Source organism: Streptomyces sp. NPDC002144 (assembly GCF_053593695.1).
Genome location: NZ_JBSFDB010000058.1, coordinates 1 through 48,686, shown reverse-complemented (window position 1 = coordinate 48,686; position 48,686 = coordinate 1). Strand labels below are relative to the sequence as shown.

38 protein-coding genes and 2 tRNA genes are annotated in these 48,686 nt (G+C 71.7%); 28 read left to right on the top strand and 12 right to left on the bottom strand.

Going from position 1 to position 48,686, the window contains the following annotated elements:
• Nucleotides 1-107: 107 nt before the first annotated feature.
• From ACWCQ1_RS44605 to moeZ, 5 genes are all read left to right on the top strand, one after another.
• Nucleotides 108-1,784, top strand: a complete 1,677-nt coding sequence (locus tag ACWCQ1_RS44605) for a DUF3492 domain-containing protein (protein ID WP_451029170.1) — start codon at nt 108-110, stop codon at nt 1,782-1,784.
• Nucleotides 1,781-2,947: a hypothetical protein gene (locus tag ACWCQ1_RS44600; protein ID WP_358594144.1), complete on the top strand. Its 1,167-nt coding sequence runs from the start codon at nt 1,781-1,783 to the stop codon at nt 2,945-2,947. Before ACWCQ1_RS44605 ends, ACWCQ1_RS44600 begins: the two co-directional genes overlap by 4 nt.
• 500 nt (nt 2,948-3,447) lie before the next feature.
• Entirely contained in the window at nt 3,448-4,407 is a 960-nt protein-coding gene (locus tag ACWCQ1_RS44595) for an NAD-dependent epimerase/dehydratase family protein (protein WP_358594141.1), read from the top strand.
• On the top strand, nt 4,395-5,144 hold the full coding sequence (locus ACWCQ1_RS44590; RefSeq protein ID WP_133044508.1) for a spherulation-specific family 4 protein: 750 nt from the start codon (nt 4,395-4,397) through the stop codon (nt 5,142-5,144). Before ACWCQ1_RS44595 ends, ACWCQ1_RS44590 begins: the two co-directional genes overlap by 13 nt.
• A 63-nt stretch (nt 5,145-5,207) precedes the next feature.
• Nucleotides 5,208-6,386, top strand: a complete 1,179-nt coding sequence (gene moeZ, locus ACWCQ1_RS44585; RefSeq protein ID WP_133044509.1) for an adenylyltransferase/sulfurtransferase MoeZ — start codon at nt 5,208-5,210, stop codon at nt 6,384-6,386.
• A 92-nt stretch (nt 6,387-6,478) separates the two neighbouring features.
• Here the strand turns inward: moeZ and ACWCQ1_RS44580 are convergent, their stop codons facing one another.
• The 3 genes from ACWCQ1_RS44580 to ACWCQ1_RS44570 form a co-directional block, all read right to left on the bottom strand.
• Nucleotides 6,479-8,041 carry an alpha/beta hydrolase gene (locus tag ACWCQ1_RS44580; protein WP_451029169.1) on the bottom strand — a complete coding sequence of 521 codons (1,563 nt, stop codon included), beginning with the start codon at nt 8,039-8,041 and terminating at the stop codon, nt 6,479-6,481.
• 136 nt (nt 8,042-8,177) lie between these two features.
• Nucleotides 8,178-9,725, bottom strand: coding sequence for an alpha/beta hydrolase (locus ACWCQ1_RS44575; RefSeq protein WP_451029168.1), 1,548 nt, complete (start codon nt 9,723-9,725; stop codon nt 8,178-8,180).
• A gap of 93 nt (nt 9,726-9,818) precedes the next feature.
• Complete coding sequence (locus tag ACWCQ1_RS44570) at nt 9,819-12,563, bottom strand: lysylphosphatidylglycerol synthase domain-containing protein (RefSeq protein ID WP_358594130.1); 2,745 nt, start codon at nt 12,561-12,563, stop codon at nt 9,819-9,821.
• A gap of 186 nt (nt 12,564-12,749) precedes the next feature.
• On the opposite strand from ACWCQ1_RS44570, the gene ACWCQ1_RS44565 reads away from it, so the two are divergent.
• The 5 genes from ACWCQ1_RS44565 to nudC all read left to right on the top strand — a co-directional run bounded on the left by ACWCQ1_RS44565 (nt 12,750) and on the right by nudC (nt 22,816).
• The gene (locus ACWCQ1_RS44565) at nt 12,750-13,127 is read left to right on the top strand and encodes an MGMT family protein (RefSeq protein WP_451029167.1); all 378 of its coding nucleotides are present in this window, start codon (nt 12,750-12,752) and stop codon (nt 13,125-13,127) included.
• A 257-nt stretch (nt 13,128-13,384) separates the two neighbouring features.
• On the top strand, nt 13,385-16,711 hold the full coding sequence (locus tag ACWCQ1_RS44560) for an ATP-dependent helicase (protein WP_451029166.1): 3,327 nt from the start codon (nt 13,385-13,387) through the stop codon (nt 16,709-16,711).
• Between the two features lie 101 nt (nt 16,712-16,812).
• On the top strand, nt 16,813-20,304 hold the full coding sequence (locus ACWCQ1_RS44555; protein ID WP_451029165.1) for a UvrD-helicase domain-containing protein: 3,492 nt from the start codon (nt 16,813-16,815) through the stop codon (nt 20,302-20,304).
• Between the two features lie 10 nt (nt 20,305-20,314).
• Entirely contained in the window at nt 20,315-21,727 is a 1,413-nt protein-coding gene (locus ACWCQ1_RS44550) for a dipeptidase (protein WP_451029164.1), read from the top strand.
• Between the two features lie 147 nt (nt 21,728-21,874).
• On the top strand, nt 21,875-22,816 hold the full coding sequence (nudC, locus tag ACWCQ1_RS44545; protein ID WP_165954870.1) for an NAD(+) diphosphatase: 942 nt from the start codon (nt 21,875-21,877) through the stop codon (nt 22,814-22,816).
• A gap of 71 nt (nt 22,817-22,887) precedes the next feature.
• Here nudC and ACWCQ1_RS44540 read toward each other — a convergent pair whose 3' ends face one another.
• Nucleotides 22,888-23,130, bottom strand: a complete 243-nt coding sequence (locus ACWCQ1_RS44540) for a mycoredoxin (protein ID WP_133044516.1) — start codon at nt 23,128-23,130, stop codon at nt 22,888-22,890.
• Nucleotides 23,131-23,314: 184 nt separating this feature from the next.
• On the opposite strand from ACWCQ1_RS44540, the gene ACWCQ1_RS44535 reads away from it, so the two are divergent.
• From ACWCQ1_RS44535 to ACWCQ1_RS44515, 5 genes are all read left to right on the top strand, one after another.
• Nucleotides 23,315-25,510: an ATP-dependent DNA helicase UvrD2 gene (locus ACWCQ1_RS44535; RefSeq protein ID WP_207929809.1), complete on the top strand. Its 2,196-nt coding sequence runs from the start codon at nt 23,315-23,317 to the stop codon at nt 25,508-25,510.
• A gap of 165 nt (nt 25,511-25,675) precedes the next feature.
• Nucleotides 25,676-25,999 carry a hypothetical protein gene (locus ACWCQ1_RS44530; protein WP_165954871.1) on the top strand — a complete coding sequence of 108 codons (324 nt, stop codon included), beginning with the start codon at nt 25,676-25,678 and terminating at the stop codon, nt 25,997-25,999.
• A gap of 178 nt (nt 26,000-26,177) precedes the next feature.
• Nucleotides 26,178-26,546 (top strand): WhiB family transcriptional regulator, encoded by a 369-nt coding sequence (locus ACWCQ1_RS44525; RefSeq protein WP_133044518.1) that lies wholly within the window; start codon nt 26,178-26,180, stop codon nt 26,544-26,546.
• On the top strand, nt 26,543-26,866 hold the full coding sequence (locus ACWCQ1_RS44520; RefSeq protein ID WP_133044519.1) for a hypothetical protein: 324 nt from the start codon (nt 26,543-26,545) through the stop codon (nt 26,864-26,866). Before ACWCQ1_RS44525 ends, ACWCQ1_RS44520 begins: the two co-directional genes overlap by 4 nt.
• 131 nt (nt 26,867-26,997) lie before the next feature.
• Nucleotides 26,998-27,207: a hypothetical protein gene (locus tag ACWCQ1_RS44515; RefSeq protein ID WP_133044520.1), complete on the top strand. Its 210-nt coding sequence runs from the start codon at nt 26,998-27,000 to the stop codon at nt 27,205-27,207.
• Here ACWCQ1_RS44515 and ACWCQ1_RS44510 read toward each other — a convergent pair whose 3' ends face one another.
• Complete coding sequence (locus tag ACWCQ1_RS44510) at nt 27,208-28,575, bottom strand: ABC1 kinase family protein (RefSeq protein ID WP_358594115.1); 1,368 nt, start codon at nt 28,573-28,575, stop codon at nt 27,208-27,210. It abuts the gene before it with no gap.
• Nucleotides 28,568-29,815, bottom strand: a complete 1,248-nt coding sequence (locus ACWCQ1_RS44505; protein WP_451029163.1) for a TOMM precursor leader peptide-binding protein — start codon at nt 29,813-29,815, stop codon at nt 28,568-28,570. Before ACWCQ1_RS44505 ends, ACWCQ1_RS44510 begins: the two co-directional genes overlap by 8 nt.
• 278 nt (nt 29,816-30,093) lie before the next feature.
• Between ACWCQ1_RS44505 and ACWCQ1_RS44500 the strand changes: the two genes are divergently transcribed.
• From ACWCQ1_RS44500 to ACWCQ1_RS44485, 4 genes are all read left to right on the top strand, one after another.
• Nucleotides 30,094-30,690 (top strand): M48 metallopeptidase family protein, encoded by a 597-nt coding sequence (locus tag ACWCQ1_RS44500; RefSeq protein ID WP_133044523.1) that lies wholly within the window; start codon nt 30,094-30,096, stop codon nt 30,688-30,690.
• Between the two features lie 111 nt (nt 30,691-30,801).
• Complete coding sequence (locus tag ACWCQ1_RS44495) at nt 30,802-32,421, top strand: TerD family protein (RefSeq protein ID WP_451029162.1); 1,620 nt, start codon at nt 30,802-30,804, stop codon at nt 32,419-32,421.
• A gap of 11 nt (nt 32,422-32,432) precedes the next feature.
• A complete protein-coding gene (locus tag ACWCQ1_RS44490; RefSeq protein WP_133044525.1) occupies nt 32,433-33,113 on the top strand; it encodes an AIM24 family protein in 681 nt (226 codons plus the stop codon).
• Between the two features lie 18 nt (nt 33,114-33,131).
• Complete coding sequence (locus tag ACWCQ1_RS44485; RefSeq protein ID WP_133044526.1) at nt 33,132-33,887, top strand: AIM24 family protein; 756 nt, start codon at nt 33,132-33,134, stop codon at nt 33,885-33,887.
• A 55-nt stretch (nt 33,888-33,942) separates the two neighbouring features.
• Here the strand turns inward: ACWCQ1_RS44485 and ACWCQ1_RS44480 are convergent, their stop codons facing one another.
• A complete protein-coding gene (locus ACWCQ1_RS44480) occupies nt 33,943-34,464 on the bottom strand; it encodes an NUDIX hydrolase (protein WP_133044527.1) in 522 nt (173 codons plus the stop codon).
• Nucleotides 34,461-35,885, bottom strand: coding sequence for a zinc-dependent metalloprotease (locus tag ACWCQ1_RS44475; RefSeq protein WP_208785499.1), 1,425 nt, complete (start codon nt 35,883-35,885; stop codon nt 34,461-34,463). The genes ACWCQ1_RS44480 and ACWCQ1_RS44475 overlap by 4 nt, the downstream gene beginning before the upstream one ends.
• A gap of 192 nt (nt 35,886-36,077) precedes the next feature.
• On the opposite strand from ACWCQ1_RS44475, the gene ACWCQ1_RS44470 reads away from it, so the two are divergent.
• From ACWCQ1_RS44470 to ACWCQ1_RS44455, 4 genes are all read left to right on the top strand, one after another.
• Nucleotides 36,078-37,190, top strand: coding sequence for an SDR family oxidoreductase (locus tag ACWCQ1_RS44470; protein WP_133044529.1), 1,113 nt, complete (start codon nt 36,078-36,080; stop codon nt 37,188-37,190).
• A 99-nt stretch (nt 37,191-37,289) separates the two neighbouring features.
• Nucleotides 37,290-37,748 (top strand): molybdenum cofactor biosynthesis protein MoaE, encoded by a 459-nt coding sequence (locus ACWCQ1_RS44465; protein ID WP_133044530.1) that lies wholly within the window; start codon nt 37,290-37,292, stop codon nt 37,746-37,748.
• Between the two features lie 270 nt (nt 37,749-38,018).
• Nucleotides 38,019-38,183 carry a hypothetical protein gene (locus ACWCQ1_RS44460; protein ID WP_165954872.1) on the top strand — a complete coding sequence of 55 codons (165 nt, stop codon included), beginning with the start codon at nt 38,019-38,021 and terminating at the stop codon, nt 38,181-38,183.
• A gap of 51 nt (nt 38,184-38,234) precedes the next feature.
• On the top strand, nt 38,235-39,332 hold the full coding sequence (locus ACWCQ1_RS44455; RefSeq protein ID WP_207929810.1) for a YlbL family protein: 1,098 nt from the start codon (nt 38,235-38,237) through the stop codon (nt 39,330-39,332).
• 72 nt (nt 39,333-39,404) lie between these two features.
• Here the strand turns inward: ACWCQ1_RS44455 and ACWCQ1_RS44450 are convergent, their stop codons facing one another.
• On the bottom strand, nt 39,405-39,947 hold the full coding sequence (locus ACWCQ1_RS44450; RefSeq protein WP_133044531.1) for a PPA1309 family protein: 543 nt from the start codon (nt 39,945-39,947) through the stop codon (nt 39,405-39,407).
• Nucleotides 39,948-40,113: 166 nt separating this feature from the next.
• On the opposite strand from ACWCQ1_RS44450, the gene ACWCQ1_RS44445 reads away from it, so the two are divergent.
• From ACWCQ1_RS44445 to ACWCQ1_RS44430, 4 genes are all read left to right on the top strand, one after another.
• Nucleotides 40,114-43,050: a UPF0182 family membrane protein gene (locus tag ACWCQ1_RS44445; RefSeq protein WP_358594555.1), complete on the top strand. Its 2,937-nt coding sequence runs from the start codon at nt 40,114-40,116 to the stop codon at nt 43,048-43,050.
• 43 nt (nt 43,051-43,093) lie between these two features.
• Nucleotides 43,094-43,167, top strand: a tRNA-Met gene (locus tag ACWCQ1_RS44440).
• A 205-nt stretch (nt 43,168-43,372) separates the two neighbouring features.
• Nucleotides 43,373-45,181 (top strand): sel1 repeat family protein, encoded by a 1,809-nt coding sequence (locus ACWCQ1_RS44435; protein ID WP_358594106.1) that lies wholly within the window; start codon nt 43,373-43,375, stop codon nt 45,179-45,181.
• Nucleotides 45,182-45,269: 88 nt separating this feature from the next.
• Nucleotides 45,270-45,343, top strand: a tRNA-Met gene (locus ACWCQ1_RS44430).
• Between the two features lie 224 nt (nt 45,344-45,567).
• On the opposite strand, the gene ACWCQ1_RS44425 is transcribed toward ACWCQ1_RS44430, so the two are convergent.
• The 3 genes from ACWCQ1_RS44425 to hisN all read right to left on the bottom strand — a co-directional run bounded on the left by ACWCQ1_RS44425 (nt 45,568) and on the right by hisN (nt 47,450).
• Nucleotides 45,568-45,984, bottom strand: a complete 417-nt coding sequence (locus ACWCQ1_RS44425) for a Fur family transcriptional regulator (protein ID WP_133044534.1) — start codon at nt 45,982-45,984, stop codon at nt 45,568-45,570.
• Nucleotides 45,985-46,070: 86 nt separating this feature from the next.
• Nucleotides 46,071-46,469 (bottom strand): CBS domain-containing protein, encoded by a 399-nt coding sequence (locus ACWCQ1_RS44420; protein ID WP_133044535.1) that lies wholly within the window; start codon nt 46,467-46,469, stop codon nt 46,071-46,073.
• 180 nt (nt 46,470-46,649) lie between these two features.
• Complete coding sequence (hisN, locus tag ACWCQ1_RS44415; protein WP_133044536.1) at nt 46,650-47,450, bottom strand: histidinol-phosphatase; 801 nt, start codon at nt 47,448-47,450, stop codon at nt 46,650-46,652.
• A 245-nt stretch (nt 47,451-47,695) separates the two neighbouring features.
• On the opposite strand from hisN, the gene ACWCQ1_RS44410 reads away from it, so the two are divergent.
• Nucleotides 47,696-48,304 (top strand): TetR/AcrR family transcriptional regulator, encoded by a 609-nt coding sequence (locus ACWCQ1_RS44410; RefSeq protein ID WP_207929811.1) that lies wholly within the window; start codon nt 47,696-47,698, stop codon nt 48,302-48,304.
• Nucleotides 48,305-48,686 lie beyond the last annotated feature (382 nt).

The window sequence follows — 48,686 nt, the reverse complement described above, 5'->3', positions numbered from 1 at the left end:
CGACGGACAACCGTCCGTCGCGCCACCGCCTTGTCCGCATACGTTCTTCCCGCTGCGAGCCGCCGGGTCAACGGCGGCTCCCCATGCGGGAGATCGGGGGTGCACTCGTGCGTATCGGACTGCTTACGGAGGGTGGCTATCCGTATGTGAGCGGTGACGCCAGGTTCTGGTGCGACCGGCTCGTGCGCGGGCTCGGGCAGCACGAGTTCGACCTCTACGCGCTCAGCCGCAGCGAGCGCCAGGAGGACGAGGGCTGGCTCCCGCTGCCGCCGCAGGTCAGCCGAGTGCGGACGGCCCCGCTGTGGACGGCGCGGGACGACGGTGTCGGGTACGGGCGGCGGGCGCGGCGCCGGTTCGCCGAGTGCTACGGCGAGCTGGCCGCCGTGATCTGCGGCTCCGGTGCCTCCACGGAGACGCCGACCGCCGAGGCGGACCGTTTCCGCAACGCGCTGTACGGGCTCGCCGAACTCGCCCGTGACGAGGGCGGGCTGGTGGGAGCGCTCCGCTCCGAGGGCGCCGTACGCGCCCTGGAGCGCGCCTGTCGTGCGCCGGGCGCGCTGCGGACGGCGCGCGAGGCGCGCGTACCTGATCTGCTCACCGTGGCCACCCACCTGGAACGCGCCCTGCGCCCCCTCTCGCTCGACTGGTACGAGGACGACGGACTCGGCGCCGTCGACCTCTGCCACGCGACCTCCGGCGGCCCCGCCGCCCTTCCCGCCCTGCTCGCCCGCCACTTCTCCGGCGTACCGCTGCTGCTGACCGAGTACGGCGTACGGCTGCGCACGCACTACCTCGCCGCGACGGACGCCCCGCCCGCCGTCCGGTCCCTGCTCGCCGCTTTCCAAGGCCGCCTCGCCACCGAGATCTACGACCGCGCCGCAGTCGTCACGCCCGGCAACGCGCACGCCCGCCGCTGGCAGGAGCGCTGTGGCGCCGACCGCGCCAAGATCCGTACGGTCTACCCGGGCATGGACGCATCCCCTTTCGCGGAGGTGGGCGAGTCCACGGAGGGCGCCGACCCCAACACCCTGGTGTGGGTCGGCCGGGTCGAGCCCGCCAAGGACCTGGTGTCGCTGCTGCACGCCTTCGCCGAGATCCGCAAGGACGAGTCGAAGGCCCGACTGCGGATCGTCGGAATCCCGGCCGGCCCCGAGGGTGAGGCCTACCTGGGGCACTGCCGGGCGCTCGCCGCCCAGCTCTTCCCCGACGAGGCCGAAGGCCCGCACTCCGTCGGCGACAACCCGGTCTCCTTCGAGGAGATCGGCGGCCCGGAACTGCCGACCCTGGCCGACGCGTACGCCGCCGGCGCCGTGACCCTGCTGTCCAGCGTCGTCGAGGGCTTCCCGGTCGGTCTGGTCGAGGCCATGTTCTGCGGGCGCGCCACGGTGTCCACCGACGTCGGCGCGGTCGTCGAGATCATCGGCGGCACGGGGCTCGTCGTACCGCCGCGCAACCCCCGGGCGTTCGCTGAGGCGTGCGTGGCGCTGCTGCGCGACCCCGAGCGCCGGGCGCGCCTGGGCGCGGCCGCACGCGCGCGTGCGCTCGAACTGTTCACCGTCGAGCAGAACGTCACGGCATTTCACGGCATTTACCTGGAGATCGTCTCGCGCACGCCGGTGCGCAGGGTCGTCCTCGACGGCGCCGGTGAGCCACGGCCCTTCGCCGCCCCGGCCGAGGCCCACGTCCCCGGCCGCTACACGCGCGTGGTGGCACGCGGCGGCCCCTCCTGGGCGGATGGCACCCCGGTACGGGCCACCACCCCGGCCGCGGAGGGGGCCCGATGAGCGGCCTGGGAGAACTGGACCACCCAGGCACGCCGGAGAGCCCCGGCGCCTGGGACGAGCGGTCAGAGCAGTGGATCACGCCCCCTGCCGAAACGGCCTCCGCTCCGCCCCGCCGCACCACCGCCGACCCGGTGCGAGCGCTGATGCACCGTCACCGGGACCTGTGCGAAGGAGCCGTGGACCCCCTGGAGATCGCCGCCGGTCTGGAGGCGCACGGCGTCACCGACCGCACCGCGGCCCGCTTCCGCCACCGGGACGTGTTCTCCCTGGCGGAGGAGATGTTCGCCCGCGCCGCCCACAACGAGGACCCACAGCACCGGCCCACCCCGACCCCCCGGGTACGCGCCGACTGGGTCCTGCTCACCCTCCTGCCGGGCACCGTCGCCACGGCGACCACGGCAGCCCTGCGCCTCACCCACGGCCAAACCCGCCTGGCCCTCGCCGCAGCAGGCATCCTCGCCCTGGCCCTCAGCGCCCGAGTCGCCCTCTCCCGCGGCCCCCTGGCCACCCCCCGCACTGCCACGAGCGCCTGGACGTACTGGCTCATCGCCTACACCGTCCTCGGCGACGGCCTCCTCCACGCGGCCATCACCGGCGGCCCCGACGCCCCACCCACCACCACCGCCTGGCCCATCACCACGGCCCCGGCCCTCGCCCTCGCCTGGTCATTGGCCCCCGCGGCCTGGACCACCCACCTCTTCACGACCCGAGCCCGCCACAGACTGCCCACAAGCCGCGGCCTACAGGACTTCGCCACCGCAGTACGCCCCGTCTTCCTGGGCACCTTCGCTCTCTACCTCGCCACCCTGACAGCCCTCTGCACCGCCACCCTCCCCGAACCCCCTGCCTACGCCCAGACCCTCCCCCTCGGCGCCCTGCTCCTCCTGGCCCGCCTCCTCACCATCCACGGCTTCCCCCGAGCCCCCAGGCTCGCCCTGGCCGCCGCAGCGACAGCCGAGGCAACGGCCCTGGCAACCCCCTTCGCTGCCCGCCTCCCCGGCTACGCCTTCCTGGCCACCCCCGTAGAGACCCTCGTCGACACCTGGGGCCCCGCCGCCGTCCCCGCCCTCACCTGCACGGCGGCAGCACTGCCCCTCCTGATCCACGCGACCCGCACCCTCACCAGGGCCTCGGCCCACGCGCCCGCGGAGCCCCAGTGCTGAGCCGCACCCGCGTACGGCGCGGAGGGGACGTGGCGGGGAGTGTCCGCCCGCTGCGGCGGGCGTCAACACCGCGCACCGCTACACCAACGGAACCGCCCGACCGAGGACGGACACCCCCCGCCACGGCCCCGCCCCACTCACCGCCCAGGCGCGCCGCGCACCCCCACGGCCCCGGCACATGCGCCGCAGGCACATCCGCCCCCGCAGCCGCAGGCACGCGTGGCCGTCGAGGCCCGCAAGCGTCCGCCCGCGCAGCGGCAGGCTCGTCCAGCCGCAGCCGCAGCCGCAGCCGCAGCCGCAGCCGCCGCAGCCCCGCCCGCAAAGCCGTCGACGCACCCGGCCGACAGGCCGCCCGCACACCCACCCCCCAGCCCGCCACCCCCCGGTGCCCCAAACCCGGCGCCCCGCCAAAGCGCCGCAGGCACCCGCACCGCCCCCTCCAAAGGAGAACCCCAGATGATCACCTCCCGACCCGACGCCTCGGCCCCGGGAGCCGCCCGATGAGAGTCCTGCTGATCGGAGCCAACGGCTACCTCGGCCGCTTCGTCGCCGACCGCCTGCTCGCCGACCCGGCCGTCCAGCTCACCGCCCTCGGCCGCGGCGACGACGCCGACGTCCGCTTCGACCTCGCCGCGGGCAGCCCCGGCGCCCTCACCCGCTTCCTCGACGCGGTCCACCCCGGCGTCGTCATCAACTGCGCCGGCACCACCCGCGGCGGCGCCCGGGAACTCACCCGCCACAACACCGTCGCCGTCGCCACCGTCTGCGAGGCCCTCCGCCGCAGCGGCTGCGGCGCCCGGCTCGTCCAGATCGGCTGCGGCGCGGAGTACGGCCCGAGCCAACCCGGCTCCTCCACCGCGGAGGACGCCGTGCCCCGCCCCGGCGGCCCGTACGGCGTCAGCAAGCTCGCCGCCACCGAACTGGTCCTCGGCTCCGGCCTGGACGCGGTCGTGCTCCGCGTCTTCTCCCCGGCCGGCCCCGGCACCCCCGCCGGATCACCGCTCGGCCGCCTCGCGGAGGCCATGCGCCGCGCCATGCAGTCCGGCGACGGCGAACTCAAGCTCGGCGGCCTCGGCGCACAGCGCGACTTCGTCGACGTACGTGACGTGGCCCGCGCGGTCCACGCCGCGAGCCTCTCCGCCGCACAGGGCGTCATCAACATCGGCTCGGGCCGCGCGGTGCGTCTGCGCGACGCCGCCACCACCCTCGCCCGCGTCGCCGGATACGGCGGCGCACTGCACGAGCTCGACGGCCCGCCCGGACCGCTGCGCGCCGCCATCGGCCACCCGCGCGCGGACTCCGACCACGCGGCCCCGGTGGCGTACCCGTACCCCGACGGCTGCGGCAGCTGGCAGCAGGCCGATGTGCGCACCGCGCGCGACCGGCTCGGCTGGCGGCCCCGGATCAACCTCGAAGAGTCCCTGGCCGACATCTGGATGGAGGCGGCATGCCGCATCTGACCAGCACCACAGCAGGCACCACGAGCACCGGCGTCCGCACCGGCTTCGGCGTCCCCGGATACGCCCACCCCCTTGTCGCTCCCACCGAGTGGGGCGAACTCGCCCGCCCCGGAACCCCGCTGCACTGGGTCGTCCTCAACGTCGCCGACGGCCCCGGCAGCCGGCCCGACCCGCACTGTCTGGAGGCGGCCGGACGCCTGCGCAACGCGGGCGTGAGCGTCCTCGGCCATCTCGACGCCGCCCGCGGAGCCCGCGGCTTCGTCGAACTGGTCCATGACGCGAACCGCTACCTCGACTGGTACCAGGTCGACGGCTTCCTCGTGGACCGCTGCCCGACCGAGCGCGCCTGTCTCCCGGCGATCCACCGCACCGTCACCACCCTGCGCACGGTCCGGGAGGACGCCCACATCGTCCTCGGCCACGGCACCCACCCGTATCCCGGCTACGCCGAGTGCGCCGACCAACTCGTCACCTTCTCCGGGTCCTGGAACGAGTACCGCTGGTCGCAGGTGGCGGAGTGGACCGCCGACCATCCGCCCGAGCGCTTCTGCCACCTGGTCCATGGAGTGCCCCGCCCGCACCTGGAGGAGGCCTTGCGCATCGCCCGCTGGCAGGGCGCGGCGACCGTCTGGTTCACCGACCGCACGGGCCACGGCGGACGCACCGACCCCTGGCAGACCATGCCCGGCTACTGGGACGAGATCGTCTCGCGGATCGGGACGGGTGTCTCGGAATGAAGAAGGCCGTGGCAGTGTTACAGGGAGAACAACTGTAGTGATTGACCGATCAACGGAGTCCCCGTGTCGCTGCCACCCCTGGTCGAGCCAGCCTCTGAGCTCACCGTAGACGAGGTCCGCAGGTACTCCCGCCACCTGATCATCCCGGACGTCGGGATGGACGGGCAGAAGCGGCTGAAGAACGCCAAGGTGCTCTGTGTCGGCGCCGGCGGCCTGGGCTCGCCGGCGCTGATGTACCTGGCCGCCGCGGGCGTCGGCACCCTCGGCATCGTGGAGTTCGACGAGGTCGACGAGTCGAACCTGCAGCGCCAGATCATTCACAGCCAGGCCGACATCGGCCGCTCCAAGGCCGAGTCCGCCCGTGACTCCGTCCTCGGCATCAACCCGTACGTGAACGTGATCCTTCACGAGGAGCGGCTCGAGGCCGACAACGTGATGGACATCTTCAGCCAGTACGACCTGATCGTCGACGGCACGGACAACTTCGCCACCCGTTACCTGGTCAACGACGCGTGCGTGCTGCTGAACAAGCCGTACGTGTGGGGCTCGATCTACCGCTTCGACGGTCAGGCCTCCGTCTTCTGGTCCGAGCACGGCCCCTGCTACCGCTGCCTCTACCCGGAGCCCCCGCCGCCGGGCATGGTCCCCTCCTGCGCCGAGGGCGGCGTGCTGGGCGTGCTGTGCGCGTCCATCGGCTCCATCCAGGTCACCGAGGCCATCAAGGTCCTCACCGGCACCGGCGAGCCGCTGGTCGGCCGACTGATGATCTACGACGCCCTGGAGATGCAGTACCGCCAGGTCAAGGTCCGCAAGGACCCGAACTGCGCCGTCTGCGGCGAGAACCCGACCGTCACCGAGCTCATCGACTACGAGGCCTTCTGCGGCGTCGTCTCCGAGGAGGCCCAGGAGGCTGCGGCCGGCTCGACGATCACCCCCAAGCAGCTCAAGGAGTGGATCGACGACGGCGAGAACATCGAGATCATCGACGTCCGCGAGATCAACGAGTACGAGATCGTCTCGATCCCCGGCGCCAAGCTGATCCCGAAGAACGAGTTCCTCATGGGCACCGCCCTGGAGACCCTCCCGCAGGACAAGAAGATCGTCCTGCACTGCAAGACGGGTGTCCGCAGTGCGGAAGTCCTCGCGGTCCTGAAGTCCGCGGGCTTCTCCGACGCCGTCCACGTGGGCGGCGGCGTGATCGGCTGGGTCAACCAGATCGAACCGCACAAGCCGGTCTACTAGACCCAGGCTCTCCCGGAAAGGGCTCGGCACGGTGCGTGCCGGGCCCTTTTCCGTCGCCCTGGCGAGAAGCGCCTCAGGTGCCGGAGCCCGGGCTACGAGGAGCAGACCTTCCCGTCCCGCGGCACCGTCCCGTCCAGCAGGTACGCGTTCACCGTCGAGTCGACGCAGTCGCTCCCGCTTCCGTACGCCCCGTGTCCCTCGCCCTTCCAGGTGAGCTCCACACCGACGCCCTTGCCCAGTTCGTCGGCCATCTTCCGGGCGCCCTCGTACGGCGTCGCCGGGTCGCCGGTGTTGCCGACCACCAGGATCGGCGCCGCACCGGCCGCGCTCACCTCCGGGGTGTCGTACTGCCCGGAGACCGGCCAGTCGTGGCACCAGCCGGCCGTGTCCCAGCCGAGGAAGTCCCCGAACACCGGCGAGATCTTCTCGAACGTCGGCAGCAGCTTCTTGGTCTGTTCGGCGGTCGGCCGCTGCCTGTCGTCCAGGCACGATATGACCCGTTGCGAGTGGGTCGTCGTGCCGTAGTGCCCGGAGGCGTCGCGTTCGTTGTAGCCGTCGGCGAGTTGCAGCAGCTCCGAGCCGTCGCCCTGGTGCGCCGCGTCCAGGGCGCTGGTCAGGGTCGGCCAGCCGGACTTGCTGTACAGCGGCAGGACGATGCCGGTGAGGGCGAGCGACTGGGTCAGCTTGCGACCGGACGACGTCGGCAGCGGGGCCGCGTCGAGCCGCTTCACCATGTCCGCGATCTTCCGGGTGCCCTGCTTCGGGTCCTGGCCGGTCGACTTCAGGTAGTCGTCCAGGGCCCGCTGGAACCCCCTTGCCTGGTTCTCCGCGTGTCCCACCGAGTCGGCGGTCGGGTCGACGACCGCGTCCAGGATCAGCCGCCCCACGTTCTTGGGGAACAGATGGGCGTAGACACCGCCCAGCTCGGTGCCGTACGAGATGCCGAAGTAGTGCATTTCGGTGTCGCCGAGTACCTGGCGCATCAGGTCCATGTCGCGGGCGGTGTCGGTCGTCGACACGTGCGCCAGCAGACTCCCGGCGGCCTTCTGGCAGCCCTTGCCGAAGGAGACCGCGTCCTGGAAGTACGCGTTCTCCTCGGCCGCGGTGTCGGGTGTGGCGTCGATGTCCTCCGCGGCCTGGATGGCCTTGTCATTGCGGCAGCGCACGCCCTCGCTGGCGGCCACCCCGCGCGGGTCCCAGCTCACCAGGTCGTAGCGCTCGCGCAGCTTGGACACCGTGGCCGCGTACTGCGGCATCATGGACACGCCCGAGCCGCCCGGGCCGCCGAAGTTGAACAGCAGCGAGCCGATGCGCTTGCCCCCGTTCGCCCGGGCGCGGATGAGGGCGAGGTCGATGGTGCGACCGTCCGGCTTCGACCAGTCCAGCGGGGCCTTGAGGGTCGCGCACTGCCAGTCGCTGCCCGGGGCGGGGGAGTCCGCGGTGGCCTTGCAGCGCCCCCAGGCGAGCTTCTGCCCGGTCAGTGAGGACGGCAGCGCGGCGGTCGTACCCGAGGAGCCGGCCGACGGCGAGGCGGCCGCGGTCGTCTTGCCGCCTCCCTTATCGCTCTTGTCGTCGGACGACGAGCCTCCGCCACATCCGGCCACCAGCAGTGCGGCGGCGGCCCCGAACGCCGTCCACCGTACGAATCGCGCCATGTGCGTTCCCCCCTGAAAGGCCGTCCGCACCGTGCGGCGAACGGCTGTCCGGCCATAGTAGGCGGAGCACGTCGGACCCGCGCAGTCCTGTGGATAACCTTCTGACCTGCGCATTCAACCGGAATCCGGTCGGCCGTCAGGAGCAGACGGTTCCGGCCGGCGGCACCTTCCCGTCCAGCAGATAGCCGTTCACCGCGCTCTGCACGCACTTGTTCTTGCTGTCGTACGCGCCATGCCCCTGGCCCTTGTACGTCAGCTCGACGCCGACGCCCTTGCCCAGCGCGTCCACCATCCTGCGCGCGCCCTCGTACGGCGTGGCCGGGTCACCGGTGTTGCCCACGACCAGGATCGGCGCGGCACCTGGCGCGCTCACGTCGGGGTGATCGGCAGCGCCCGCGACCGCCCAGTCGGTGCAGCTGAGCATGCCCCAGGCGAGGAAGTCCCCGAACAGCGGAGAGGCGGCCTGGAACTCGGGCAGCTTCCCCTCCACGTACCCGGGGCTGTAGCGGGGCTTCTCGTCGGCGCAGTTGATGGAGATGTTGGCCGCGGTGATGTTGCTGTACTCGCCGTTCTGGTTGCGCCCGTTCATCGAGTCGGACAGCAGCATCAGGACCTGGCCGTCGCCCTGGTACGCCTGCTCCAGGCCCTCGGTGAGGTATTGCCAGAAGTCCTTCGAGTACAGGGCCTGCGCGATGCCGTTGGTGGCGGCGCTCTGGGTCAGCTGACGGGGGAGGATGCCGGGGATCGGCTTGCTGTCGAGGTTCTTCAGCAGGGTGGCGATACGGTTCTTCACGTCCTGCGCGCTGTCGCCGACCGGGCACGGCTCGGCCTTCGACGTGCAGTCCTCGGCGAAGTTGTCGAGCGCCAGCTGGAAGCCCTTGGCCTGTCCGAGCGAGGCCTGCTCCGGGTTCTGCGTCGGGTCGACGACCGCGTCGAAGACGGCACGGCCCACGTGCCCCGGGAACAGGTGGGCGTAGACACCGCCGAGTTCGGTGCCGTAGGAGATGCCGAAGTAGTAGAGCTTCTTGTCACCCAGGATCTGGCGCATCAGGTCCATGTCACGGGCCGCGTCCGTGGTTCGCACATGGGGCAGCACCTTCTTGGAGTGCTTCTCGCAGGCCGCGTTGAACTTCTTGGTGTTGTCCAGGTACTCGGTGCGCTCGCCGGCGTCGTCGGGGGTCGCGTCCTGCTGGAAGTAGGCGTCGAGCTGCTGGTCGTTCTCGCACTCCACGGGTGCGCTGCGGCCGACTCCGCGCGGGTCGAAGCTGACCAAGTCGTAGCGGGTGCGCAGCTTCGCGTAGTCCGCTCCGAAGGCGGGCAGCGTGGTGACGCCGGAACCGCCGGGGCCGCCGAAGTTGAACACGAGCGAGCCGATGCGCCTGTTCGCGGCGCCGCTCGTTTTCGCCCGGATCAGCGCGATGCCGATGGTGTCGCCCTTGGGCTTGTTCCAGTCGAGAGGCGCCTTCATGGTGGCGCACTGCCAGGTGCCGCCGTTGGGCAGCGGCGAGGGGGTGTCGCCACCGCCCTCCGCCGCGTTCGGGGCCGGACAGTCCTTCCAGTCCAGTTTCTGCGCCGACAGGTCCCCGTCCTCGTCGTCGCCGCTGGTACAGCCGGCCAGCACGGAGGACAGCAGCACGGCGGTGGCGGTCAGCGCAGCGGCACGCGCGCGTGGATGCTTCGGCATGCTTCCATCCTGCGGTCGCCTCCGGTCCGGCGCTCGGGACACGGGCCGTATGAGGTACGCGCGCGTACGGCCTTCGTACCCCCGGCTGTCGTACTAGAGCGCGCCCTTGCGGGACAGCTGGTTGAAGGCCAGCCAGCCCGGCAGGACCGGCAGCCACAGCGTCAGCAGCCGGAACAGCAGCACGGCCGGGGCGGCGACCTCCTTGGGCAGGCCCACGGCGATCAGACCGACCGTCAGGGTGGCCTCCACCGCGCCGACGCCGCCGGGGGTCGGGGCGGCCGAGCCGAGCGCGTTGCCGGCGAGGAAGACGACGGCGACGCTGGCGATGCTGAGCGAGGTTCCCTGCTGGCCGAAGGCGCGGATCGAGGCGTCCAGGCACATCACGAAGCAGGCGGTCAGCAGCAGCATGCCGCCGATGCCGGTGACCAGCTTCTGCGGCCGCTGCAGCACGTCCAGCATGCGCGGCACGACACCCGCGAAGAGCGAGCGCACGCGCGTGACGACGAACTTCCGCAGGAACGGCACCGAGGTGACCACGAGGACGAGCACCGCCACGGTCAGCAGACCCGCGATGACCGTACGGGACGGCGACAGCGACGGCGTCTTCTCGGTGCCGGTCAGATAGCCGAACGACAGCAGCATGAGGATGTGGCAGCCGAGCCCGAACAGCTGCGAGGCGCCCACACTGGCGACCGCGAGCCCGGGCCGCACGCCTGCGCGTTGCAGGAAGCGCGTGTTGAGCGCCACACCGCCGACCGCGGCCGGCGCGACGATCTTGACGAACGACCCGGCGACCTGCGCCCCCACGGCCCGCAGGAACGGCACCCGCTCCGGCACGAACCCGAGCAGCGCCATCGCCGCCGCGAAGTAGCTGCCCGCCGAGAACACCACGGCCGCCAGCACCCAGCCCCACTGCGCGTTCTCGATCAGTGGCCCGAACTCGATGTGGGTGAGCTGCGTCAGCAGGAAGTAGGCGCCGATGGCGCCCGCGATGAGACTGATCAGGGTGCGCGGCCGCACCCGTTCGAGCCGGGCCGGCTCGACCGGCGCCTGCGGTCTGATGAGGAGCACCTGGTGCCGGATCTGCGTCAGCAGATCCTCCTCGCGCGCTTCCTCGATGGCCTCGTCGATGGCCCGCTTCTCGGCCCGCTGCTCCGCCCGTACGGCCTTCTTGTCGGGTTTCTCGAGTTCGGGGCGGGTGTGCTCCTCGGCCGCTTCCAGACGGGCCTGCTTGGCCTGCCGGGACGCCTCCAGGACCGCTTCCCGCTCGCGCTGGGCCCGCTCCCTGGCCAGCCTGCGCAGGGTCGCGCGGGAGGTGCGGCTGAGCGCGATGGGCTGCAGCATCGGCAGACAGTCGGCCACGGCGTCCGGGCCGAGCACGCCCACCGCCGAGGCCACCGCCCGCTCCGCGCCCACCCGCAGGCCGAGCGTCACCAGGAGCTGCGAGACGTCCATGCGCAGCAGCAGATCGCCGGCCGCGATCTCGCCGACCCGCAGGTCGGTCAGGATGACCGTGCCGGAACGATCCACCAGAATCGCGTCGCCCACCAGCCTGCGGTGCGCGATGCGCCGGGACTGCAGCGCCCGTACCTGGTGCCAGGTGTCGTGCAGCAGCGCGTCGGTGATCTCGTCGTCCGCCAGGGAGTCGAGCGTGCGTCCGCCGGTGTGCTCATAGACCAGCATCACCGCGTCCGGGCCGAGTTCGGAGGTCGCGATCAGCTTGGGGGCGTTGGCACCGGCCGCGATGGCCGCGTACGCCAGCAGCGCCTCCTGCTCCAGGGCCTGGCGCAGCGACTGGAGGCTGCTGCGGGTGGCGAAGCCGCGCAGGGTCAGGTTGCGCCACGCGCGGTAGAAGAAGCCCTGCGCCTGCTGCTCCCGGTCGACCACCGTGACGTCCAGCGGCGGGCCGTCCTCGAGGGTGACGAAGTAGCGCCGGCCCCGGTCTCCGGTCTCCGGGTTCTCCGGCATCTCCTCGCGGGCCGCCGTCACCGGGCGGAACCCCACGTGCCGCAGGCCCGCCATCAGCGTCCGCCCGGTGGGGCGGACATTGGGCGAGCCGACCGCGTAGAGCGTTCCGTAGGCGATGCTCCAGCCGATCAGCACCGTCAGGATGATCGAGAACGGTGTCGTGTAGCCGGTGACGAGCATGGAGAACGCGTCGAGGAGCAGCACGATCCACAGCACCGCGCGCCAGCGCGGCCGCCGGGACATGCCGACGGCGGTCATGTACGCGATGACCGGGGCGAGATAGCCGTGCACCGGGTCGGTCAGCGCGTGGATGTCGCCGGGGGAGGGCTGGGTGAGCGCCTCCTGGATGGAGCCCGGGGCGCCCTTGGCCACCCACAGGTCGGTCGCGAGCGTCACGCCGTGTGCCAGGACCGCCGCGAGCACACCGTCGGCGATGCGCAGCCCGTCCCGCTTGATCAGCCGCTCGATCGCGAAGGCGACCGGCACCAGCAGGATCGCGATGCTGGAGGCCAGCCCGGCGATCTTGATGAGCAGGTCGGGTGCCTGACCGGTGCCCTTGTTGATGTCCTGTTCGAGCCCCGAGGTGGTGCCGTGCGCGAACGCGGCGATCGCGAGGAGCAGGATGATCCCGAGCAGCCCGACCAGAAGGCGCATCAGGTCGGAGGGCCGGTGCACGCGCGCGGGCAGGAGCGGTTCGTCGCCCTCCACCTCGTCGATGTGGGCCTCTTCGACGAACTGCGCGTCGTCCCCGCCGGGTTCCTTCCCGGAGGCGTTCCCGGAGGCGTTCTCGGTGTCGGGGTCGGTGTCCGGGCGCGACGAAGCGTCGGACGCGTTCTGCGCGTCCTCCGGGTGCACACCCTGCTGCTTCATCGTCTCTTCTTGATCTCGTATCACCGGTCACCGCTCGCATGATGGTGGCATGTCCCACCGACACACGGGGGCATCAGGGTGCGGACGCGGGGGCGCACAGTCTGCCCGAAGGCGCGCGCGGGGGCGAGGGATACGCACAGTGGCCAGCGCGTCACACTGTCGGTGGGGTGCGGCAGGATGGGCCGGATGAGTGAGGAGAGCCTGCCGCCCGAGGACGGTCCGGACGCGCTGCCGGAGTACGCCGAGCGCGTCCTCGAGGTCGCCGAACTGATCCCGCCCGGGCGTGTCTTGACGTACGGCGACGTCGCCGAGTGGCTGGAGGAGGGCGGCCCGCGCCAGGTGGGCCGGGTGATGGCCCTCTACGGGGGAGCGGTGCCGTGGTGGCGCGTGGTCCGCGCGGACGGCGTCCTGCTCCCGGGGCACGAACTGCGCGCGCTCGATCACTACCGCGTCGAGGGCACACCGCTGAAGGAGGCGAGCAGGGCAGCCGAGGGCCATCTGCCGCGCCTCGACATGAAACGGGCGCGGTGGGACGGCGGCGGACGCGCGGAGGGTCACACCTGACAGCTTCCGCCATCGGGCGAACCCGTGTGTGACCCGTGATCCGTACGGGGGAAGCGGGGCACGTCCGTGCCATGACGTACGTTCGTGGGGCGAGGGGCGTACGTGTCGCGAGTGGCCGGAGGGAAGAAGCGGAAGCTCTGCTTCCGAGTCGTCCGTCGGCGTAGCGTCGGCTGCGCGTTCCCCCCTCACCCCCCGATCACCGCCCTGCACGCACGGTGGTCCGACAACCAGCACACCCACCAGGACCGGCGAACCACGTGAGCTCCTCTTCCTCCACCAGGCGCCTGTCGCACCCCCCGGTGCGACAGGGGAACCGTGGCGCTTACCGACTGGTGCGTACCCCGCCCGCCCGACCGGTCCCCCCTCGTCTGGACGCCGCACAGCGCTCCGTGGTTGACCACACCGCCGGTCCGCTGCTCGTGCTGGCAGGGCCGGGCACCGGAAAGACCACCACGCTGGTCGAGTCGGTGGCGGCGCGAATCGCCCGTGGCGGTGACCCCGAGCGCATCCTGGTGCTGACGTTCAGCCGCAAGGCGGCCGTCGAACTGCGCGACCGCATGGCCCTGCGCGTGGGGGCCGCCCGCGCGCCCCGGGCGACCACCTTCCATTCGTTCTGCTACGCCCTGGTCCGCGCCCACCAGGACACCGACCTCTTCGTGGAGCCGCTGCGGCTGCTGTCCGGTCCCGAGCAGGACGTCGCCGTCCGTGAACTGCTCGCCGGTCAGCCAGACCTGCAGCGGCTCGGTCTCACGCACGTGCGCTGGCCCGACGAACTGCGCGCCTGTCTGACCACCAGGGGCTTCGCCGACGAGGTCCGGGCCGTCCTCGCCCGCAGCCGTGAACTGGGGCTCGGCCCCGGTGCCCTGGACGCCTTCGCCCGACGCATCGGGCGCCCCGACTGGCGTGCCGCGGCCGCCTTCCTCGCCGAGTACCTGGACGTGCTCGACATGCAGGGCGTGCTCGACTACGCGGAACTGGTCCATCGCGCGGTCCTCCTCGCCCGCCGCCCCGAGGTCGCCGAACGGCTGGCGGCGCAGTACGACGCCGTACTGGTGGACGAGTACCAGGACACCGACGCGGCCCAGGTACGGCTGCTGCACGCCCTCGCGGGCGGCGGCCGCACCCTGGTCGCCTTCGGCGACCCCGACCAGTCGATCTACGCGTTCCGTGGCGCCGACGTCAACGGCATCCTGGAGTTCCCGGAGACCTTCCCGCGCGCGGACGGCCGTCCGGCGCCCGTGGAGGTCCTGCGCACCTCCCGTCGCTCCGGCGCCGCCCTGCTCGCCGCGACCCGACTGCTCACCCAGCGCATGCCCCTGACCCGCCTTCCGGCGGAGAAGGTACGCGCGCACCGCGAGCTCGCCCCGGTACGGGACGGCGGCCGCGTCGAGGTCTTCACGTATCCGACGCCCGGTACGGAACTCGACAACATCGCCGACATCCTCCGCCGGGCCCACCTGGAGGACGGCGTCCCCTGGGGCGAGATGGCCGTCCTGGTCCGCGCCGGCTCCCGCACCATCCCGACGGTTCGCCGAGCCCTCACCGCGGCCGGCGTGCCCCTGGACATCGACGGCGACGACCTCCCCCTGCGCCACGAACCGGCGGTGGCCCCCCTGCTGACGGCCCTACGGGCGGTGGCGAGGGCGGAGACGGCCTCAGCAGTGGCCGACGGGGGCGTACGGGGTGACGACGAGGACGGGAACGGGCCCTGCTGGCTCGACACCGAAACCGCCCTCAGCCTCCTCGCCTCACCCCTCGCCGGGATGGACGCCGCCGACCTGCGCCGTCTCGGCCGTGCTCTGCGCGACGAGGAGCGGGCCGGGGGCAACCCCCTGCCGCCGCCGTCCGACGAACTGCTCACGAGGGCGCTCGCCGAGCCGGAGCGCCTGGCGGTGCACGACCCCGCGTACGCGCGTGGCGCCCAGCGGCTCGGCGCGCTGCTGCGCAAGGCCCGGGAGCGCCTCGCGGGCGGCGGTACGGCCGAAGAGGCGCTGTGGGACCTGTGGGAGGGCACACCCTGGCCCGCGCGTCTGGAGCGGTCCGCCCGGCGCGGCGGCGCGGCCGGACGCAACGCCGACCGTGATCTGGACGCCGTCTGCGCGCTGTTCGCGACCGCCGCGCGCGCGGAGGAGCGCACCGGCGGCCGGGGCGCCTTCAACTTCCTGGAGGAGATCGACGCCGAGGACATCGCCGCCGACACCCTCACACGACGTGCCGTGCGCCCGGACGCCGTGCGCCTGATGACCGCGCACCGCTCCAAGGGGCTGGAGTGGCGTCTGGTCGTCGTCGCCGGCGTGCAGGAGGGCCTGTGGCCCGACCTGCGCCGCCGCGGCTCGCTGCTGGAGGCCGACCGCATCGGGCGCGACGGACTCGCCGAACCACTCACCCCGGGCGCGCTGCTCGCGGAGGAGCGCCGCCTGTTCTACGTCGCCGCCACACGCGCGCGTGAACGGCTCGTCGTCACCGCCGTGAAGGCGGCCGCCGACGACGGCGACCAGCCCTCCCGCTTCCTCACCGAACTCGGCGTCGACCCCAGGGACGTCACCGGCCGCCCCCGCCGCCCGCTCTCCGTCGCCGCGCTCGTCGCCGAACTGCGCGCCACGACGGTCGACCCGCGTGTCTCGGACACCCTCAGGGAGGCCGCCGCGCACCGGCTGGCCCGTCTCGCCGCGCTCGCCGACGAGGACGGCCGCCCGCTCGTCCCCTCGGCCCATCCCTACCGCTGGTGGGGCATGTACGAGCCGACCGAGAGCAAGGTGCCCCTGCGCAACCGCGACCAGCCCGTCGTGCTCTCCGGCAGCGCCCTCGACCAGCTCGCCAACACCTGCGCCCTGCAGTGGTTCCTGGGCCGCGAGGTGAAGGCCGACGCACCGGCGACGGCCGCTCAGGGCTTCGGCAACGTCGTGCACGTCCTCGCCGACGAGGTCGCCTCCGGGCACACCCCCGCCGATCTCGCCGTCCTCATGGAGCGCCTCGACTCCGTGTGGAACGCGCTCGCCTTCGACGCGCCGTGGAAGTCGGCGCAGGAGAAGGAGAACGCGCGCGTGGCGCTCGAACGCTTCCTGAAGTGGCACGTCATGGACCGCACCGGCCGCACCCCCGTGGCCAGCGAGCACGACTTCGACGTCACCCTCGAAGCGGGCGACTACGAGGTCCGTATCCGCGGCCAGATGGACCGCGTGGAGACGGACGGCGAAGGGCGGGCCTACGTCGTCGACTTCAAGACCGGCAAACAGCCCCTCAGCAAGGCCGAGGTGGCCCGCCACCCCCAGCTCGCCGTCTACCAGCTCGCCCTCCGTGAGGGCGCCGTGGACGAGGCGTTCGACGGAGCCCGCCCCGAGCCCGGCGGCGCCGAACTGGTCCAGCTGCGCCAGGGCGCCGCCCAGCGCGACGGCGGCGAGACCCTGCCCAGGGTGCAGGCTCAGGAACCGCTGGAAGGGGAGTGGGTCGGCGAGTTGCTGGCCACGGCCGCCGGGAAGGTGCTCGACGAACGGTTCACGCCGGCCACCGGGCAACACTGTGCCCACTGCGCTTTCCAGGCGTCCTGCAGTGCCCGGCCGGAGGGACGGCACGTCGTCGAGTGACCCGGGTGATCGACGACACCCCGCGCGCCGACCTGCGTTTTTCCCCGGCTCCGGGGGTGATCCGGTCTTCGCTGTCAGTGGCCGCCGCTAGCCTCTCTGACGTGCCGCCCCGTATCACCGATCCCGATCAGCTCAAGGAACTCCTCGGGATCCCGTTCACCCCGGAGCAGACGGACTGCATCATCGCGCCGCCCGCCCCGCAGGTGATCGTGGCCGGAGCCGGCTCGGGCAAGACGACGGTGATGGCGGCCCGCGTGGTCTGGCTGGTCGGCACCGGCCAGGTCGCCCCCGAGCAGGTGCTCGGCCTCACCTTCACCAACAAGGCGGCCGGCGAGCTCGCCGAACGCGTGCGCAAGGCGCTGATCAAGGCCGGCGTCACCGACCCGGACGTCATCGACCCCGACAACCCGCCGGGCGAGCCGGTGATCTCCACCTACCACGCCTTCGCGGGCCGCCTGTTGACCGACCACGGCCTGCGCATCGGCCTGGAGCCGGCCTCCCGGCTGCTCGCCGACGCCACCCGTTTCCAGCTCGCCGCGCGTGTGCTGAGGGAGGCCCCCGGCCCCTACCCCGCGCTCACCCGCTCCTTCGCCGACCTCGTCAGCGACCTGCTCGCCCTGGACTCCGAACTCGCCGAGCACCTCGTACGGCCCGAGGACGTGCGGACGTACGACGCCGGACTGCTCGCCACCCTGGAGGGTGTCCGGCTCAGCAACGACGCCCTGCGGCAGGTCCCCAAGGCCGCCGCCGCCCGCCGGGAACTCGCCGACCTGGTGGTCCGCTACCGCGCCGCCAAACGCGAACGCGACCTGCTCGACTTCGGCGACCAGATCGCCCTGTCCGCGCGGCTCGCGCGGATCCCCGAGGTGGGCCGGATCCTGCGCGACGAGTTCCGGGTGGTCCTCCTCGACGAGTACCAGGACACCTCGGTGGCCCAACGCGTCCTCCTGGCGGGCCTGTTCGGTGACGGCACCGGCCACCCGGTGACCGCCGTCGGCGACCCCTGCCAGGCGATCTACGGCTGGCGCGGCGCCTCCGTCGCCAACCTGGACGACTTCCCGGAGCACTTCGCGCACCCCGACGGGCGCCCCGCGACCCGTCAGGCGCTCAGCGAGAACCGGCGCAGCGGCGGCCGCCTCCTCGACCTCGCCAACGGCCTCGCCGAGCCCCTGCGGGCCATGCACGCGGGCGTGGAGGCCCTGCGGCCGGCCCCGGGCGCCGAGCGCGACGGCATGGTCCGCTGCGCGCTGCTGGCCACCCACGCCGAGGAGATCGAGTGGGTCGCCGACTCCATCGCCCACCTGGTGCGCACCGGCAAGGCGCCCGGCGAGATCGCCGTCCTGTGCCGTACGGCGACCGACTTCGCCGAGATCCAGGGCGCCCTGGTCGCCCGGGACGTCCCCGTCGAGGTCGTCGGCCTGTCCGGGCTGCTGCACCTGCCCGAGATCGCCGACCTGGTCGCCGTCTGCGAGGTCCTCCAGGACCCCGGAGCCAACGCCTCCCTGGTACGCCTGCTGACCGGCCCGCGCTGGCGCATCGGCCCGCGCGACCTCGCCCTCCTCGGGCGCCGCGCCCGCCTTCTCGTCGCCCACGCGCGCGTGGACACCGGCGACGACCGGGACCGCAGGCTCGCCGAGGCCGTGGAGGGGGTCGACCCGTCCGAGGTGATATCGCTCGCGGACGCCCTGGAGACCTTCCTGGAGCTGCCGCTGGACGCCGAGCAGGAGGACGACGGGCTGCCGTTCTCGCCGGACGCGCGCGTGCGCTTCGCCCGCCTCGCCGCCGAACTGCGCGATCTGCGCAGGTCGTTGGCGGACCCGCTGATGGACGTGCTGCACCGGGTCCTCGCCGTCACCGGCCTGGAGGTCGAGTTGTCGGCGTCCCCGCACGCCCTGGCCGCCCGGCGCCGCGAGACCCTGTCGAACTTCCTGGACATCGCCGCCTCCTTCGCGGCCGGCGACGGCGAGGCGACCCTGCTCGCCTTCCTGGGCTTCCTGCGGACGGCGGCCCAGTACGAGAAGGGCCTGGACAACGCCCTCCCGGGCGGCGAGAACACCGTGAAGGTGCTCACCGCCCACAAGTCCAAGGGCCTGGAGTGGGACGTCGTCGCCGTCCCCGGCCTGGTCAAGGACACCTTCCCCAGCACCAAGGGCCGGGAGAAGTGGACCGCGCAGGGCAAGGTGCTGCCGCACGAACTGCGGGGCGACGCCGACACCCTGCCCGACGTCACGTCGTGGGACGCGCGCGGCCTGAAGGCCTTCCAGGAGGCCATGAAGGACCACCAGCACACCGAGGAACTCCGCCTGGGCTACGTCACCTTCACCCGCCCCCGCACCCTCCTGCTCGGCTCCGGCCACTGGTGGGGCCCCACCCAGAAGAAACCGCGCGGCCCCTCCGACTTCCTGCGGGCCCTCCACGACCACTGCGAGGCCGGGTACGGCGAGATCGAGGCATGGGCCGACGAGCCGGCCGAGGACGCGGAGAACCCCGCCCTGCACGCCGCGGACGCCGACCAGGTCTGGCCCCTGCCCCTCGACGAGGCGTCCCTCACCCGTCGACGGGCCGCGGCCGAGACCGTCCTGGCCCACCTGGAGGACCTCGCCTCCCACGAGGACGGCCACCCCGCGGCCGTGCACGACCCCGACGACCACCAGGACCCGGACTGGCCGCCGCCCCCGGACGAGGACGAGCCGTACACGGAGGACGACTTCCCGGACGAGGAGCCCGCCGACTGGGACTCCTTGTCCACGGACCGCCCGACCGTCCCGCACCAGGCCGGAGCCCCGGAGCGCGGCATCGACGAGAGCGCACGCGCGCGTCGGACGGCGCCCGTGACGGCCCCCACCCGGCTCACCCCGGAGGAAGCCCGCGCCATCGCCTCCTGGGACCGCGACCTCGACGCCCTCACCGGTGAACTCCTGCGCGCGCGGGAGGCCGTCACCGACGTCCCCCTGCCCGCCTCGCTCACCGCCTCCCAGGTGCTGCGGCTGGCCGCCGACCCGGACGGTTTCGCACAGGAACTCGCCCGCCCCATACCACGCCCCCCGCAACCCGCCGCGCGCCGGGGCACCCGCTTCCACGCCTGGGTCGAGGCCCGCTTCGAGGAACTGACCCTGCCCGTGCTGGAGCCGGAGGAACTGCCCGGCAGCGAGGCAGAGATCGCCGACGAACGCGACCTGGAAGCCCTCAAGGACGCCTTCGAGCGCACCGAGTACGCCCACCGCACTCCCCACCGCGTCGAGGCACCCTTCCAGCTCGTCATCGCCGGCCGGGTGGTCCGGGGCCGGATCGACGCCGTCTACAAGGAGGGCGACGGCGAGGGGACGACGTACGAGATCGTCGACTGGAAGACCAGCCGCACCCGCACCGCCGACCCCCTCCAGCTCGCCCTGTACCGGCTCGCCTGGGCCGAGCAGCAGGGCGTTCCGCTGGAGTCCGTCAACGCGGCGTTCCTGTACGTCCGAACCGGTGAGGTAGTACGACCACAGGGTCTGCAGGACCGGGCCGCGCTGGAGCGGCTGCTGCTGGAGGGGCCGGCCGCGCAAGCAAACTGTGAGGAACCGCCCAACCAGGATGTCGGTGCGGGCCGATAGGCTCGTGACCATGAGCCAGTCCGTTGACAGTGCCGTCAGCGCCGTCCGCGCGTACATCGAGCAGCACCGTGCCGCCTTCCTCGAGGACCTCGCGGAATGGCTGCGCATTCCGTCCGTGTCGGCCCAGCCCGACCACGCGCCCGATGTACGCCGCAGCGCCGACTGGCTCGCCGCCAGGCTCCGGGAGACCGGCTTCCCGACCACGGAGGTCTGGGAGACCCCGGGTGCCCCCGCCGTCTTCGCCGAGTGGCCCGCCGCCGATCCGGGCGCACCGACGATCCTGGTGTACGGCCATCACGACGTCCAGCCCGCCGCCCTTGAAGACGGCTGGGACAGCGAGCCCTTCGAACCCGTCGTCCGCGACAACCGCCTCCACGCGCGCGGGGCGGCCGACGACAAGGGTCAGGTGTTCTTCCACACGCTCGGCGTCCGTGCCCACCTCGCCGCCACCGGCCGCACCGCCCCCGCGGTCACCCTGAAGCTCCTGGTCGAGGGGGAGGAGGAGTCCGGGTCGCCGCACTTCCGCGCCCTCGTCGAGCAGCACGCCGGCCGGCTGGCCGCCGACGCGGTGATCGTCTCCGACACCGGCATGTGGTCCGCGGACACCCCCACGGTGTGCACCGGCATGCGCGGCCTCGCCGAGTGCGAGATCCACTTCTTCGGCCCCGACCAGGACATCCACTCCGGCTCCTTCGGCGGTGCCGTGCCCAACCCGGCCACCGCGGCCGCCCGCCTGGTCGCCGCCCTGCACGACGAGCACGGGCGCGTGGCCGTCCCCGGCTTCTACGACGGCGTCGTCGAGCTCACCGACCGCGAATGCGAACTCTTCGCCGAGCTGCCCTTCGACGAGCAGGAGTGGCTGCGCACCGCCAGGTCCCACGCCACCCACGGCGAGGCCGGACACACCACCCTGGAGCGCATCTGGGCCCGCCCCACCGCCGAGGTCAACGGCATCGGCGGCGGCTACCAGGGCCCCGGCAGCAAGACGATCATCCCCTCCTCGGCCATGGTGAAGCTGTCCTTCCGGATGGTCGCGGGACAGGACCCCGGGCACATCGAGAAGGCCGTCCGCGCGTGGGCGGCCGAGCAGGTGCCCGCCGGGATCCGCCACGAGATCACCTTCGGCGCGGCCACGCGCCCGTGTCTGACACCGCTGGACCACCCGGCCCTGCAGTCCGTGGCGCGCGCCATGGGCCGCGCCTTCGGTCGGCCGATCCGCTTCACGCGCGAGGGCGGCTCGGGGCCGGCCGCCGACCTCCAGGAGGTCCTTGGGACGCCGGTGCTCTTCCTCGGCATCTCCGTCCCCTCCGACGGCTGGCACGCGCCGAACGAGAAGGTCGAGATCGACCTGCTCCTCAAGGGCGTCGAGACCACCGCGTACCTGTGGGGCGACCTCGCGGACACCTGGCGTCATGCGCCCTGAGCCGCCCGCGCCGTCCGGGACGACACCGCGCGCGGGGCACACTGGGGGCGACGCCCCGCACCGCCCGGTCCCGGTCGCCGCCCACCGTACGCCCCGCCGAACCGCCCGCCGAAACAATCCGTTGCACTGGGGGAGTTGGAAGCACCCGTGACCACCTGGACCGACCACACCGCCGACCGCCCCATCTCGCTCACCGCCCCGAGCGGTATCGACCGCGCCGCCCACCACCGGCTCGACGAGGCCTGGCTCGCGGCGGCCTGGAGCCACCCCACGACCCGCTGCTTCGTGGTCTCCGGCGGCCAGGTCCTCATCGACGAGACGCCCGACGGCCGTACCGAACTCGTCATGACCCCCTCCTTCGAAGCCCCCCTGACCGAGGCGCACCGCTACTTCCTCGGCACCGACGCGGACGGCGTCAGCTACTTCGCCCTGCAGAAGGACGCGTTGCCCGGACGCATCGACCAGTCCGCGCGGCCCGCGGGCCTGCGCGAGGCCGGTCTGCTGCTGTCCCCGCGTGACGTGGGTCTCATGGTGCACGCGGTCGGCCTGGAGAACTGGCAGCGCACCCACCGGTTCTGCTCCCGCTGTGGCGAGCGGACCGTGATCGCCGCCGCCGGTCACATCCGCCGCTGCCCGGCCTGCGGTGCCGAGCACTACCCGCGCACCGACCCGGCAGTGATCATGGCCGTCACCGATGCCGACGACCGCATCCTGCTCGGCCGGCAGGTCCACTGGCCCGAGGGCCGCTTCTCGACGCTCGCCGGCTTCGTCGAACCCGGTGAGTCCATCGAGCAGGCCGTACGGCGCGAGGTCTTCGAGGAGGCCGGCATCGACGTCGGCCAGGTCGAGTACGTCGCCAGCCAGCCCTGGCCCTTCCCGTCCAGCCTGATGCTCGGCTTCATGGCCCATGCCACCTCGACCGAGATCGAGGTCGACGGCGACGAGATCCACGAGGCCCGCTGGTTCTCCCGGGACGAACTGGGCGCCGCCTTCGACTCCGGCGAGGTCCTCCCGCCGTACGGCATCTCGATCGCGGCCCGCCTGATCGAACTCTGGTACGGCAAGCCCCTGCCCACGAGGAGCGTGTGACAAGGCTGGAAGCACAAAAGGCGGTTCCCGAGTCACCTCAGGAACCGCCTTTCCGGCGAACCGGGGAGCGCTTACGCGCCGATCTTCTGCTTCACCTGCGCCAGCGAGGGGTTCGTCAGCGTCGAACCGTCGGGGAACAGCACGGTCGGCACGGTCTGGTTGCCGCCGTTCGCCTTCTCGACGAACGCCGCCGACTCCGGGTCCTGCTCGATGTTGATCTCGTCGTACGTGATGCCCTCGCGGTCCAGCTGGCTCTTCAGCCGACGGCAGTAGCCGCACCACGTGGTGCTGTACATCGTCACAGTGCCCGGCATGTCTCTCGCGCTCCTCAACTGCTTGGGGGATCGGTGCTCGCAGTCGGGGAACGTACGTGAAACAGCAAGCATTCCCGCACCCGGGGCCCCGCCCGACGTGACGCCTGCCGCATTAGTACGACTGCGAGCCCCTGCCTGTGGACAACCGCCGCACCCGTCTCCGCCGACCTGGCAGCATGGCGGTGTGACAGCAGCAACGCACTCCACGCTCTTCCCGCGGGTCCCCGACTCGGCCGACGCGGTGCTCGAAGGGCTCGACCCCGAGCAGCGCGAAGTGGCCACCGCCCTGCGCGGCCCGGTGTGCGTGCTCGCGGGCGCCGGCACGGGCAAGACCCGGGCGATCACGCACCGGATCGCCTACGGGGTGCGCGCCGGGATCCTCCAGCCGTCCAGCGTGCTGGCCGTCACGTTCACCAACCGAGCCGCGGGCGAGATGCGCGGCCGGCTCCGTCAGCTCGGCGCAGCCGGCGTCCAGGCCCGCACCTTCCACTCCGCCGCCCTCCGCCAGCTGCAGTACTTCTGGCCGAAAGCGGTCGGCGGGTCCATGCCCCGGCTCGTCGACCGCAAGATCCAGCTCGTCGCCGACGCGGCCGCCGCCTGCCGCATCCGCCTCGACCGCGGCGAACTGCGCGACGTCACCGCCGAGATCGAGTGGTCCAAGGTCACCCAGACCGTCCCCGCCGACTACGCGGCGGCCGCCGCCAAGGCAGGCCGGGAGGCACCACGCGACCCGGCCGAGATCGCCCAGCTCTACTCCGTCTACGAGGACCTCAAGCGGGACCGCTCGGTCATCGACTTCGAGGACGTCCTGCTGCTGACCGTCGCCGTCCTCCAGGACCGCCACGACATCGCCGAGCAGGTCCGGGCCCAGTACCAGCACTTCGTGGTCGACGAGTACCAGGACGTCAGCCCCCTCCAGCAGCGCCTGCTGGAGCTGTGGCTCGGCGAGCGGGACAGCCTCTGCGTGGTCGGTGACGCCAGCCAGACGATCTACTCGTTCACCGGAGCAACTCCCGACCACCTCCTCGACTTCCGCATCCGCCACCCCGGAGCCACCGTCGTCAAGCTGGTCCGCGACTACCGCTCCACCCCCCAGGTCGTCCACCTCGCCAACGGCCTGCTCGCCCAGGCCCGCGGCCGCGCCGCCGACCACCGCCTGGAGCTGGTCTCCCAGCGCTCCGCGGGCCCCGAGCCCGTCTTCACCGAGTACGCCGACGAGCCCGCCGAGGCCGAGGGCGCCGCCCGCCGTATCGGCGAACTCATCGCGGCGGGCGTCCCGGCGAGCGAGATCGCCGTCCTGTTCCGCACCAACGCCCAGTCCGAGACCTACGAACAGGCCCTCGCCGACGCCGGAGTCCCCTACCAGCTGCGCGGCGCCGAGCGGTTCTTCGACCGGCCGGAGGTGCGCAGAGCCATCGTCAACCTGCGGGGAGCGGCCCGCTTCGGCGGCAACGACTCCCTCCTCGACGACGCCGTCGACCTGCCCTCCCAGGTGCGGGCGGTGCTGTCGGGCGAGGGCTGGACACCCCAGCCGCCCGCCGGTTCCGGTGCCGTCAGAGAGCGCTGGGAGTCACTGGCCGCCCTGGTCAACCTCGCCCAGGACTTCACCGCCGCCCAGCCCGGCGCCACCCTCGGCCACCTCGTGGCCGAACTGGACGAGCGGGCGGGCGCCCAGCACGCCCCGACCGTGCAGGGCGTCACCCTGGCCTCCCTGCACTCCGCGAAGGGCCTCGAGTGGGACGTCGTCTTCCTCGTCGGCATCGCCGAGGGCATGGTCCCGATCACCTATGCGAAGACCGACGAGCAGATCGAGGAGGAACGACGTCTCCTCTATGTCGGGGTCACCCGCGCCCGTGAGCGCCTGCACGTCTCCTGGGCCCTGTCCCGGTCACCCGGCGGTCGCCCGAGCCGTCGCCCGAGCCGCTTCCTGGACGGCCTGCGCCCCGGCTCCGCCTCATCGGCCGCACGGACGGCGGCGGGTGGCCCCGGCGGCGTCGAGCGCGGACGCATCCGAGGACCGGAGGCCGTCCCGCGGCGCGCCCAGCGCACCCCGGCCCGCTGCCGTGTGTGCGGGCGCACGCTCACCGACGCGGGCGAGATGAAGCTGATGCGCTGTGAGGAGTGCCCCTCCGACATGGACGAGGGCCTGTACGAGCGGTTGCGCGCATGGCGTGCGCAGCAGGCGCGGCGCAGCGGGCAGCCCGCCTTCTGCGTCTTCACCGACAAGACGCTGATGGCGATCGCCGAGGCAGTCCCCGACGACGCGGGCGAACTGGCCCGCATCCCCGGGGTCGGAGTACGCAAGTTCAACCGCTACGGCGCCGATGTCCTGGCCATCTGCGCAGGCCAGGACCTCGCGGAGGGCGACGACGAGGACTGACGGAAACTCGTCGGAAAAATAGTTTGCGCATGCCCCAGCAATCCCCATAGGTTCTTAGCCACGGGGACGGAGGCCTTCTCGGAGGCCCCGATTCCGTGTTCTACTTGCATATCCGTCGGACTGGTTCACCCCAGTCCCCCGAGACGCCGAGAGGAGGCGAGTCCAGTGATCAGCATCAAGAAGAGCTCCACCACCACCGTCAAAATGACCGATCGCTCGGTCGTCGCCTCCCTGTGCATGCTCGACGCCTCGACCCGGGGCACCGGTCTGTCCGGCATCCGTGCCGTCCGTCCGGCGTCCTCGGTGTCTCTCGCGGGTCTTCCCATCCGTGAGCGCAATGAGCGACCGACGAAGGCACTGGAAGCAGTAGTGGCACAGGCGCAGGCCTATGCCTTTACGGCGGCCGGTGCCGGTAGCCGGAAGCAGCCGAAGCAGCACCACCTGATGTGGGCCTTCCGTGGGCCAGAACCCTGGAGTGATCCAGCCTGATCGGCGATCAGGCAGGCGCCTTCAGGGCCGCGGAACCCCATCCGGGATCCGCGGCCCTTCTGTTTGTCCCCGACCGGGGACGACGGAGCGAAGGGGCCTCGGAACAAGAAAAGAACCGGGTACCAACACCGCCTCCCGGTCCAACAGGACCGGAACGAACAGACGAGGAAGACGAATCGTGCAACTCGAAGCGCACGCCCCGTCCGTACCGCCTTCCGAAACGATCCCCCCGCCCGGCCCCACGGAGGACTCCGCCTTGATCCCGCTCACCGCGCTCACCGCGCTCGACGACGCCATCGAGAACCTCGGCGTACCCGTCCCCTGCCGTTCCTACGACCCGGAGGTCTTCTTCGCCGAGTCGCCGGCCGACGTCGAGTACGCCAAGTCCCTCTGCCGCACCTGCCCGCTGATCGAGGCCTGCCTCGCCGGCGCCAAGGAGCGGCGTGAGCCCTGGGGCGTCTGGGGTGGCGAGCTGTTCGTCCAGGGTGTTGTCGTCGCCCGGAAGCGGCCGCGTGGCCGCCCGCGCAAGAACCCGGTCACGGCATGAACATCACCGGAACGATCGACCGCCCCCTCACGCACGACCCCAAGAAGCAGGCCCCGATGAAGCCGTCCACCAACGAGCCCGCCCGCTCCGCGATCGAAGACACCACGATGACCGGCGCGACCGGTTCGCGTCAGAACAGGACCCGAGAGATGCAACTCATCCCAGAAGCCCTGGCACGTGCGCATATGCACGAGCGCCTGCGTGAGGCCGAGCGGGAACGCCCGGCCGCGCGCCTGGTGGCCGCCCGCCGTATGCAGCGCCGGGCCGAGCGCGCCTCACGGCGCGCCCGCCGCGCGCTCGCCATGGCGGTCATGCAGTAGCCGACCACATCTGAAGCGATGGCCTCCCGACCCGGGAGGCGGTGGCTCCCCGCGGGGGCCGGTCCGAACGGACCGGCCCCCGCGGTGCGTTGTGCCCGGCGTTCCCGCGGTGGCGGCGTTATCGTCACCGAATGACGAGTCCTCCCGCGGACAGCGACGACTCGGGCGCCCCCGCGGAGCCCCAGCCCCTGGTGTGCGCCCGCTGCGGCCGCCGGGCCGAAGGCCCGCAGCCCACCTGGACGTTCTCCGTGGAGAACGGCAAACGCCAGTACTTCTGCGACGCCTGTTCCCGGGAGAACCTCAGGGCGATCGAGGGACGGCTGGACTCGGACTGGTGGTGATCAGGCCTCCACGACCGACTCCTCCTCGTCGCCCTCCTCCACGACGAAGCCCGGCAGCCACTCCTCGAGTTCCTCACGCAGCCGGACCGTCGCCCCGAGTTGGCACAGCACCCCGATCGTGCTCAGCGTCACCCGGTGTATCAGCAGGTACGCCGGAGGCAGATTGAGCTGCTTGCCCAGTTGGTAGGCGGGGGAGCGGGGATCGGCGATACGGGCCGCCTGACTGCGCATCCAGCCCCGGGTGAAGGTGAACGCCTCGACCCGGGCCGGTTCGATGATCGGCAGGAGGTAGTCGAGGACGGCGGCCGGGTCCAGCTCTATGGACTCCTTGACGAAGCCCTCCTCGCGGAGGAGTTCGTAGACGGCCTCCGCGTCGCCGTCGAGGGTCATGCGCAGCGAATCACCGATGGGCGTGGGCAGACCGCCCGGGAGCCGGTCGACCGTGCCGAAGTCCAGGACACCCAGGCGCCAGTCGTCCTCGCCGGCCGGACCGCCGGGCAGCAGACGGAAGTTTCCGGGGTGGGGGTCGGCGTGCAGCAGGCCGGTGCGGGCCGGGCCGGAGAAGAGGAAGCGGGCCAGGAGCTGTCCGGCGCGGTCGCGCTGCTCCGGGGTGCCGTCCGCGATGATCTCCGACAGCGGGACGCCGTCCATCCACTCGGTGATCAGCACCTGGTCGCACTGGTGGACCACCCGGGGCACCACCACGTCCGGGTCGTCCGTGAACTCCTCGGCGTGCGCCGCCTGGGCCTGGGCCTCCAGCCCGTAGTCGAGTTCCTCGGAGACACGGTCCCTGAGCTCCGCGATCAGGGGTTTGACGTCCATGCCGGGGATGAGCGGGCCCAGCAGGCGGGCGAAACGGCTCAGTTGGTTCAGATCGGACAGCAGGGCCTCGCCGGCTCCCGGGTACTGCACCTTGACCGCCACCTCGCGGCCGTCGTGCCAGATTCCCCGGTGCACCTGGCCGATCGAGGCCGCGGCGGCCGGCTTGTCCTCGAACTCCAGGAACAGCTCCTGCCAGTTCTCGCCCAGCCGCTCGCCGAGCACGGTGTGCACCGTGCGCGTCGGCATCGGGGGCGCCGCCTCCTGCAGCTTCGTCAGGGCGGCGCGGTAGGGGCCGGCGACCTCCTCGGGCAGCGCCGACTCGAAGACGGACAGGGCCTGGCCGAACTTCATCGCGCCGCCCTTGAGCTCGCCGAGCACCTTGAACAGCTGCTCCGCCGTGCGCTGCTGCAACTCGCGGCCGACGATCTCCGCCGACTCGCCGACGATCCGCTTGCCCAGTCCCCAGGTCGCCCGCCCGGCGAAGCCGAGCGGGAGCGCGGCGAGCTTGGCGGTCCGGGTGACCGCCTTGCGGGGAAGATCAGACATGCGCCCTCCAAGTCCCTGCCGGCCGCGCCGCGTCTGCCCTACGGCCCAACTCATTCGGCGTCTGCTCGTCCATTGTCTCGTGCCGGTTCCCGTGCTCGGTGGCCTGTTCCCCCTTCTTACCTTTCTCCGCCGCGCCGCAGGGGCATGCGGGGTGCGCCCAGACCGGTCGTGCATGCCAGGTCAGACCGGGCAGGGACACCTCCCAGCGGGCACCGGCGCTGGTCGGCACCATGCCGTCCAGAAACGCGAGCGCGTGCGCGGCCGCCAGTCCGGCGACCGTCGTCGCCAGCGTCAGATCGCATGCGCGCACCTGCCGCGACCTGCCCGAACCCGAGCGCCACTGGGCGACCAGACGGGGCCACGCCGGGTCCCGGTCGGTGCGCCCCTCGTGCAGACAGCCCGCGCAGCCCGTCTCGCCCGGCAGGACGAGGGGGCCGACGACACCGGTGGCCTCCACGACGCCGACGTACAGATGAGGCGTACCCGAAGTGATGAGGGGTTCGGCGGCGGAGGGTGCGGGCGCGTGCACGGCGACATCGTCCCGTGGGGCGAGGATCACCAGCGAGAACCCGGGGTCGCCGGCCGGCACGGGTGCCGCGGGACCGCGGCGGGGCGGGCGGCCGGGGGCGGAGCGGCGTACCGCCTGCCGGGCGGCCTCGTCCCTGCGGGCGCCGACGGACTCGGCGGGCAGTCCGCCCGGCGCCACGTCCCACGGCTCCACCGGGCCGATGTCGCGCACGTCGACCCCGCCGACGCCGGCGCCCGCGAGCAGCGAGGCCAGCGTCGCACCCACCCGGCCGGCGCCCACCACCTGCACGCGCAGTGAGCGCCGGGCGGCGAGACGGTCGATGGCGTCGCCGGGTTCGCCGGTGAGCAGGGACAGGGAGGCGAGGTCCGGGCGCAGTCTCTCGAGGGTGTCCTTGCTGCGGCGCAGGGCGTCGGCGGCCGGTCCGCCGCCCTTCGCGTCGTCCAGCAGCCCCGCCCGGGACAGTCTGCCGACCAGCGTGTCCACATGCCCCTCGGGCAGGCCCATGCGGCGGGCCTCCTCGCGCAGCAGCGGCAGTCCGCGGGTGCCGTTGAGCAGGTCGAGGAAACCGGCCGTCGCCGGGTCCATCGGGCCCAGCGTCAGCGCGTGCGCCGGTGCCATCCCGAACTGCACGGTGTTGAGATCAAGCCAGCCGCGCCTGAGCGCGGGTTTCATCATCGGAACGGCCGGAACCGTCACGTCCACAGCATCCATGTCAGGCCCCCGTAGCCCTTGTGGAGCACGCCCCTCGTGGGACATGCCCGTCGTAGAACATCCCCGTACGCCGGGCGAGGTCGGTCGTGGAGCGGTCGACGGTCGGTCGATCGCGGATCACCCGGCGAGGACCAGCATGCCCGGCCGTCACGGAGGGCACCGAAAGTTGTCCACAGGCGGTGGGTATTCGTCGTACAAATCAAACGCTCGGTGGGGGATCGGCACGGAACCGTCCCGGAGGCGGGACTTCCCCCGTGTGCAGCGGGTAACGTCGGGGCGTGTCCGCCGACCCACTGCACCGCGCCGGAGCACCACAGCGCAGCACGACGAGCCAGCCGCCGAGCGGCTCGGGGGCGAGCGCGATCGAGGTCCGCAGAAGCACCCGGCGCCGCCGGACGGTCTCCGCGTACCGCGAGGGCGATCGCACCGTCGTGCTCATCCCCGCACGGATGTCCGAGGCGGAGGAGAAGCGCTGGGTCACCGTCATGCTCGACAAGCTGGCCGCCCAGGAGAGCAAACGGGTCCTCGGCGACGACGAGCTGACCGAGCGGGCCACGCGGCTGTCCGCGCAGTACTTCGACGGCAGGGCCCGGCCCACCTCGGTGCGCTGGGTCACCAACCAGAACACCCGCTGGGGATCGTGCACCCCCGCCGAGGGCAGCATCCGTCTCTCCCACCGGCTGCAGGGCATGCCCGAGTACGTCATCGACTACGTCCTGCTGCATGAGCTGGCGCATCTGCTCGTGCCCGGACACGGCCCCCGGTTCTGGCGGCTCCTGGACGCCTATCCGCGCACCGAGAGGGCCCGGGGCTACCTCGAAGGGGTGGTCGCCGCCGACCGGTTGCCGCATTCTCCGCCCACCCGCGGCGAGTGAGCGCCCTGCCGGTCTTGTGTACCGGGTCTGTACCGACTTCTTCCGGTGTCGGAGTTAGCCGTTAGCCTGGCGCGACGCACTCACATTCGGGATGGGGGACGGTCGTTACGCATGGCCAGGGAATTCCAACGCGGCCACAAGGCCAGGATCAGTGACCTCACCGCGGGCACCGATCTGTACGTAGGCGTGCAGATCAGCGGCCCCGGGCTGACGTTCGACATCAGCTGCTTCGGCCTCGACGCCGACGAACGGCTCTCGGACGACCGCTACTTCGTGTTCTTCAACCAGCCGAAGTCCCCCGAGGAGTCCATCCAGCTCCTGGGCGCCCAGGCCGGTGACACGGAGTCCTTCCGGATCACGCTCGACAGGATCCCGCCGCAGATCCAGAAGCTGTCCTTCACGGCGACCCTCGACGGCGCCGGGCAGATGTCGCAGATCGCCCCCGGGTACATCCGCATCGTCGCGGGCGGCGAGGAGGTGGCCCGCTACTCCTTCAACGGCTCGGAGTTCTCCACCGAGCGGGCCGTGATGCTCGGCGACTTCTACCTGAAGGACGTGTGGCGGTTCGCGGCCGTCGGACAGGGCTTCGACGGCGGCCTGGAGGCGCTGCTGAAGAACTTCGGCGGCGAGGTCATGGAGGAGGAGGCGCCCGCGGCGCCCGCACCGCAGCAGCCGCAGACCGGCGCGGCCCCCGGCTTCGCCCCGCCCGCCTTCGCCGCCCCGGCCGCGCCCGCCCCGGCCCCGCAGCCCGCCCAGGGCTTCGCGCCGCCGCCGGGTTCGACCCCGCCGGCTCCCGCGCCGGCTCCCGCGCCGGACGTGCACGCCGCGCCCACCCTCGTCGCGCCCATGAGCCCGCCCGGCGTCGCCCCGGTCCCGCCCCCGGCCCCCGCGCCCGCGCCCTACGGTCAGCCGCCCCAGCAGCAGCCGTACGGACAGCCCCCCGGCCAGACCGCCCCGCCGCCCGGCTACGGCCAGCCGCCCTCGCCCCCCGGTTACGGTCAGCAGCCGCCCTTCGGGCAGGTCCCGGGACAGCAGACATACGGCGTCCCGCAGGGCGCTCCCCAGGGTGGTGCCGGTGTCGGGGCCGCTCTGCAGAAGTTCAAGGAGACGCCCACCGGGCAGCGCTGGACCCTGCAGAACAGCAAGCTGGTCCGCGTCGACCTCGGCGTCGGCGGCCAGCCCGTGCTCGCCCGTCAGGGCAGCATGGTGCTGTACCAGGGCAAGGTCGACTTCGCCTACAAGGGCGCCGGCATCATGGGCCGGGTGGTGGGCAACGCGACCGGCCAGGAGATGCAGCTGATGCGCTGCACCGGCCAGGGGCAGGTGTTCCTCGCCGAGCAGGCCACCCATCTGCACCCCGTCGAACTCCAGGGCGACGCGATCTGCGTGTCCGCCGAGAACGTCCTCGCCTTCGACGAGAGCCTCCAGTACGAGGTCCGCCGCATCGAGGGACACGGCATCCCCGGGGGCGCGCTGTTCACGATGCAGTTCCAGGGCACCGGCACGCTCGTCGTCAAGACGCACGGCACGCCCGTGGTGCTGCCGGTCACGCCGACCACGTTCGCCGACGCCAACGCCGTGGTCGCCTGGTCGGCCGCCGCCCAGGTGATCGTCTCCAGCCAGGTCCGGATGCGGCGCAACGCCTATCCGGGCGACACCGGGGAGAGCGTCAACCTGCAGTTCCGGGGCGCCCCCGGCAACTTCATCGTCGTCCAGCCGTACGAGGTCTGAGGGAGCCCGTCATGAACCAGCCGCTCGCGGGCTTCGCTCCCGCACCCGTCACCGCCCGTATGGACACCCACGGCGACCACATGCTCAAGGTCGCCATGCAGACCGGACAGGACCTCTTCGCGCGCGTGGGCTCGATGATCGCCTACGAGGGCTTCATCCAGTACGAGCCCAACCCGCCGGCCGTGCGCCAGATCGCCCGGGACTGGATCACCGGCGAGGGCGCGCCCCTGATGAAGTGCTCCGGCGACGGACTGCTCTACCTCGCCGACTACGGCGCCAACGTCGTCGTCATCAACCTCAATGGCGACGGCATCTCCGTCAACGCCACCAACCTGCTCGCTTTCGACGCCCACCTCACCTGGGGCGTGGAGCGGGTCAAGGGGCTCGCGAAGTTCGCCGGGCAGGGTCTGTGGAACACCAAGATCTCCGGGCAGGGCTGGGTCGCGCTGACCTCCCGGGGCAAGCCGATCGTCGTCGACTGCGGCGGCGGCGAGGACGAGACGTACGTCGACCCGGACGCGCTCGTCGCCTGGTCCCCGAACCTCAGGGTGAAGGGCAAGCGCAGCTTCAAGGCGCAGTCACTGATCGGCCGCGGCAGCGGCGAGGCCTACCAGATGGCCTTCTCCGGTCAGGGCATCGTCGTCGTCCAGCCCAGCGAGGACAGCACCGACCGCCTGCGGTTCCGGGGCTGAGGGGGAGCCAGAAACGCCATGCAGAGTCCGCTTTTCGCCTTCAACGACTCGCAGTCCCAGGAGCGCTACAGCCTGCAGAACAAGCAGCTGCTGCGCGTCGCCCTGCAGGGCCACGACGACATCCTCGCCCGCAAGGGCACCATGGTCGCCTACCAGGGGCTCGTCGAGTTCGACGCCGAGTACCAGAGCAACCAGCAGGCACGCGCGCGTGCCTACACCGGCGAGGGCCTGAGCCTGATGCGCTGCCACGGGCAGGGCACGGTGTACTTCGCCAACCTCGCCCAGCACATCCATGTGGTGGACGTCGAGCAGGACGGCCTCACCGTCGACAGCGGCTACGTCCTCGCGATGGACTCCTCGCTGCACCACGAGGTCATCGCCGTCGACAGCCTCTACGGCATCTCCGGCTCGGGGAAGTACCAGCTGAACATCACCGGCCGCGGCAAGGTCGCCCTGATGACCTCAGGGGCGCCCCTGATGATGCAGGTGACGCCCGACAAGTACGTCAACTGCGACGCCGACGCCATCGTCGCCTGGTCGACCGGGCTGCGGGTGCAGATGCAGGCCCAGACGCACTCCTCCGGGGTGTGGCGGCGCCGCGGCAACACGGGTGAGGGCTGGGAGCTCAGCTTCATGGGCAGCGGCTTCGCGCTGGTCCAGCCGAGCGAGCTGCTGCCGCCGCAGAACGCGCAGATCGGGCAGGGCCTCGCCGCGCAGTACGGCATGGGGCAGCACGGGGTGCGGGCGCAGAACCAGGGGAACGTCTGGAGCTGAGCGTCCAGGAAGCAGACGTAAGGGGCGCCCGCTACAGCGGGCGCCCCTTACACGTTCACAGCCGGGCGCGCGTCGCCTCGAGCAGACGTACGACGGACTCGTCGGCGACGTCCGCGACCTCGCCGTACGGGAACCAGCGGACGTCCAGGGACTCGTCGCTGATGGTGACGTCCGCCTCCGGCGGTGCCAGGACGGCGTACTGCACGTCGAAGTGCCAGTGACACGGCGCCGGGATGGGGTGCCGGTCCAGGCGGACGGGGCCGCCCGGCAGCAGCGTCAGCCCGGTGACACCGGACTCCTCCGTCGCCTCCCGCAGGGCCGCCGCCTCCAGCGACGCGTCCTGCGGCTCGCAGTGGCCGCCCATCTGCAGCCACATCCGCAGCTTGCGGTGCAGCGTCAGCAGGACACGCCCGCGCGAGGGGTCGATCACCAGGGCGCTCGCCGTGATGTGACCCGCGTGGCACGCCTTCCACAGGCCGTCCGGGTGAGCCGCCAGATGATCCAGATAGGCCTGGCGCAGCTCTTCCTGGTCCTCGTACCCCTTCAGGACGAGGACCGCGTCGTCGTACAGGCTCACTCGGAGTCGTCGTCCTTCTTCAGGTCCGGCTTCCCGGCGGAGCCGTCCGCCGCCTCGCCCAGCATCTTGTCCAGCTCGGAGAAGTCCAGCTGCTCGCGGTGGACGAAGCCGTCCGGGTCGTCCAGGTCGGAGGCCGTGGGCAGCATGTCCGGGTGGGACCACAGGGCGTCGCGGCCGTCCACCCCGCGCGCGTCCGTGAGCGAGGCCCACAGACGGGAGGCGTCCCGCAGCCGGCGCGGACGCAGCTCCAGGCCGATCAGCGTGGCGAACGTCTGCTCGGCCGGGCCGCCCGTCGCACGGCGGCGGCGCAGGGTCTCACGCAGGGCGTCGGCGGACGACAGGCGCGGTTTCGCGGCCGCGTGCACCACCGCGTCCACCCAGCCCTCGACGAGCGCCAGAGCCGTCTCCAGACGGGCCAGGGCCGCCTTCTGCTCGGGCGTGTCCTCCGGCTGGAACATGCCCTGCTGGAGGGCGTCCTGCAGCTGCTCCGGGTTCTGCGGGTCGAACTGGCCGACCACGTCCTCGAGCTTGGCCGTGTCGACCTTGATCCCGCGCGCGTACCCGTCGACGGCGCCGAACAGGTGGCCGCGCAGCCACGGCACGTGCGCGAAGAGGCGCTGGTGGGCGGCCTCGCGCAGGGCGAGATACAGCCGCACCTCCTCCTTGGGCACGCCCAGGTCCTTGCCGAACGACTCGATGTTCACCGGCAGCAGGGCCGCCTTGCCGGCCGGGCCGAGCGGCAGGCCGACATCGGTGGAGCCGACGACCTCGCCCGCGAGCACGCCGACGGCCTGCCCGATCTGCGTGCCGAACATGGCGCCGCCCATCGAGCGCATCATGCCGATCAGCGGGCCCGCCATGGCCTGCATCTCCTCCGGCAGGACGTCGCCCATGGCCGCGCCCACGCGCTCGGCGACCGGGTCGACGAGCTCCTTCCAGGCCGGCAGGGTCGCCTCGACCCACTCCGCGCGCGACCAGGCCACCGCGGTGCCGGCGCCGGACGGCAGGGACGTCGCGTCGTCGAGCCACAGGTCGGCGAGACGGACGGCCTCCTGGACGGCGTTGCGCTCGGCGGGGCCGACGCTCGTGTCCTTCACACCGTCCGCGGTGCCCTGGGAGACGGTCTGGCGGGCGATCTGCTTGGCCATGTCCCAGTTCACCGGGCCGCCCTCGTACGAGAGCATCTGGCCCAGCTGCTGGAAGGCGGCGCCCAGGTCGGTGGGGTTCAGCGAACCGAACATGGCAGCGAGCGGATTGTCCGCACCGGGGCCGCCAAAGCCCCCGGCGCCGGGCAGCCCGCCGAAACCGAACGGGTTGGCCGGGCCCTGACCACCGCCGCTCTCCTGGTCCTTCTTCTTGCCCTCGTCGCCGTCTTCCGGCTCCTCCGGCGGAAGGCCGAATCCGAATGGGGTGTCACTCACGGGATCCCTCGGCTGGTAAGGCCGCCGGTTGTCTCCGACGGCACGACTGCCCGATAACACCACCCAGCGTAGACACCATGGGCGGTTCGGGCCTCGGTGCTTCGCCGACTCTTGGCCTGCGGCAGGATGGATGCCACCTGGTACGGACGCCTCATGCGCGTTCGTACTGAAGACAACCGCTGGAGACGCCCGGTGAGTTCCCCAGATCCGCAGGTTCGCGCAGCGCGAAACGAGTCAACCCCGCCGACCGTACGCGGACCCGTCGTCGCGGTCACCGGTGCCGCGTCCGGTATCGGGGCGCTGCTCACCGAGCGGCTCGCCGCCTCGGAGGAGATCAAGCAGGTCGTCGCCATCGACGAGCGGCGCGGCGAGTGCGCCGCGGCGCAGTGGCACATCCTGGACGTGCGGGACCCGGCCATCGCGGACAAGCTGCGCGGCGCGGACGCCGTGGTGCATCTGGCGCTCGACCTGGACCTGGAGAGCGATCCCGCCGCCCGGACGGCGTACAACGTCCGGGGGACGCAGACCGTGCTCACGGCCGCCGCGGCGGCCGGTGTCCACCGGGTCGTGCTGTGCACCTCCGCGATGGTGTACGGCGCGCTGGAGGACAACGAACTGCCGCTGTCGGAGGACGCGGAGCTGCGGGCCACCGCCGAGGCCACCGGTGTGGGTGACCTCCTGGAGATCGAGCGGCTCGCGCGGCGCGCTCCACGCGCGCATCCCGGGCTCAATGTCACCGTGGTGCGGCCCGCGGTGCTGGTGGGCGGCACCGACACGGCGTTGACGCGGTACTTCGAGTCGCCGCGGCTGCTCGTGGTCGCCGGGTCGCGGCCCGCGTGGCAGTTCTGCCACGTCGAGGACCTGTGCGGCGCCCTGGAGTACGCCGTCCTGGAGAAGGTGGACGGGGAACTCGCCGTGGGGTGCGACGGGTGGCTGGAGCAGGAGGAGGTCGAGGAGCTCAGCGGGATCCGGCGGATGGAGCTGCCCTCCGCGGTGGCGCTGGGCGCCGCGGCCCGGCTGCACCGGATCGGGCTGACGCCGTCCCCGGCGGGGGACCTGGCCTACACGATGTACCCCTGGGTGGTGAGCGGGAGCCGGCTGCACGACGCCGGGTGGCGGCCGCAGTGGACCAACGAGGAGGTGCTCGCGGAGTTGCTGGAGGAGGTCTCCGGCCGGCACACGGTCGCCGGACGGCGGCTCGGGCGCAAGGACGCGACGGCGGCGGGCGCCGCGGGCGCGACGGTGGCGCTGCTGGGCGCGGCGGCGGTGGTGCGGCGGGCCCGCAAGGCGCGGCGGCGGATCTGAGCCGGGTCCCGGGGCTGTAGGAGGCTCCAAGAGCGCACGCGCGTGTGCCTGGTGAACGTCGTATTCCTCGCCGTCACACGCGTGAGGCACGATGGACGTATGGCACCCACTTACGACCATCCCGGTGAGCGGGCCGCGGGCGACCCCGTCAAGCTCATCGGCATCCGGGAGACCCCGCTCTCCGTCGACGAGGTCTTCCGGGCCGTCGGTGACGACGCCGCCGGCGGTACGGCGCTGTTCGTGGGGACCGTGCGGAACCACGACGGGGGCGCCGATGTCGACCGGCTCGGGTATTCGTGCCACCCGAGCGCCGAGGCCGAGATGCGGCGGATCGCCGAGAAGGTCGTCGCGGAGTATCCGGTGCGGGCGCTCGCCGCCGTTCACCGGGTCGGTGACCTCCGGGTGGGTGACCTCGCCGTCGTCGTCGCCGTTTCGTGCCCGCACCGGGGCGAGGCCTTCGACGCCTGCCGCAAGCTGATCGACGACCTCAAGCACGAGGTGCCGATCTGGAAGCACCAGACCTTCTCCGACGGCACAGACGAATGGGTCGGCGCGTAGCGCCGTCGTTGAGGAGTGGTGGTCGGGCGACGGGAGGGCGGGTCGGCGCGTAGCGCCGTCGTTGAGGAGTGGTGGTCGGGCGACGGGAGGGCGGGTCGGCGCCTGCTGACTCCCTTCGTGGCCTGCTGAGCCTCTTGGGCGTCCGCCGAACCCCCTTCGCCGGTCCTCCGGTTGCGTAACCGCACCCCTGCCGTGAGCGTTGTCAGTGCGGACGGTTAATCTGCTGATCAGTCAGTTCTTGCGGTCGCTCACCGGGGTTGGGAGGTCGGCATGGGAGCGCTCGTCTGGTTGTTGATTCCGCTGATGGCCGGGATCGTCGCCGGTCTGTGGGGCAGCTGGGCCAACCGGACCCGGAAGGTACGCAGCGACGGACCCGAGCTCGACGGGTACGCGCGCTTCCGCGAGGCCATGGAGAAGTCCCACTCCGGTACATGACAGAGGTGGGGCTGACGGTGCGCTGACAGCGTCGTCCCGTACTGTCTTGGCATGCCACGCCGCACCGCGACGATGCTCGCCTCCACCCTGATGCTGATCGCGCTCCTGTGCGCGGGAGTCTTCATCCCCGTGCCGTACTCGGAGATGTCCCCCGGGCCGACCGTGAACACGCTGGGGGACCACGACGGCGAGCCGGTGCTGCAGATCTCCGGTCACAAGACCTACGCGGCGAGCGGGCATCTGAACATGACCACGGTGCGGGTCACCAGCGCCGACTACAAGATGAACCTCGTCGAGGCCGTCTACGGATGGCTCGCGCACGACTACAAGGTCGTGCCGCACGACACGCTCTACCCGAACGGCAAGACCGAGGAGCAGTCGACCCAGGAGAACGCCGAGGAGTTCAGCCAGTCCCAGGAGAGCGCCAAGGTGGCCGCCCTGAAGGAGCTGAACATCCCGGTGAAGTCCTGGGTGATCGTCTCGACCGTGGTGAAGGACTCGCCGGCCGAGGGCCGACTGCACGCCGGTGACGTCATCAAGGCCGTGGACGGCACCGCCGTCAAGCAGCCCACGGACGTGGCCAAGCTGGTGACCAAGCACAAGCCCGGCCAGAACGTCGTCTTCACGGTGGTACCCGCGAAGGACCAGGCCGCCGCCGAGAAGGCGAACAAGACGGCGACCAGGACCGAGGACATCACGATCAAGACCGCCACCTCGGACGACGGTGACCCGAAGCGGGCCATCGTGGGGATCTCGGCGGGGACCGACCACACCTTCCCGTTCTCGATCGACATCAAGCTCGCCGATGTCGGCGGCCCCAGCGCCGGCCTGATGTTCTCCCTCGGCATCTACGACAAGCTCACCCCGGGCGACCTCACCGGTGGCAAGTTCGTGGCCGGCACCGGCACGATCGACGACACCGGCAAGGTCGGCCCGATCGGCGGCATCGAGATGAAGACCGTCGGCGCGCGCAGCAAGGGCGCCCAGTACTTCCTGACCCCGGCGGAGAACTGCGCCGCCGCGGCCAAGGACACCCCCGGCGGGCTCAGGCTGGTCAAGGTGAACACCATCGCGGACGCCCTCGGCGCCCTGAAGGACATCCGCAGCGGTGACACCGCCGCCCTGCCGAAGTGCACGACCAAGGGCTGACAAGCCGGTCCGGTACGACGACGGGGGCGCCCTCGCACAGCAGGGGCGCCCCCGTCGTCGTACCCGAAGAGCTCAGTCCTCGAAGGTCGCAGCCAGGGCCTCGGCGAGGCCGGGCACGAGGTCGGAGCCTGTGAGGACCTCCGTCGGCGCGTCCTTCTCGCGCAGCCTGAGGGCCGACTCGCGGGCGCCGTCGCGCAGGACCGCGACCGTCATCCGGACCTCCTGCCGGTCCGGGTGCTCGGCGACCCAGCGGGCGAGCTTCTTGCCGTCCAGGCCCTCCGGGACGGACGCCTCGGCGGACGGGGGCAGCATCAGCCGCTCCACGGTGAGCGCGCAGCCGGCCACCGCGTCGGGCCAGGCGATGGTGGCGAGGAACTCGTCCAGCGGGCTGTTCGCCGGGATCTCGTCCTGCTCGATGGGGGTGAGACCCGAGGACTCCTGCTCTTCCTCCAGGCCGAGCTGGGCGGCGAGAGCCGGTTCCTCGGCCCGCAGCCGAGCGGTGTCTACGAGGGCGAAGAGGCGGGCGGGCTGGTCCCAGCCGAGGCCGGAGGCGTACTCGTCGATCTCGAGCACGGCCCGGGTGAGCGGGCTCGCCGCCATGGGGGTGTTGGACATGGTCACAATCCTGCCTCGTTCATGGCCGGAATCGGGAACCGAGTAAACGGTGAGTAAGTTGCATAGGTGTGGGCCCGCGATCACGGGGGGCCACGGAGGGGCTCACGAACACGCGGGGGCCTGACGAACCGACAGCGACTTCGAGGTGCGCACCTTGGCTTTCCAGATGCCGGACCGCGGCGGAGGCCCGACGGGGCCACGGATCACAGTGGGCCGCCCGTCCAGGCGAATCCGGGCCCTGCTCATGACACTGGGCGTGCTCGCCGTTCTCGGCATGGCCTTCACCATGTTCGCGGGCTTCTGGACGGACTGGCTCTGGTACCGCTCGGTGAAGTACTCGTCCGTCTTCACCACCACGCTGTGGACGAAGATCGGCCTGTTCTTCGTCTTCGGTGTGCTGATGGCCCTCGCGGTCGGCGTCAACATCTGGCTCGCGCACCGGCTGCGGCCCCCGCTGAGTGCCATGTCCATGGAGCAGCAGAGCCTGGACCGCTACCGGATGGGCATCGCGCCGTACAAGAAGTGGCTGCTGCTCGGGATCACCGCGCTGGTCGGGCTCATCGCCGGTGCCTCCGCCTCCAGTCAGTGGCGGACCTGGCTGATGTGGGTCAACGGCGTGCCCTTCCACCAGAAGGACCCGCAGTTCCACCTCGACGTCTCCTTCTACGCCTTCGACCTGCCCTGGTACCGGTTCCTGCTCGGTTTCGGCTTCGCCGCCGCGATCCTCTCGCTGATCGCCGCCGCGCTCACGCACTACCTGTACGGCGGCCTCAGGGTCACCTCCCCGGGTGCGCGCGCCACCGCCGCAGCGACCGGTCATCTCTCCGTGCTGCTCGGCATCTTCGTCGCGCTGAAGGCGGTCGCGTACTGGCTCGACCGGTACGGCCTCGCGGTCAAGTCCAGCGACTTCAAGGCGACCGGCAACTGGACCGGCCTCAGGTACGTCGACGCCAACGCCTATCTGCCGGCGAAGACGATCCTGTTCTGCATCGCAGTCATCTGCGCGCTGCTGTTCTTCGCCACCCTGTGGCGGCGCACCTGGCAGCTGCCCGTGATCGGCTTCGGGCTGATGGTGCTCTCGGCGATCCTGATCGGCGGCCTGTACCCGGCGATCGTGCAGAAGTTCCAGGTCCAGCCCAACGAGCAGGCCAAGGAAGCGCCGTACGTCCAGAAGAACCTCAAGGCGACCCGCGAGGCGTACGGCATCGACGACACCAAGGTGACCGAGTACTCGGGGACGAGCACCACCAAGGACAAGACCAAGCTGCGCGACGACGTCGACTCCACGGCGAGCATCCGCATCCTGGACCCGAACATCGTCTCGCCGACCTTCCAGCAGCTCCAGCAGATCAGGAACTACTACGCGTTCCCGAACAATCTGGACGTCGACCGGTACAGCAAGGACGGCAAGGAGCAGGACACCGTCATCGGTCTGCGGGAGCTGAACCTCAACGGCATCCCGAAGAACAACTGGATCAACGACCACTTCCGCTACACGCACGGCTACGGTGTGGTCGCCGCCAAGGGCACCGAGGTCGAGGACGGCCAGCCCGTCTTCACCGAGTCCGATCTGCCGTCCACGGGTGACCTGGGCGAGTACAAGCAGCAGATCTACTACGGCGAGAAGACCACCACGTACTCGATCGTCGGCGGTCCCCAGAAGGAGATCGACTACTCCGACGACAGCGGCGAGAAGACCACCAGCTACAAGGGCAAGAGCGGGATCAACCTCGACAACCCGGTCAACCGGGCCGCCTACGCGGTGGCGTTCAACGAGCCGCAGATCCTCTACTCGGGCGCGATCGGCAAGGGTTCGCGGATCCTCTACAACCGCACGCCCAAGGAGCGCGTCGAGGCGGTGGCGCCCTGGCTGACCATCGACGGCGACGCCTATCCGGCGGTGGTGGGCGGCCGTATCCAGTGGATCGTCGACGCGTACACGACGACCAACGGCTATCCGTACGCCTCCCGTACGACGCTGGGCGACACGACGGCCGACTCGCTGACCGCGACCAACAACAACCGCGCAGTGGTGGCCCAGCAGAACCAGGTCAACTACATCCGCAACTCGGTGAAGGCGACCGTCGACGCGTACACCGGTGAGGTCAAGCTCTACCAGTGGGACACCGAGGACCCCGTCCTGAAGACCTGGATGAAGGCGTTCCCGGGCACGGTGGAGCCGAAGACGGACATCTCGCCCGACCTGCAGGCCCACTTCCGCTACCCGCAGGACCTGTTCAAGGTCCAGCGCGAGCTGCTCACCCGCTACCACGTCACCGACGCGCAGACCTTCCTCACCGGCAGTGAGGTGTGGCAGGTGCCGGACGACCCGACCAACAAGTCGGGCAACGCGGTGCCGCCGTACTACCTGAGCATGAAGATGCCCGGGCAGTCCGCGCAGGCGTTCTCGCTGACGACGACCTTCACACCGAACGGCCGGGACAACCTCAGCGCGTTCATGGCGGTCGACGCCGACGCCAGCACCAGTGACTACGGCAAGATCAGAATCCTGAAACTGCCGACGAGCACGACCGTCGACGGACCCAAACAGGTCCAGAGCAAGTTCAACTCCGAGCAGGACATCGCCGCGGCGATCAGACTCCTCAAGGGCGGCGACTCCGACATCGAGTACGGCAACCTGCTGACGGTGCCCCTCGACGGAGGACTGCTCTACGTGGAGCCGGTCTACGTACGCGGTGGTGGACTGAAGTACCCGCTGCTGCGGAAGGTGCTGGTGACCTACGGAGGCAACACCGCCTTCGAGAACACCCTGGACGAGGCCCTCAACAAGGTCTTCGGGGCGCAGAGTTCGACCTCGCCGCCGGACCAGGGGACGACCACCCCGCCGCCGACGTCCAGCAACCCGACGGTCCAACAGGCCCTGAACGACGCCCAGAAGGCCTTCGACGCCGGCCAGGAGGCCCTGAAGAAGAACGACTGGACGGCGTACGGCAAGGCGCAGAAGGACCTCGAGGACGCGCTCAAGCGGGCCGAGGCCGCGCAGTCCCAGGCCGACAGGACCAGCGGCAACGGCAACAAGAGCGGGAGCAGTGCCAAGCCCAGCAGCAGTCCCAGCCCGAGCGGCAGTTCGGGCGGCGGCTGATCAACTGCCCCTCCCGCGTCGTGATACGGTTGCCGAACAACGACGCGGGGTGGAGCAGCTCGGTAGCTCGCTGGGCTCATAACCCAGAGGTCGCAGGTTCAAATCCTGTCCCCGCTACTGCAGTCGAAGGCCCGGATCCTCAAAGGATCCGGGCCTTCGTGATGTGCGAACGGATGTGCCGGGGGAGGGGACCGCCGTGCCGCCTCGGGGAGTCGCGTGCCGTGTGTTTGACTTGTCTCTCTGTGGGCATGTCGACAAAACGCTGAAGTGACCTCACTGGCTGCGGTATACCAGGTGTACCCAGGTTGCAGGTGGTGCGACGATGGACGTTATGGGGGACAAGGCAACTCTGTTCGAGACAGGGCGATTTGTGCAGCCATCCCAGGGGGACGCGGGGGAGGCTGCTGAAGAGGCTGCCGAGGAACTGCGTCAGCGGCTCGCCGCCGAGGCCGGCGACGTCGAGGCGATGAGTGTTCTCGGGGCCATGCTGCTGCGCCGTGGCGATCTCGACGGAGCCGAGCCCCATCTGCGTGCCGCCACCGCCGCGGGCGACCGTGCCGCCGCCAACAACCTGGGAGTCCTGCTGCACCAGCGCGGCTACGCCGAGGAGGCGGCCGGCTGGTGGCGGATCGCCGCCGTCGCCGGATCCGCCGCGGCCGCGCACGCGCTGGGCCGCCACCACCGCGAGCGCGGCGACGAGCCCGCCGCCGAGTACTGGCTTCGGCAGTCCGCCGAGCAGGGCCACCCCCTCGGGGCGTACGCCCTCGCCGACCTGCTGGAGCACCGCGGGGACGGCGGGGCCGAGGAGTGGATGCGGGCCGCCGCCGAGCGCGGGCACCGGGAGGCCGCCTACCGGCTGGCACGCGTGCTCGATCGCAGAGCGGCCGACGAGGGCGAGGACGGGACCGACAACGGTGTCGCGCCGCTGGAGGAGGCCGAGCGGTTCTACCGCCAGGCCGCCGCGCGCGGACACCGCCGGGCCGCGCTGCAGCTCGGGGCGATCCTGGAGAAGCGCGGCGAGCTCAAGGAGGCCGGGCGCTGGTATCTGACCTCCGCCAAGGACGGCGAGGCGCGGGCCGCCTGCGCGCTGGGCTTCCTGCTGCGTGACGCCGGGGACACCGAGAGCGCTGCCGTGTGGTGGCTCAGGGCCGCGCAGGACGGGGACGGCAACGCGGCCAACGCGCTGGGGGCGCTGCACGCCGAGCGCGGGGAGCCGCAGACCGCCGAGCGGTGGTACCGGGCCGCGATGGACGCCGGCGATGTGAACGGCGCCTACAACCTCGGGCTGCTCTGCGCCGAGCAGGGACGGACCGCGCAGGCCGAGCAGTGGTACCGGCGGGCCGCGTACGCCGGGCACCGGGAGGCGGCGAACGCGCTGGCCATCCTGCTGCTGCAGGGCGGGGACACCGCCGGGGCCGAGCCGTGGTTCTCCAAGGCGGCCGAGGCGGGAAGCGTGGACGCCGCGTTCAACCTGGGGATCCTGTACGCCGGGCGGGGCGAGGACGTCGTCGCGCTGCGGTGGTACGAGCGTGCCGCGGCCGCCGGGCACACCGAGGCGGCACTGCAGGTCGGCATCGCGCGGCTGCGCGACGGGGACGAGACGGCGGCCGAGCGGCATCTGCGGTGCGCGGCCGGCGGCGGCAGCGCCGAGGCCGCGTACCGGCTGGCGACCGTGCTGGACGCCCGGCGGCCGCCGGAGCCGGCGCACGAGCTGGGCGAGACGGTGCACGAGAAGACCGAGTGCGAGGAGTGGTACGAGCGGGCGGCTTCCCAGGGGCACCGGCGGGCGCAGGTACGGGTCGGGATGATGGCGGCGGCTCGGGGGGACGTCGTGCAGGCGGCGCGGTGGTACCGGCTGGCCGCGGAGGCCGGGTCGCGCAACGGCGCCTTCAATCTGGGGCTGCTGTTGGCCCGGGAGGGGAGCGAGCCGGAGGCCGCCGTGTGGTGGACGCGGGCCGCCGACGCCGGGCACGGGCGGGCGGCGCTGCGGCTGGCCCTCGTCTACGCGCGTCGGGGCGAGCTGGCGGAGGGGCAGCGGTGGGCCGATCGCGCGGTGTCGCTGGGGCCGGGGGAGGTCTCGGAGCGGGCGGCCCGGTTGCGGGACGCGTTGCGGGAGGAGCTGTCCGCGTGAGGCCGGGGGCCGGGGAGTCGGGACGAGAGGGCTGCTCGTAAGCGATTTGCTTCCCCTGCTGTCGCTGACGTAATGTTGCGTTCACCGACGCGGGGTGGAGCAGCTCGGTAGCTCGCTGGGCTCATAACCCAGAGGTCGCAGGTTCAAATCCTGTCCCCGCTACTGATGGCCGAGGGGCCGGAATCCAGAGATGGGTTCCGGCCCTTCGGCGTTTCTCACGGTCAGGGCGTGCGGCCAACCGCGGCGGAGATCGTCGTCATGCCGGTGGCTTGTGGTTTCGGTTTTGGACACCGATGGCGATATGACGGCCCGTCAGATGCGGGAGCCTGTGGACAGAGAGCACGAAGCCCCGGCACCACAGCGGGGCCGGGGCTTCGGAAGTGCCGTTACGCGGACGCGCAGTTCGGGCAGACGCCGCGGTAGGTGACCTCGACGTCCGAGACCGTGAAGCCGAAGCGCTCGGAGTCGGGGAGGTCGGCGAGCGGGTTGCCGCTCGGGTGGACGTCCTTGATGGCGCCACAGCGGGCGCAGACCAGGTGGTGGTGCGGCCGGTGTGCGTTCGGGTCGTAGCGCTTGGCCCGCTTGTCCGTGGCGACCTCGAGGACCTCGCCGAGAGAGACCAGCTCCCCCAGCGTGTTGTAGACGGTCGCCCGGGAGATCTCGGGCAGCTTGGCGACGGCTCTGGCGTGGACCTCGTCGGCGGTCAGGTGTACGTGCTCGCCGTCGAGGACCTCGGCCACGACGCGCCGCTGCGCGGTCATCCGCCATCCGCGTCCGCGCAGCCGTTCCAGAAGGTCGCTCATGCGATCCAGCCTAACAGAAAGGGACCAGGTCGCGAACGGGTGTGATTTTAGACGAGGTCTAATTCGCGGGACTGGGGAGGGCGGGTCTAGGGGAGAGTGGCCATCTGCTGCCGCGCCGGCGCCCAGCAGCGGATGATGTCGCGGACCGAGACGATGCCGACGGTCTCGCCGCGCTCCAGCACGATGAGGTGGCGGAAGCCGCCGTGCGCCATGGCGCGAGCCGCCTCTTCCAGGGTCCAGGACGGTGCGGCGAAGACGACGTCGGTGGTGGTGTGGGCGTGGGTGCGCTCCGTGTCGGGGTCCTGGCCGAGGCCGACCGCGTTCAGAATGTCCCGTTCGGTGAGGATGCCGATGCCGCCGGCGTCGGGGTCGAGGACCACGGCCGCGCCGACGCGGCGCGCCGACATCAGGGCGGCCGCCTGGCGGAGGGTGTGTGCGGGGCCGATGGTGAGGACCACCGTGCTCATGGCGTCGCGGACGAGCATGGTTTCGAGCCACCTCCTGATGGAATCCGTCCCCGTCGGGCTCCCGGTGCCCGATAGTTCAGGGATTCACAAGTTCACAAGTGGGGGAACTCTCAGAGTGGCAGGTAAAGCGGGGGTCAACAAGGGGGCGCGGGCAGCCGATTGAGGGCGTGCGCGCTCATCTGTGTGTTTCGGTCTGCCTCAGTAGCGCTGGTTGAGATACCCCAGCAACTCGTCGTGCAGCAGGCCGTTCGACGCGGCCGCGTTGCCGCTGTGCGGGCCGGGGCGGCCGTCGAGGCCGGTGAAGGTGCCGCCGGCCTCCGTCACGATGATCGCGTTGGCGGCCATGTCCCACAGGGACAGCTCCGGTTCCGCGCAGATGTCGACCGCGCCCTCCGCGACCAGCATGTACGGCCAGAAATCGCCGTACGCGCGCGTGCGCCACACCTCGCGGGTCAGGTCCAGGAAGCCGCCCAGCCGCCCCTGATCCTCCCAGCCGCTCAGCGAGGAGTACGCGAACGAGGCGTCCGTCAGCTTCGAGACGCGCGAGACGTGCAGCCGGGAGGACGAGGACAGGCTGCGGCCGGTGAAGGCACCGTGGCCCTTCGCGGCCCACCAGCGGCGGCCGAGGGCGGGGGCGGAGACGACGCCGACGACGGGCTGGAAGCCGGTGTCGCCGGCCTCCATCAGGGAGATCAGGGTGGCCCAGACGGGGACGCCGCGTACGTAGTTCTTGGTGCCGTCGATCGGGTCGATCACCCAGCGCCTGGGGCCGGTGCCCTGGATGCCGTACTCCTCACCGAGGACCGCGTCGCGGGGGCGGGCGCGCTGGAGCTGGCCGCGGATGAGTTCCTCCGCGGCCTTGTCCGCCTCGCTCACCGGGGTCATGTCCGGTTTCGTCTCGACCTTGAGGTCGAGGGCCTTGAAACGGTCCATGGTCGCCGCGTCGGCGGCGTCCGCGAGGACGTGGGCGAAGCGGAGGTCGTCGAGGTAGTCCGGCATGTGACGAACGGTATCCGGCGTGGTCGGTGCGGGGCCATAGGGGGCCGACGGGTGATCGGTGCGGGACGGTGCGGGACGGTGCCGGACGGGGCGGGGGATTGGGGCTCGGGGGAGAGGGAGCGCGCGGAGTCGGGTAGTTCTGGGGCGTACCGGCCGAAGGGCGCCCCCGCGTACGTCCGCGAACCCTTGACAGTGCTTCCGTCCGCGTCAAACCTGGGCGCAGAGCCGCTCGCCCCAGGGAGGCGATGATGCCTGCAGCGCGGGAATCCCTACTGGACGCCGCGTACACGGCGCTGGCGCGCCGGCCGTGGTCCGCTGTGCGGATGGTGGACGTGGCCGCGGCGGCCGGAGTGTCCCGGCAGACCCTCTACAACGAGTTCGGCAGCAAGGAGGGGCTCGCCCGGGCGCTGGTCAGAAGGGAGGCGGACGGCTATCTCGCCGGGGTCGAACGGGCCCTCACCACCCCCGCCGACGCCCGCGACCGGCTCACCGCCACCGCCGAGTGGACGGCGTCGGCGGCCCGGGAGAACGCGCTGGTGCGAGCCCTGCTGACCGGCTGCTGGAGCGAACGGCTGCCCTCGCCGACCCTGTCCGCCGTGCCGTCCTCCTCGGCCGTGCCGGCGCAGCGACGGGCGGACGGTCCGTTACCGTCACCCGGCGACTTCGTGGCGATGGTCCGCGACCGGGCCGTGGCGGTGCTGGCGGGACCCAGCGCGGCCAAGCCGGACACGGCCGAACTGGCCCGCTCCTGCGAACTCGTCGTCCGTCTCGCCCTGTCCTGCGTCGCGGCCCCGCCGAGCGAGGGCAACGTCGCGGACCTGGTCCGCACGGCCCTACCCCGGCAGGCGGTCTAGCAGTGGTCTAACACCCCCGCTCCACCGAGGCGCGCCCGGTCTGGGGTCCAGCTGCGCAGGTCCCGTGGGTCATGCCTGGTCGGGCGGTCCAGCTGCGTAGTCCGGTGGTCGTGCTTGGTCAGGCGGGCTGGGTGCGCTCTCCGGTGGGTCATGCGCGGCCTGGCGGTTTAGCTGCGCTATCGGGTGGGTCGTACCTGGTCAGGCAGGCCGGGTGCGCACTCCGGTCGGTCCTGCGAGGCCGGGCGGTCTGGCCGCGCAGTCGGGTGGCTCGTGCTTCGTCAGGCGGTCTAGGTCGTTTCTGATGGCTCTTGGACGGTGTCTCGGAGCCAGATGACGATCGCGGTGACGGTCAGAGTGCCGTTGAAGATGTAGTCACGTTTGT

Coding starts and splice junctions, on each gene's coding strand:
- ACWCQ1_RS44600 (WP_358594144.1), top strand. CDS start 1,781: ATGAGCGGCCTGGGAGAACTGGACCACCCAGGCACGCCGGAGAGCCCC.
- ACWCQ1_RS44595 (WP_358594141.1), top strand. CDS start 3,448: ATGAGAGTCCTGCTGATCGGAGCCAACGGCTACCTCGGCCGCTTCGTC.
- ACWCQ1_RS44590 (WP_133044508.1), top strand. CDS start 4,395: ATGCCGCATCTGACCAGCACCACAGCAGGCACCACGAGCACCGGCGTC.
- ACWCQ1_RS44580 (WP_451029169.1), bottom strand. CDS start 8,041: ATGGCGCGATTCGTACGGTGGACGGCGTTCGGGGCCGCCGCCGCACTG.
- ACWCQ1_RS44575 (WP_451029168.1), bottom strand. CDS start 9,725: ATGCCGAAGCATCCACGCGCGCGTGCCGCTGCGCTGACCGCCACCGCC.
- ACWCQ1_RS44570 (WP_358594130.1), bottom strand. CDS start 12,563: ATGAAGCAGCAGGGTGTGCACCCGGAGGACGCGCAGAACGCGTCCGAC.
- ACWCQ1_RS44565 (WP_451029167.1), top strand. CDS start 12,750: ATGAGTGAGGAGAGCCTGCCGCCCGAGGACGGTCCGGACGCGCTGCCG.
- ACWCQ1_RS44550 (WP_451029164.1), top strand. CDS start 20,315: ATGAGCCAGTCCGTTGACAGTGCCGTCAGCGCCGTCCGCGCGTACATC.
- ACWCQ1_RS44540 (WP_133044516.1), bottom strand. CDS start 23,130: ATGCCGGGCACTGTGACGATGTACAGCACCACGTGGTGCGGCTACTGC.
- ACWCQ1_RS44520 (WP_133044519.1), top strand. CDS start 26,543: ATGAACATCACCGGAACGATCGACCGCCCCCTCACGCACGACCCCAAG.
- ACWCQ1_RS44515 (WP_133044520.1), top strand. CDS start 26,998: ATGACGAGTCCTCCCGCGGACAGCGACGACTCGGGCGCCCCCGCGGAG.
- ACWCQ1_RS44510 (WP_358594115.1), bottom strand. CDS start 28,575: ATGTCTGATCTTCCCCGCAAGGCGGTCACCCGGACCGCCAAGCTCGCC.
- ACWCQ1_RS44505 (WP_451029163.1), bottom strand. CDS start 29,815: ATGGATGCTGTGGACGTGACGGTTCCGGCCGTTCCGATGATGAAACCC.
- ACWCQ1_RS44495 (WP_451029162.1), top strand. CDS start 30,802: ATGGCCAGGGAATTCCAACGCGGCCACAAGGCCAGGATCAGTGACCTC.
- ACWCQ1_RS44490 (WP_133044525.1), top strand. CDS start 32,433: ATGAACCAGCCGCTCGCGGGCTTCGCTCCCGCACCCGTCACCGCCCGT.
- ACWCQ1_RS44485 (WP_133044526.1), top strand. CDS start 33,132: ATGCAGAGTCCGCTTTTCGCCTTCAACGACTCGCAGTCCCAGGAGCGC.
- ACWCQ1_RS44465 (WP_133044530.1), top strand. CDS start 37,290: ATGGCACCCACTTACGACCATCCCGGTGAGCGGGCCGCGGGCGACCCC.
- ACWCQ1_RS44460 (WP_165954872.1), top strand. CDS start 38,019: ATGGGAGCGCTCGTCTGGTTGTTGATTCCGCTGATGGCCGGGATCGTC.
- ACWCQ1_RS44455 (WP_207929810.1), top strand. CDS start 38,235: ATGCCACGCCGCACCGCGACGATGCTCGCCTCCACCCTGATGCTGATC.
- ACWCQ1_RS44450 (WP_133044531.1), bottom strand. CDS start 39,947: ATGTCCAACACCCCCATGGCGGCGAGCCCGCTCACCCGGGCCGTGCTC.
- ACWCQ1_RS44445 (WP_358594555.1), top strand. CDS start 40,114: ATGCCGGACCGCGGCGGAGGCCCGACGGGGCCACGGATCACAGTGGGC.
- ACWCQ1_RS44435 (WP_358594106.1), top strand. CDS start 43,373: ATGGACGTTATGGGGGACAAGGCAACTCTGTTCGAGACAGGGCGATTT.
- ACWCQ1_RS44425 (WP_133044534.1), bottom strand. CDS start 45,984: ATGAGCGACCTTCTGGAACGGCTGCGCGGACGCGGATGGCGGATGACC.
- ACWCQ1_RS44420 (WP_133044535.1), bottom strand. CDS start 46,469: ATGCTCGTCCGCGACGCCATGAGCACGGTGGTCCTCACCATCGGCCCC.
- hisN (WP_133044536.1), bottom strand. CDS start 47,450: ATGCCGGACTACCTCGACGACCTCCGCTTCGCCCACGTCCTCGCGGAC.
- ACWCQ1_RS44410 (WP_207929811.1), top strand. CDS start 47,696: ATGATGCCTGCAGCGCGGGAATCCCTACTGGACGCCGCGTACACGGCG.